Origin of the sequence: Streptomyces odonnellii (genome assembly GCF_000981895.1) — a bacterium.
In the GTDB taxonomy this organism is placed as follows: domain Bacteria; phylum Actinomycetota; class Actinomycetes; order Streptomycetales; family Streptomycetaceae; genus Streptomyces; species Streptomyces odonnellii.
Genome location: NZ_LATD01000268.1, coordinates 1 through 49,552, shown reverse-complemented (window position 1 = coordinate 49,552; position 49,552 = coordinate 1). Strand labels below are relative to the sequence as shown.

Annotated in this window: 38 protein-coding genes; 25 read left to right on the top strand and 13 right to left on the bottom strand. The window is 70.0% G+C overall.

From position 1 onward, the window contains the following. Positions 1-21: 21 nt before the first annotated feature. Together WH07_RS23780 and WH07_RS23775 are read left to right on the top strand one after the other, a co-directional pair. Entirely contained in the window at positions 22-327 is a 306-nt protein-coding gene (locus WH07_RS23780; RefSeq protein WP_046503663.1) for a 4a-hydroxytetrahydrobiopterin dehydratase, read from the top strand. 47 nt (positions 328-374) lie between these two features. Next, the gene (locus WH07_RS23775) at positions 375-1,322 is read left to right on the top strand and encodes an AraC family transcriptional regulator (protein WP_046503659.1); all 948 of its coding nucleotides are present in this window, start codon (positions 375-377) and stop codon (positions 1,320-1,322) included. Positions 1,323-1,467: 145 nt separating this feature from the next. On the opposite strand, the gene WH07_RS23770 is transcribed toward WH07_RS23775, so the two are convergent. From WH07_RS23770 to WH07_RS23760, 3 genes are all read right to left on the bottom strand, one after another. Further along, positions 1,468-2,298, bottom strand: a complete 831-nt coding sequence (locus WH07_RS23770; protein WP_046503656.1) for an aldo/keto reductase — start codon at positions 2,296-2,298, stop codon at positions 1,468-1,470. Between the two features lie 106 nt (positions 2,299-2,404). Continuing rightward, the gene (locus WH07_RS23765) at positions 2,405-4,204 is read right to left on the bottom strand and encodes an AMP-dependent synthetase/ligase (protein WP_046503671.1); all 1,800 of its coding nucleotides are present in this window, start codon (positions 4,202-4,204) and stop codon (positions 2,405-2,407) included. A 353-nt stretch (positions 4,205-4,557) separates the two neighbouring features. Beyond that, a complete protein-coding gene (locus WH07_RS23760) occupies positions 4,558-5,439 on the bottom strand; it encodes a LysR family transcriptional regulator (protein ID WP_046503654.1) in 882 nt (293 codons plus the stop codon). A gap of 147 nt (positions 5,440-5,586) precedes the next feature. Here WH07_RS23760 and WH07_RS23755 point away from each other — a divergent pair, with 147 nt between their 5' ends. After that, the gene (locus WH07_RS23755; protein WP_046503651.1) at positions 5,587-6,639 is read left to right on the top strand and encodes a bile acid:sodium symporter family protein; all 1,053 of its coding nucleotides are present in this window, start codon (positions 5,587-5,589) and stop codon (positions 6,637-6,639) included. Between the two features lie 165 nt (positions 6,640-6,804). On the opposite strand, the gene fdhD is transcribed toward WH07_RS23755, so the two are convergent. The 5 genes from fdhD to WH07_RS23730 form a co-directional block, all read right to left on the bottom strand. After that, entirely contained in the window at positions 6,805-7,644 is an 840-nt protein-coding gene (gene fdhD / locus WH07_RS23750; protein WP_046503650.1) for a formate dehydrogenase accessory sulfurtransferase FdhD, read from the bottom strand. A 26-nt stretch (positions 7,645-7,670) separates the two neighbouring features. After that, entirely contained in the window at positions 7,671-8,528 is an 858-nt protein-coding gene (locus WH07_RS23745) for a 2Fe-2S iron-sulfur cluster-binding protein (RefSeq protein ID WP_046503646.1), read from the bottom strand. Further along, on the bottom strand, positions 8,525-10,567 hold the full coding sequence (locus tag WH07_RS23740) for an NAD(P)H-dependent oxidoreductase subunit E (RefSeq protein ID WP_046503643.1): 2,043 nt from the start codon (positions 10,565-10,567) through the stop codon (positions 8,525-8,527). Before WH07_RS23740 ends, WH07_RS23745 begins: the two co-directional genes overlap by 4 nt. A gap of 14 nt (positions 10,568-10,581) precedes the next feature. After that, complete coding sequence (locus WH07_RS23735; protein ID WP_046503641.1) at positions 10,582-12,522, bottom strand: molybdopterin oxidoreductase family protein; 1,941 nt, start codon at positions 12,520-12,522, stop codon at positions 10,582-10,584. A 145-nt stretch (positions 12,523-12,667) separates the two neighbouring features. Beyond that, complete coding sequence (locus tag WH07_RS23730) at positions 12,668-13,639, bottom strand: 2-dehydropantoate 2-reductase (protein ID WP_046503637.1); 972 nt, start codon at positions 13,637-13,639, stop codon at positions 12,668-12,670. Positions 13,640-13,838: 199 nt separating this feature from the next. Here WH07_RS23730 and WH07_RS23725 point away from each other — a divergent pair, with 199 nt between their 5' ends. The 19 genes from WH07_RS23725 (at position 13,839) to WH07_RS23640 (ending at position 37,287) form a co-directional block, all read left to right on the top strand. Next, entirely contained in the window at positions 13,839-15,218 is a 1,380-nt protein-coding gene (locus WH07_RS23725; protein ID WP_046503634.1) for an OFA family MFS transporter, read from the top strand. Continuing rightward, entirely contained in the window at positions 15,166-15,330 is a 165-nt protein-coding gene (locus tag WH07_RS40485; RefSeq protein WP_198533878.1) for an MFS transporter small subunit, read from the top strand. The genes WH07_RS23725 and WH07_RS40485 overlap by 53 nt, the downstream gene beginning before the upstream one ends. A 180-nt stretch (positions 15,331-15,510) precedes the next feature. Then, entirely contained in the window at positions 15,511-16,458 is a 948-nt protein-coding gene (locus WH07_RS23720; RefSeq protein ID WP_046503630.1) for a beta-ketoacyl-ACP synthase III, read from the top strand. 93 nt (positions 16,459-16,551) lie between these two features. Beyond that, entirely contained in the window at positions 16,552-17,244 is a 693-nt protein-coding gene (locus tag WH07_RS23715; protein ID WP_046503628.1) for a GntR family transcriptional regulator, read from the top strand. 275 nt (positions 17,245-17,519) lie between these two features. Beyond that, on the top strand, positions 17,520-18,701 hold the full coding sequence (locus WH07_RS23710) for an ROK family transcriptional regulator (RefSeq protein ID WP_046503625.1): 1,182 nt from the start codon (positions 17,520-17,522) through the stop codon (positions 18,699-18,701). Between the two features lie 382 nt (positions 18,702-19,083). Continuing rightward, positions 19,084-20,616, top strand: a complete 1,533-nt coding sequence (locus WH07_RS23705) for a sugar ABC transporter ATP-binding protein (protein WP_079023499.1) — start codon at positions 19,084-19,086, stop codon at positions 20,614-20,616. Next, on the top strand, positions 20,613-21,674 hold the full coding sequence (locus WH07_RS23700; RefSeq protein WP_198533877.1) for an ABC transporter permease: 1,062 nt from the start codon (positions 20,613-20,615) through the stop codon (positions 21,672-21,674). The genes WH07_RS23705 and WH07_RS23700 overlap by 4 nt, the downstream gene beginning before the upstream one ends. Before the next feature lie 57 nt (positions 21,675-21,731). Next, entirely contained in the window at positions 21,732-22,772 is a 1,041-nt protein-coding gene (locus WH07_RS23695) for a substrate-binding domain-containing protein (protein ID WP_046503620.1), read from the top strand. Between the two features lie 50 nt (positions 22,773-22,822). Then, positions 22,823-24,034, top strand: a complete 1,212-nt coding sequence (locus tag WH07_RS23690) for a Gfo/Idh/MocA family protein (RefSeq protein ID WP_046503618.1) — start codon at positions 22,823-22,825, stop codon at positions 24,032-24,034. Between the two features lie 90 nt (positions 24,035-24,124). After that, positions 24,125-25,129, top strand: coding sequence for a sugar phosphate isomerase/epimerase family protein (locus tag WH07_RS23685; RefSeq protein WP_046503615.1), 1,005 nt, complete (start codon positions 24,125-24,127; stop codon positions 25,127-25,129). Positions 25,130-25,470: 341 nt separating this feature from the next. Beyond that, positions 25,471-29,160 carry a ThuA domain-containing protein gene (locus WH07_RS23680; protein ID WP_046503612.1) on the top strand — a complete coding sequence of 1,230 codons (3,690 nt, stop codon included), beginning with the start codon at positions 25,471-25,473 and terminating at the stop codon, positions 29,158-29,160. A 104-nt stretch (positions 29,161-29,264) separates the two neighbouring features. Next, positions 29,265-30,416 (top strand): inositol-3-phosphate synthase, encoded by a 1,152-nt coding sequence (locus tag WH07_RS23675; RefSeq protein WP_046503609.1) that lies wholly within the window; start codon positions 29,265-29,267, stop codon positions 30,414-30,416. Further along, a complete protein-coding gene (locus tag WH07_RS23670; RefSeq protein ID WP_232789032.1) occupies positions 30,413-31,315 on the top strand; it encodes an SCO3242 family prenyltransferase in 903 nt (300 codons plus the stop codon). Before WH07_RS23675 ends, WH07_RS23670 begins: the two co-directional genes overlap by 4 nt. Beyond that, positions 31,312-32,157, top strand: a complete 846-nt coding sequence (locus WH07_RS23665; RefSeq protein ID WP_046503607.1) for a sugar phosphate isomerase/epimerase family protein — start codon at positions 31,312-31,314, stop codon at positions 32,155-32,157. The genes WH07_RS23670 and WH07_RS23665 overlap by 4 nt, the downstream gene beginning before the upstream one ends. After that, the gene (locus WH07_RS23660; RefSeq protein ID WP_046503606.1) at positions 32,154-32,777 is read left to right on the top strand and encodes an EboA domain-containing protein; all 624 of its coding nucleotides are present in this window, start codon (positions 32,154-32,156) and stop codon (positions 32,775-32,777) included. Before WH07_RS23665 ends, WH07_RS23660 begins: the two co-directional genes overlap by 4 nt. Next, positions 32,777-33,625: a TatD family hydrolase gene (locus tag WH07_RS23655; RefSeq protein ID WP_046503602.1), complete on the top strand. Its 849-nt coding sequence runs from the start codon at positions 32,777-32,779 to the stop codon at positions 33,623-33,625. Before WH07_RS23660 ends, WH07_RS23655 begins: the two co-directional genes overlap by 1 nt. Positions 33,626-33,629: 4 nt before the next feature. Next, positions 33,630-34,799 carry a metabolite traffic protein EboE gene (gene eboE, locus WH07_RS23650; RefSeq protein WP_046503600.1) on the top strand — a complete coding sequence of 390 codons (1,170 nt, stop codon included), beginning with the start codon at positions 33,630-33,632 and terminating at the stop codon, positions 34,797-34,799. After that, positions 34,796-36,199: an alkaline phosphatase family protein gene (locus tag WH07_RS23645; RefSeq protein WP_046503597.1), complete on the top strand. Its 1,404-nt coding sequence runs from the start codon at positions 34,796-34,798 to the stop codon at positions 36,197-36,199. Before eboE ends, WH07_RS23645 begins: the two co-directional genes overlap by 4 nt. Positions 36,200-36,225: 26 nt before the next feature. Beyond that, positions 36,226-37,287, top strand: coding sequence for a sugar phosphate isomerase/epimerase family protein (locus tag WH07_RS23640; protein WP_046503594.1), 1,062 nt, complete (start codon positions 36,226-36,228; stop codon positions 37,285-37,287). A gap of 122 nt (positions 37,288-37,409) precedes the next feature. On the opposite strand, the gene WH07_RS23635 is transcribed toward WH07_RS23640, so the two are convergent. The 5 genes from WH07_RS23635 to WH07_RS23615 form a co-directional block, all read right to left on the bottom strand. Beyond that, positions 37,410-38,834 (bottom strand): OFA family MFS transporter, encoded by a 1,425-nt coding sequence (locus WH07_RS23635; RefSeq protein ID WP_046503592.1) that lies wholly within the window; start codon positions 38,832-38,834, stop codon positions 37,410-37,412. 1 nt (position 38,835) lies between these two features. Continuing rightward, the gene (locus WH07_RS23630; RefSeq protein WP_046503589.1) at positions 38,836-40,218 is read right to left on the bottom strand and encodes an OFA family MFS transporter; all 1,383 of its coding nucleotides are present in this window, start codon (positions 40,216-40,218) and stop codon (positions 38,836-38,838) included. A gap of 243 nt (positions 40,219-40,461) precedes the next feature. Beyond that, entirely contained in the window at positions 40,462-42,600 is a 2,139-nt protein-coding gene (locus WH07_RS23625; protein ID WP_046503586.1) for an acetate--CoA ligase family protein, read from the bottom strand. Positions 42,601-42,602: 2 nt separating this feature from the next. After that, positions 42,603-43,859, bottom strand: coding sequence for a formyl-CoA transferase (frc, locus tag WH07_RS23620; RefSeq protein ID WP_046503583.1), 1,257 nt, complete (start codon positions 43,857-43,859; stop codon positions 42,603-42,605). A 12-nt stretch (positions 43,860-43,871) separates the two neighbouring features. Beyond that, positions 43,872-45,554: a thiamine pyrophosphate-binding protein gene (locus tag WH07_RS23615; protein WP_046503580.1), complete on the bottom strand. Its 1,683-nt coding sequence runs from the start codon at positions 45,552-45,554 to the stop codon at positions 43,872-43,874. Between the two features lie 148 nt (positions 45,555-45,702). Here WH07_RS23615 and sucC point away from each other — a divergent pair, with 148 nt between their 5' ends. The 3 genes from sucC to WH07_RS23600 all read left to right on the top strand — a co-directional run bounded on the left by sucC (position 45,703) and on the right by WH07_RS23600 (position 49,494). Next, positions 45,703-46,836: an ADP-forming succinate--CoA ligase subunit beta gene (gene sucC, locus WH07_RS23610; protein WP_046503577.1), complete on the top strand. Its 1,134-nt coding sequence runs from the start codon at positions 45,703-45,705 to the stop codon at positions 46,834-46,836. A gap of 36 nt (positions 46,837-46,872) precedes the next feature. Then, positions 46,873-47,775: a succinate--CoA ligase subunit alpha gene (gene sucD, locus WH07_RS23605; RefSeq protein WP_046503574.1), complete on the top strand. Its 903-nt coding sequence runs from the start codon at positions 46,873-46,875 to the stop codon at positions 47,773-47,775. A gap of 159 nt (positions 47,776-47,934) precedes the next feature. Beyond that, complete coding sequence (locus WH07_RS23600; protein WP_046503571.1) at positions 47,935-49,494, top strand: aldehyde dehydrogenase family protein; 1,560 nt, start codon at positions 47,935-47,937, stop codon at positions 49,492-49,494. The last annotated feature ends 58 nt before the right edge of the window (positions 49,495-49,552 follow it).

The following is a 49,552-nucleotide window of genomic DNA, read 5'->3' as shown; positions in this document are numbered from 1 at the left end:
CCCGGAAGGAGCCCCCGCCCCATGGCCACCCCACCGCTGTCGCAGCAGGAGATCGAGGACCGGCTGCGCGAACTGCCCGGCTGGTCCCTGACGGGGAGTCGGATCGCCCGCGCCTACCGCCTCGGCAGCCACTTCGCCGCCACCGCCATGGTCGTCCATATCGCCCGGATCCAGGAGGAGTTGAACCATCACTCCGATCTGACGCTCGGCTACAGGTCCGTTGCTCTCACCGTCCACACCCATGACGCGGGAGGCGCCGTCACCGAGAAGGACTTCACGCTCGCGCGGCGTGTCGAGGAGATTGCCCCGGCACACGGCGCGAACTGATCGGTGCGGCGGCGGATCCGCTCTCCGGTGCATTTACGCTGGTGACCATGGACGTACTCGCCGGACTCCTGGACGGACCGCGGGCCCGGGGGGCTTTTCTGCTGCGCATGGTGATGGAGCCGCCGTGGTCCGTCCGGATCGAGGACCGCGCCCCGCTCTGTCTGATGTGCGTCACTCGCGGCGAGGCGTGGATCGTCCCCGACGGCGGCGCGGAACCGGTGCTGCTGCGCCCCGGGGCCGTGGCGGTCGCCCGCGGCCCCGAGCCGTACACCACCGCCGACAGCCCGGGGACCGCGCCCCGCGCGCTGATCGGACCCGGCGGGGTCTGCCACACCCTGGAGGGCGAGCCGCTCGCCCAGTCCATGCGGCTGGGCGTACGGACCTGGGGCAACGCCTCCGACGGCGGTACGACCGTCCTCATCGGTACGTACCAGATGGACGGTGAGGTCAGCAGACGGCTGCTGGACGCCCTGCCCTCCCTGATCCAGCTCCCCGCCACCGCCTCCAACAGCCCGCTGATGACGGTCCTCGACGAGGAGATCTCCCGGGACGAACCCGGCCAGAGCGTGGTGCTCGACCGGGTGCTGGACCTGATGCTGATAGGTGTGCTCCGGGCGTGGTTCTCGCGGCCGGACGCCGAAGCCCCCGGCTGGTACCGCGCCATGGCCGATCCGGCCGTCGGCAATGCCCTGCGGCTGCTCCAGAGCGAACCGGCCCGCCCCTGGACGGTCGCCGAACTCGCCGCCGCCTGCGGGGTCTCCCGCGCCGGCCTCGCGCGCCGGTTCACCGAACTCGTGGGGGAGCCCCCGATGGCGTATCTCACCGGCTGGCGGCTCGCGCTCGCCGCCGATCTGCTGCGCGGGACGGACGCGACGGTCGAGGCGGTGGCCAGAAAGGTCGGCTACAGCGGCTCGTTCGCGCTGAGCGCGGCCTTCAAGCGGGTACGGGGAGTCAGCCCGCAGGAGTACCGCGCGGGCGCGGCGACGGGCACGTGACACCGTCTGCCGCGGCCGGACCCGCGCGGTGCCTCCCCGGCTCGGAGGCTCCGAAGCCCGGAGGCTCCGAAGCCCGGAGGCTCCGAAGCCCGGAGGCTCGGAAACCCGGAGGCTCAGAAGCCCCGAAGCCCCGAAGCCCGGAGCCTCAGACGCCGAACGTCGCCGGGTGCGGGCCGACCCGCCGCCCCTCGTCCAGCGCCGCGAACGCCGCCAGATCGTCCGCGTCCAGCTCGAAGTCGAACACCTCGATGTTCTCCCGGATCCGGGACGGCGTCACGGACTTGGGGATCGCCACATGCCCGAGCTGGAGATGCCAGCGCAGCACCACCTGGGCCGGCGACCTGTCGTGCTTCCGGGCGACCGCCACCACCGTGGGCACCTCCAGCAGCCCCTTGCCCTGCCCCAGCGGTGACCAGGCCTCGGTGACGATGGAGTGCTGGACGTGGAAGGCACGGGACTCGGCCTGCGCGAGCTGCGGGTGCAGCTCGATCTGATTGACGGCGGGGACCACAGAGGTCTCGCCGATCAGCCGCTCCAGATGCTCGGGAAGGAAGTTCGAGACACCGATGGCCTTGGCGCGGCCGTCCGCGAGGATCTTCTCGAACGCCCTGTAGGTGTCCACGTACATGCCGGCGGCCGGCCTGGGCCAGTGGATGAGATAGAGGTCGACATAGTCCAGGCCGAGCTTCGCCAGCGAGGTGTCGAAGGCGCGCAGGGCCGAGTCGTACCCCTGGTCGGCATTCGACAGCTTGGTGGTGACGAACAGCTCCTCCCGGGGTGTCCCGGAGGCGGCGATGGCCTGGCCCGTGCCCTCTTCATTGCCGTATGCGGCGGCGGTGTCGATGCTGCGGTAGCCGGCCTCCAGCGCGGTGGTGACGGCCTTCACCGCCTCCGAGTCCGGCACCTGCCAGACTCCGAAGCCGAGCTGGGGCATCTCGGTGCCGTTGTTGAGGGTAAGGGTGGGGACCTTGGTCACGAGCGGTCGATCCTAACGTCGTCGGAGGCTGTGCCGTGTTGTCTGCGTCGGCATTTCGACGACCGTTCCAACGATCACAGCGACGGACGGATTCCCGTCCTCCGCCTCAACGGTAGAGCGCTTCGACCTCGGCGGCGTACGCGGTCTCGATCGCCTTGCGCTTGAGTTTGAGCGACGGGGTGAGCAGCCCGAGCTCCTCGGTGAACGGATGCGCCAGGATCCGGAACGTACGGATCGACTCGGCCTGGGACACCGAGGTGTTGGCGGCCACCACCGCCCGCCTGATCTCCGTCTCCAGATCCCGGTCTCGTACCAACTCGGCCGGTTTCAGCAGGGGTTTGCCCTGGACCGAGAGCCAGTGGTCCACCGCTTCCCGGTCCACCGTGACCAGCGCGGCGACATACGGGCGGTCATTGCCGACCACGATGCACTGGGCCACCAGCGGATGCGCCCGTACCCGCTCCTCCAGCGCCTGCGGCGAGACGCTCTTTCCGCCGGAGGTGACCAGGATCTCCTTCTTCCGCCCGGTGATGGTGAGATAGCCGTCCTCGTCGAGCGCGCCCAGATCGCCGGTGGCGAACCAGCCGTCCCGCAGTACGGCGCCGCTGGCCTGCGGGTCGTTGAGATAGCCGGTGAAGACATGGCCGCCGCGCAGCCACACCTCGCTGTCCTCCGCGATACGCACCGAGGTGCCCGGAATCGGCTGGCCCACCGTGCCGTAGCGGGTGCGCTCCGGCGGATTGGCCGTGGCCGCCGCGCTGGACTCCGTCAGCCCGTACCCCTCGTAGATCGTGACCCCCGCGCCCGCGAAGAAGAGCCCGAGCCGCCGGTCCATCGCGGAACCGCCGGACATGGCGTGCCGTACCCGGCCGCCCATCGCCTCGCGCACCTTGCCGTAGACGGCCCTCTCGAAGAACTGGTGCTGTACGCGCAGCGCGGCGGACGGCCCCGGACCGAAGCCGAAGGCCCGCTGCTCCTGCGCCTCCGCGTACCGGACCGCCACCTCGACGGCCTTGTCGAAGGGGCCCGTCTTCCCCTCGGTCTCCGCCTTGCGCCGGGCCGCGCCGTACACCTTCTCGAAGATGTACGGCACCGCCAGGATGAACGACGGCCGGAACGCGGCCAGATCGGGCAGCAGCGCGCTCGCCTGGAGCGCGGGCTGATGGCCCAGCTTCACCCGGCCCCGGATCGCCGCGATCTCTATCATCCGCCCGAAGACATGCGAGAGCGGCAGGAAGAGCAGGGTCGAGGCCTCGTCGCCGGACCTGGTGTGGAAGACCGGTTCCCAGCGGCTCAGTACGGTGTCGGCCTCGAACATGAAGTTGGCGTGGGTGAGCACACAGCCCTTGGGGCGGCCGGTGGTGCCCGAGGTGTAGATGACCGTGGCCACGGAGTCCGGGGTGACCGCCCGGCGGTGCCGGTGCACCATCTCGTCGTGCAGTCCGTCGCCCGCCGCGAACAGTTCCTCGACCGCGTCGGCGTCGAGCTGCCAGAGCCGTTTGAGCCGGGGCAGCCGGTCGATCACCGAGCCCACGGTCATGGCGTGGTCCTCGTGCTCGACCAGACAGGCCGAGACCTCGGCGTCATGGAGCATCCAGTGGACCTGCTCGGCCGAGGACGTGGGGTAGACGGGGACGGGCTGGGCGCCGATGGACCAGAGCGCGAAGTCGAAGAGAGTCCACTCGTAGCGGGTACGGGACATGATCGCGACCCGGTCCCCGAACCGTACGCCCTGTGCGAGCAGTCCCTTCGCCAGCCGGAGCACCTCGTCACGGAAGCCGGCGGAGGTGACGTCCCGCCACCGGCCGTCCTTGTCCTTGCGGCCGAGGGCGACATGGTCCGGGTCGTCGAGCGCATGCGCGAAGACGGCGTCCGCGAGGCCACCGACATGGGGGGCGGCCGGCAGGGAGGGGACGGTGAACTCGTGCAATGACTTGCTCCTTGTGGCGGCTCCTGGGGCGCTCCGCGCAGCGCGGGTGACGGTACCCCACCGCGCGTCCCGGGGGGAGAGTGCGAGCGGAATCCGGGCAGAGCGCTATTGGTGCAGGTCAGAGTGGGAAAGACGGAAGAAGTGGGGGAGTTGACGACGGCGGACGGGCACGGAGCCGGCACGCGGGGCTGGAATCTCCACCGAATCCGTACGGCACTGACACGCGCGCTCTACGGTGCGGGATATTGGTCTCTACCCGTACTGGGCCGGTACGGAGCGGGGCCCGGCCGGTCCGCCGGGTGTCCGCGGGCAGGGCCCGGTCCGGTCCGTCAGATGTCGGAGGGCGGCCGGTGCAGCCGGTCGCCGCCCGCCAGGATCGCCGAGGCCAGCGCGTCCGCGGCCTCCTGGGCCGCCGCCGGCCCGCGGCCCTCGCGGTGCAGCAGTACGTAGTCCACCTCGCCCAGCTCGGGCAGCCCCGCCGAGGCCGGTACGGGCACCAGACCCGGCGGGATCAGCGCGCGCGTATGGGGCATGACGCCAAGGCCGGCGCTGGCCGCCGCGATCTGCCCGCTCAGGCTCGCGCTCGTACATGCCACGCGCCAGCGCCTGCCCTGTGCCTCCAGCACCTCCAGCGCGCGGGCGCGGGTGATGCCCGGCGGCGGGAAGAGGATCAGCGGGAGCGGGCGGTCCGGGTCGATCCGCAGCCGGGGCGCCCCGATCCAGTCGAGGACGGACTGCCGTACCAGCTCGCCATGGGTGTCGCCCCCGCGGCGCTTGGCCAGTACGAGATCGAGACGGCCCGCAGCGAGGCGTGCGTGCAGGCTGCCGGACATCCCGACCGTCAGTTCCAGGTCCACCTCGGGATGGTCGCGCCGGAAGGACTCCAGGATCTCCGGCAGCCGGGTCAGGACGAAGTCCTCCGAGGTGCCGAAGCGGAGCCGGCCGCGCAGCCGCGTACCCGCGAAGTAGGCCGCCGCGCGGTCGTGGGCCGTCAGGATCGTCCCGGCGAAGCCGAGCATGGCCTCGCCGTCCTCCGTCAGCTCCACGCGATGGGTGTCGCGGCTGAACAGCGGCCTGCCCGTGGCCTCCTCCAGGCGGCGGATGTGCTGGCTCACCGTGGACTGGCGCAGCCCCAGCCGGCGGGCGGCCCGAGTGAAGCTCAGGGTCTGCGCCACGGCCAGGAAGGTACGGAGCTGTCCGGGGTCGTACACGCGGCCAGGGTACGCGGTTCTGTCGGTGTTTATCGCGTTGGCCGATAACAGTGAGCGATGTGTACGGCTTTCCCGATCAAGTGGGACGAGTGCAGCATGGGCGGGCGGGTACGCCGTGTACCCGACAACGAGCCAGCAGGGGAGCATATGAACAGCCGCCCTCTCCGCCGCAATTTCCCACGCACGCGGATGCCGTCCCGGCTCCCCGTCGACCCGTTCGTCCTGGCGCTGCTCATGACCGTGGGCCTCGCGGCCCTGCTCCCGGCGTCGGGGCGGGCGGCCGGGGCCGTGGGCGGTGCGACGACCGGTGCGGTGGCGTTGCTGTTCTTCCTGTACGGGGCGCGGCTCTCCACCCGCGAGGTGCTCGACGGGCTGCGGCACTGGCGGCTCCACGTGACCGTTCTGGCCTGTACGTTCGTACTCTTCCCGCTGCTGGGGCTGGCCGCGCGGGGGCTCGTACCGTATCTGCTGACCCCTCAGCTCTACACCGGGGTGCTCTTCCTCTGTCTGGTGGCCTCGACGATGCAGTCGTCGGTGGCGTTCACCTCCATGGCGCGGGGCAATGTGCCGGCGGCGATCTGCGCCGGGTCGTTCTCCAGCCTCGCGGGCATCGTGATCACACCGCTGCTGGCGGCACTGCTGATGAGCGGCGGGGGCGGGCGAATCTCCGCGGGCTCGGTGGCCGGGATCGTGGCACAGCTCCTGTTGCCGTTCCTGGCGGGGCAGTTGCTGCGGCGCCGGGTGTCCGGCTTTGTCGTCCGGCACCGCAAGCTGCTGGGTTCCGTCGACCGGGGGTCGATCCTGCTCGTCGTCTACACGGCGTTCAGCGAAGGCATGACCGCGGGCGTCTGGCACCGGGTGACCCCGGCGGACCTGGCGTCCCTGCTCCTGGTCGAGGCGGCGCTCCTGGCGGCGATGCTGACGCTGAGCTGGTACGGGGCGAAACGCCTGGGCTTCGGCCGGGCGGACGGGATCGCGATCCAGTTCGCGGGTTCGAAGAAGAGCCTGGCGTCGGGGCTCCCGATAGCGAGCGTGCTGTTCGGCCCGCAGGCGAGCCTGGCGGTGCTGCCGCTGATGCTCTTCCACCAGCTCCAGATCATGGTCTGCGCGCTACTGGCACGCCGCCGGGCGTCCTCGCCGCCCGCCGGAAACGCGGACGAGGACCGCGCCCTGCCCCAGGTGCTCGGCGGCGCGGGCTGAACGCAGCCCGGCACCGCCCGCCCGGAACGAAACAACACGCACACACCACTGGCGGCACCGATATCGTCGGTGCCGCCAGTGTGTCGAGTCAGTGCCGGAATGGGCCCGGCCGACGCAGGGGGCGCTCCCCGCCGGCCGGGCCGTCATCCCGTGCAGCGGGGAGTGTCACACCCCGGTGTGCAGGGCGATACGCTCGTCGCCCGCGTACACGTTCATGGACGAGCCGCGCAGAAATCCGACCAGGGTCAGCCCGGTCTCCGCCGCGAGGTCGACGGCGAGCGACGACGGTGCGGACACCGCCGCCAGCACCGGAATCCCCGCCATCACGGCTTTCTGCGCCAGCTCGAAGGAGGCACGGCCCGACACCAGCAGGATCGCCCGGGACAGCGGCAGCAGATCCTGCCGCAGCGCCCGGCCGACCAGCTTGTCGACCGCGTTGTGCCGGCCCACGTCTTCCCGGACGTCCAGCATCTCGCCGGCCTCCGTGAAGAGCGCCGCCGCGTGCAGGCCCCCGGTCCGGTCGAAGACCTGCTGTGCCGCCCGCAGCCGGTCGGGCAGGTCGGCGAGCAGCTCCGGCTCCACCCGGAGCCGGGGGTCGTCACCGATCGGGAAGCGGGCCGTGGTCCGGACGGCGTCCAGGCTGGCCTTGCCGCACAGTCCGCACGACGAGGTCGTGTAGACGTTGCGCTCCAGCGTGATGTCCGGGACCGGGACGCCGGGGGCGAGCTGGACGTCGACCACGTTGTACGTGTTCGAGCCGTCGGCCTTCGCCCCGGCGCAGTACACGATGGACCGTACGTCGGCGTTCGACGCGAGCACGCCCTCGCTCACCAGGAAACCGGCGGCGAGCGCGAAGTCGTCGCCGGGCGTGCGCATCGTGATGGCGAGCGGCTTGCCGTTCAGCCGGATCTCCAGTGGCTCTTCCGCCACCAGAGTGTCGGGCCGGGCAGAGGTGGCCCCGTCCCGGATACGGATGGTGCGACGGCGTTCGGTGACCCGTCCCATGGTGATCAGTCCTACTCGTCTGGCGCTCAGCGCTGCTGTACGTGCTGGAAGCCGAAGCGGCCCTTGATGCACAGGTTTCCGTGCGTCACGGGATTGTCGTGCGGAGAGGTGACCTTGACGATCTCATTCTCCTGCACATGCAGTGTCAGATTGCAGCCGACGCCGCAGTAAGCGCAGATCGTGGTCGTCTCCGTCTGGGCCGATTCGTCCCATGTGCCGGCTTCCCGCATGTCGAATTCCGTCTTGAAGCTGAGTGCTCCGGTCGGACAGACCTCAATGCAGTTGCCACAGTAAACACACGCCGAATCGGTGAGCGGAGTGTCGTGCTCGGTCGAGATACGTGCGTCGAAACCGCGGCCTGCCACCGAGATCGCGAAGGAATTCTGCCACTGCTCGCCACACGCATCGACACATTTGTAACACTGAATGCACTTGTCGTAGTCGCGAACGTACAGATCATTATCAACTTTTGGTTCTTCGTTGAGCCGGGCCGCGTCCTCGCCGAAGCGCTCGGGCTTCGCCTCGTACTCCTTGATCCACTCGGCGGCCCTCGGCGTGGTCGAGAGGTCCGTGGAGGAGGCCAGGAGTTCGAGGACGATCTTCCGGCTGTGCCGGGCCCGCTCGCTGTCCGTACTGACGGTCATACCGGCCTCGGCCTTGCGCGAGCAGGCGGGGGCCAGCACACGCGCGCCCTCGACCTCGACCACACAGACCCGGCAGGCGTTCTTCGGCGTCAGTGTGTCGCCCTCGCAGAGCGTCGGGATGTCCTTGCCCGCGGCCCGGCACGCGTCCAGGATCGTGGAGCCCTCCGGCACCCGGGTCTCCTGGCCGTCGAGCGTGAACTCGATGAGACGGCGCGGCAGTTGCAGCGGTATCGCGGTCACTTGTAGGCCCCCAGACGGTCGATGGCGGACTCGATGGCGTTCCACGCGGTCTGTCCGAGACCGCAGATGGAGGCGTCCTTCATGGCCTGCCCGACCTCGCGCAGCAGCGCGATGTCGCCGGCCGCCGCGGCGCCGGTGCGGTCCACGATCCGGTGCAGCGCCTCCTCCTGGCGCACCGTGCCGACCCGGCAGGGCACACACTGCCCGCAGGACTCGTCACGGAAGAACTCGGCGATACGGAGCAGGATTCTGGGCAGTTCGACGGTGTCGTCCAGCACCAGCACCACCCCCGAGCCGAGTGTGGTGCCCGCGGCCCGGGTGCCCTCGAAGGTGAGCGGGATGTGCAGCTCGTCGGGCCGTACGAAACCGCCCGCCGCGCCGCCCAGCAGGATCGCCCGCATGGTGGGCGAGGGGCCCGCCAGATCGAGCAGCTCGCCGAGGGTGGCGCCGAACGGCAGCTCGTAGATGCCGGGGCGCTCCACATTGCCCGAGACACAGAAGAGCTTGGGGCCCGTGGACTGGGCGGTGCCGATCGCCTTGAACGCCGGGCCGCCCTCGGTGAGGATCGGCAGCACATTGATCAGCGTCTCGACATTGTTCTCGGTGGTGGGCTTGCCGAACAGGCCCTTCTCCACGGGGAACGGAGGCTTGGAGCGCGGCTCGCCCCGGTAGCCCTCGATCGAGTTGAACAGCGCGGTCTCCTCGCCGCAGATGTACGCGCCCGCGCCGCGCCGGATCTCGATGTCGAAGGAGTACCCCTGCCCGAGGATGTCGTCCCCGAGCAGCCCCCGGGCGCGCGCCTGGTCGATCGCGTTCTGGAGGAGGCGCAGGGCGCGCGGGTACTCGCCGCGCAGATAGAGGAAGCCGCGCGACGCGCCGACCGCGTAGCCGGCGACGGTCATCGACTCGATCAGGGAGTACGGGTCGCCCTCCATGACCACCCGGTCCTTGAAGGTGCCGGGCTCCGACTCGTCGGCGTTGCACACCAGATAGTGCGGGTGTGCGGGCTGCGAGGCGGTGGCCTGCCACTTGCGGCCGGTGGGGAAGGCGGCGCCGCCGCGGCCCACCAGACCGGAGTCGGTGACCTCCCGGATGACTCCGGCGGGCCCGAGGTCGAACGCCCGCCGCAGCGCCGTGTAGCCGCCGTGCGCGCGGTAGTCGTCGAGGCTGTACGGATCGACCACCCCGACGCGCCGGAGCAGGGTCAGCCCCGGCTGCCCGGCCTGCGGTACGGCCATGGCGGCGGCCGGTTCGGGAGGTGCCGCCTGGGGCTCCGCCGCCGCGAGTACGAGCGCCTCGGCGGTCGCGGGCGCGATGACGGCCGTCGCGTAGGGCCGGGGCGCGGGCTCCTGGGGCGTGCCCTCGGGACGCCCGCCGTCCTGTGCGCCGTTCACCGCGCCGGCCGGCCGCAGCGGGCCCGCCGGGTCCGCCGCGGCCGGCCAGGAGGGGCGGGCGCCCCAGGGAGCGGGTGCCGGCTCCGCGCCGTCCCGCGCGGAGCCGGCGTCAGGGGTGGCTCGGGAGGGGGCGGCCCCGGAGGGCGCGCCCGCCTGGATCACCAGTGCCGCCGGAGCCCGCTCGCACAGGCCCAGACAGGGACTCGACTGCCAGACCACACCGCCGGAGGCCGAGCCCGCCGCGCCGAGGCGCTCCTCCAGGGCCGCGCAGAGCGCCCCGGAGCCGTGCGCGGCGCAGGCCAGGTCGGTACAGACGTGCAGCACCTTCGCGGGCCGCGGCTTGACGGCGAACATCGCGTAGAACGTGGCGACGCCGTACGCCTCGGCCGGCGGCACCGTGAGCCGTCGGCAGAGATAGTCCAGCGCGCCTTCGCTGATCCAGCCGATCCGGTCGTTGATCGCGTGCAGCCCCGGCAACAGCAGGTCTCGCCGCTCGCGTGCCTCGCGGCCGCCCCGTGCCCAGCGCAGATCCGTGTCCGTACGGTCGTCCGCGCCTTCCCATGCCGTCGACGCCGGGCCGAGCAGCTCGTCGACCGCCGCCCGTTCCTCGTCGGTCGGCTTGCTGTCACCGAAGTGCAGATCCACTGATGTTCAGCTCCTCACGCGGACGCGGACAGGGACGCGGTGCTGGTCACGGGCAGCTTCTCGATCCGGATGGCCGACGCCTTGAACTCGGCGGTGCCCGCGATCGGGCAATTGGCCTCGATGGTGAGCTGGTTGGTGTCCACCTCGTCCGGGAAGTGCATGGTCATGAAGGCCAGTCCCGGCCGCAGTCCCGGGTCGATCCAGACCGGTGCCTGGACGGTGCCGCGCCGGGAGCTGATCCGTACCTCCTCGCCGACCGTCACTCCGTACCGCTCGGCGTCCTCCGGGCACAGCTCCACATACTCGCCGCGCCGCAGCGGGGAGGCGAAACTCCCGCTCTGCACACCGGTGTTGTACGAGTCGAGCCGACGGCCCGTGGTGAGCCTGATCGGGAACTGATCATCCGTCAGATCGACCGGCGGGTCGTGCTTGACGATGCCGAACGGCGCGAGCCTGCCGCGCTTGGCGGGGTCCGCCTCCCACAGCCGGCCGTGCAGATAGGTGGGTTCGAGCTTCTCCGTGTCGGGGCACGGCCACTGGATTCCCTGGTGCTCCTCCAGCCGCTCATAGCTCATCCCGTAGTGGTCGGGGGAGACCGAACGCAGCTCGTTCCAGACCGACTCGGCGTCCGCGTACTTCCAGGGGTGCCCGAGGCGGCCCGCCAGATCGCAGATGATGTCGATGTCCTCGCGGGCCTCGCCCGGCGGCTCGACGGCCTTGCGGACCCGCTGGACCCGGCGCTCGCTGTTGGTGGTGGTGCCGTCGGTCTCGGCCCAGGCGGCCGTGGCGGGCAGGACCACATCGGCGAGTTCGGCGGTCTTGGTGAGGAAGATGTCCTGCACCACCAGGTAGTCGAGCTGTTTCATGCGCTCGACGGCCTGCTCGCTGTCCGCCTCGGACTGGGCGGGGTTCTCACCGATGCAGTAGACGGCTTTGAGGTCGCCGGTCTCCATCGCCTCGAACATGGCCGTCAGGGTCATCCCGTACTGGGGCTGGATGACGGTGTCCCAGGCGGTCTCGAACTTCTGGCGCACGCCCTCCTCCAGGATGTCCTGGAAGCCGGGAAGTCGGTTGGGGATGGCGCCCATGTCGCCGCCGCCCTGCACGTTGTTCTGGCCGCGCAGCGGCTGCACCCCCGAGCCGTACCGGCCGACATGCCCGGTGAGCAGGGCGAGGTTGATCAGCGCCCGTACGTTGTCGGTGCCGTTGTGGTGCTCGGTGATGCCCAGGGTCCAGCAGAGCTGCGCGCGCTCGGCGCGGGCGTAGGCATGGGCCAGGTCGCGAATGGCCTCCGCCGGAACGCCCGTCACCTTCTCGGCGACCGAGAGGGTCCAGGGCTCGACCTCGGCCGCGTACTCCTCGAAGCCGGTGGTCGCCCGCTCGATGAACGACACATTGTGCAGTCCCGCGTGGATGATCTCGCGACCGACCGCATGGGCCAGCGGAATGTCCGTACCGACATTCAGCCCGAGCCAGCTCTCCGCCCATTCCGCGGTGGAGGTACGGCGGGGGTCGACGGCGTACATCCGCGCGCCGTTCCTGATTCCCCGCAGCACGTGCTGGAAGAAGATCGGGTGCGCGAATCGCGCGTTGGAGCCCCACATCACGATCAGATCGGTGTGGTCGACCTCGCCGTACGAGGAAGTGCCGCCACCGGATCCGAAGACCGCGGAGAGCCCGGCCACACTGGGCGCGTGACAGGTCCTGTTGCAGGAATCCACATTGTTGGTGCCCATGACCACGCGGGCGAACTTCTGCGCCACGTAGTTCATCTCATTGGTCGCGCGTGCGCACGAGAACATCCCGAACGCTCCGCGCGCGGCGCCAAGGCCTTGCGCGGCCCGGTCCAGCGCCTCGTCCCAGCTCGCCCTGCGGAGAGGGCCGCCCTTCTCGTCCCGCACCATCGGATAGGTGATACGGGCATATGTCTTCGGTGTCCGGTCTCGCTTCTTCACGCCGCGCTCTCCTCATGAGTGAGGGCCAACTGGCCGCGCCCATTGCATACAGTATTCAGAGGGCGGGTACGCGTGGGAACCCCTCGTAAGGGAATTGACGCGTACCCGCCTGTCGCGAGCGGGGATCAGGTAGGGCCGTGCGGGATCAGGCGGCCGCCCCGCGAGCCAGCAGATCCGAGATCGCTTCCACCGTGCGGAGCGTGGGAACCGGCACCCCGGTGAACTCTGCCAGCTCGACCACGGCGGCGAGCAGGACGTCCAGCTCCAGCGGTTTGCCCTTCTCCAGGTCCTGGAGCGTGGACGTGCGGTGGTCGCCCACCCGCTCGGCCCCCGCCAGCCGCTTCTCGATGGAGATGTCCGGGCGGCAGCCCAGCGCCTCCGCGACGGCCAGGGTCTCGGACATCATGTGCTCGATGACCTGGCGGGTGCTGGAGTGCAGGCACATCTCCCGCATGGTGGCCCTGGTGAGGGCGCTGATCGGGTTGAAGGAGATATTGCCGAGGAGCTTGATCCAGATGTCATGGCGCAACTCGGGCTCGACGGGGCATTTGAGGCCGCCCGTCCGCATTGCTTCGCTGAATTCCAGACACCTCGGCGACACCGAACGGTTGGGTTCGCCGATGGAGAACCGGGTTCCTTCGAGGTGCCGGACGACGCCCGGACCCTCCAGTTCCGTCGCGGCGTAGACCACGCATCCGATGGCACGCTCGGGCGGCAGTACGGCACTGACGGAACCGAGCGGATCCACACTCTCGACCCGGCGGCCGTCATGCGGACCGCCATGGCCGTGGAAATACCACCAGGGGATGCCGTTCTGAGCGGCGATCACCGCGGTGTTCTCCTTGAACAGCGGAGTCACAAGCGGCCCGCACGCCGCGTACGAATTCGCCTTCAGGCCGAGGAACACATAGTCGACCGGACCGATGTCCTCGGGCCGGTCGGTGGCGTGCACCCGCGCGGTGAAATCGCCGCGAGGGCTGAGCACCCTGACTCCGTGCTCTCTCATGGCTGCGAGATGCGGCCCACGGGCGATGAGATGAACGTCGGCGCCCGCTCGATCGAGGGCTGCTCCGACATAGGCGCCGATCGCTCCGGCGCCGACAACTGCGACTTTCACGGTGGGGCTCTCCGTTCGGTTTGAGGGGGACCGAGGGAAGGGTCACACTCTGTTGCTCGCACCCGGATGGGCGATATATTGTCTACAGTATGGAGTTCTGGTCGACAAGGCTCCCGTTCGGTATGCAGTCGGCAAACTCCGCCCCGGATCTTCAAAGGGATCTTCCCTACCGGCTGGTCGGTTCCTAGAGTTCGCGACCATGACCCCACCACTCGCACCCGCCGGCTGGAGCCGCTGGCTGGTGCCCCCCGCCGCGCTGTCGGTGCACCTCTCGATCGGCCAGGCCTATGCCTGGAGTGTGTTCAAACCCGCTCTTGAATCCGCACTCGGTCTCTCCGGCACCGCGAGCGCTCTCCCCTTCCAGCTCGGCATCGTCATGCTGGGCCTGTCGGCCGCGTTCGGCGGCACCCTCGTCGAACGCAACGGGCCTCGCTGGGCGATGACCGTCGCCCTCTGCTGTTTCTCCTCGGGCTTTCTGCTCGCCGCGCTCGGCGCCGCCACCGAGCAGTACTGGCTGATCGTCTTCGGCTACGGATTCGTCGGCGGCATAGGCCTCGGCATCGGCTACATCTCCCCGGTCTCCACCCTGATCAAGTGGTTCCCCGACCGGCCCGGCATGGCCACCGGCATCGCCATCATGGGCTTCGGCGGCGGCGCCCTCATCGCCTCGCCGTGGTCCGCGCAGATGCTGGAGTCGTACGGGACGGACAGCGGCGGCATCGCGCTCGCCTTCCTGACGCACGGTCTGGTGTACGCGGTGTTCATGTCGCTCGGCGTGCTGCTGGTCAGGGTGCCGAGGCCCGGCGACCGGCCCTCCCAGGGCACGGCGCGGCCCGCCGCGGGCGCGCTGATCTCGACCGCCCAGGTCTCGGCGCGCTCCGCCGTGCGCACCCCCCAGTTCTGGTGCCTGTGGGTCGTGCTCTGCATGAACGTCACCGCGGGCATCGGGATCCTGGAGAAGGCCGCCCCGATGATCACCGACTTCTTCGCGAAGACGGACACCCCGGTCTCCGTGTCGGCCGCGGCCGGCTTCGTGGCGCTGCTCTCCGCCGCCAACATGGCCGGGCGCATCGGCTGGTCGTCCACCTCGGACCTGATCGGCCGCAAGAACATGTACCGCGTCTATCTGGGCGTGGGCGCGGTGATGTATCTGCTGATCGCGCTGTTCGGCGACACCGCCAAGCCGCTGTTCGTGCTCTGCGCGCTGGTGATCCTCTCCTTCTACGGAGGCGGCTTCGCGACGATCCCCGCGTACCTCAAGGACCTCTTCGGCACCTACCAGGTCGGCGCCATCCACGGCCGGCTGCTCACCGCGTGGTCGACCGCGGGCGTCCTCGGCCCGCTCATCGTCAACGGGGTCGCGGACAGCCAGGAAGCGGCCGGCAGGAGCGGCTCAGGACTGTACGGACTGTCCTTCACCATCATGATCGGCCTGCTGGTCGTCGGCTTCGTCGCCAATGAACTCGTCAGGCCCGTCAACCCCCGCCACCACGTCCCCACCCCGAACGCCTCGAAGGAGGAAGCGGATGACCAGCTCGCCGACGAACAGCAGCACGACGCCCGGGACCGGGCCGCTTGAGACACCCCGGCGTACCGGTCTGATCATTTTCGCCTGGCTTTGGGTGGGACTCCCGCTCGCGTACGGTGTGTACGAACTGGTCCTCAAGGCCAAGCAGCTCTTCACCGGCTGACAGGGCCTAGGGCCCCTGCCCGGCCGGGAATCCGGTCGGGCGGGCCGGTCTCCCGGGGCCGGTTGATCGGGACTCTCCAAGCGGAGCCGGTGAATCCTGTCGGATCACCTGCCCCGTTACCGGTGAGTCGCTGACAAGACTGGAGCACTCCTGACGTCGACAGCAGAGGGGGTCCCGGGCATGACCGGCACTCGTATCGCCGCGCTCGGGCACTATCAGCCCGCCAAGGTGCTCACCAATCATGATCTGGCGGCCATCGTCGACACGAGTGACGAGTGGATCAGCAGCCGCGTCGGCATCAGGACCCGCCATGTCGCCGGTCCCGACGAGCCCGTGGACGAACTGGCCGCGCAGGCGGGCGCCAAGGCGCTCGCCGCCGCCGGACTCACCCCGGCGGACATCGATCTCGTACTCGTCGCCACCTCCACCGCCGTCGACCGCTCGCCGAACACGGCCGCCCGGGTCGCCGCCCGGCTCTCCATGGGCTCGCCCGCGGTGATGGACCTCAATGTGGTCTGCGCGGGCTTCACCCATGCCCTGGCCACCGCCGACCACGCCGTGCGAGCCGGCTCCGCGGCCCGGGTGCTGGTGATCGGCGCGGACAAGATGACCGCGGTCACCGACTGGGCGGATCGTTCCACCTGTGTGCTGGTCGGGGACGGCGCGGGCGCGGCGGTGGTCGTGGCGGACGAGACCGCCGGGGAGCCGGGGATCGGCCCGGTGCTCTGGGGCTCGGTGCCGGAGATGGGACATGCCGTACGGATCGAGGGCACTCCGTCCCGGTTCGCCCAGGAGGGCCAGTCCGTCTACCGCTGGGCCACCACCCAGTTGCCGCCGATCGCACGGAAGGTCTGCGAGCGGGCGGGGCTCGCTCCCGAGGATCTGGCCGCGGTCGTACTCCACCAGGCGAACCTGCGGATCATCGAGCCCGTCGCCCAGAAGATCGGCGCGATCAACGCCGTCATCGCCCGGGATGTCGTGGTATCGGGTAACACGTCCGCCGCCTCGATCCCCATGGCCCTGTCCAAGCTCGTGGACCGGCGAGAGGTCGAATCCGGGGCCCCAGCATTGCTTTTCGGTTTCGGGGGGAACCTGTCCTATGCGGGCCAGGTGATCCGGTGCCCATAGTTCCGGCCGTTCTCGTAGACTGTAGACGATAGCCAATGTCTTGAAGTGAGTCGCTACTGTCATTGACACCGCCGGCCAAGAGGGGGACCCGCGATGTTGTCCGCGAAACTGGCACAAGGGGCCGTACCCAAGCTCGAACGACCTGGTCCGCTGCGTGAGCGTGTGTACGAAGCCCTGCTCGAACTCATAACGATCAGGCAGCTCCAGCCGGGCCAGCATCTCGTGGAGAGCGAGCTGGCGGGCCATCTCGGTGTCTCCCGGCAGCCGGTGCGCGAGGCGCTCCAGCGGCTCAACACCGAGGGCTGGGTGGATCTGCGTCCGGCCCAGGGCGCCTTCGTCCATGAGCCGACCGAGGAGGAGGCGGACCAGTTGCTCTCGGTCCGTACGCTTCTGGAGGCGGAGGCCGCCCGGCTCGCCGCCGCCAACTCCGGCTCGGCCGGGATCGCCGCGCTGGAGGCGCTGTGCGCCCAGGGGGAGCAGTCCGTGGCGGACGACGATGTCGATCTGACGGTCGCCACCAACGCGGCCTTCCATGCCAAGGTGATGGAGTTGGCGGGCAATCTCGTACTGGCCGAACTGGCCGCGAGAGTGGACCGCCGGGTGCGCTGGTACTACACGCCGGTCGCCCGGCAGCGAGGCAAACAGTCCTGGATCGAGCACCGGGAGCTGATCGCCGCGATCGCGACGAGGGACGAGAGGCGCGCGGTCGAGGTGATGAAGGCGCACACCGAGCACACCCGTACGACCTACCACCACCGCACCCAGTCACCGTCCCGGCCCTCCTGACCGGCCGGGGCGCGGGCTTTCACCGGCGAGTAGCGGGTCCTCGGCGCTTCTCGGGCATTCGGCACAGTCGAGGCGAGCGGTAACAGGCACGAAAAGACGGACACAAGGCCCCACGGGGTCCCAAAAGGCATGCCAAAAAACAGCTTTGTCCTCGGTGTGGAGAAAGTTGGGACGGATTCCCGCTCAACTTCTTCCCACTGAGGGCAAGCGCTGCTACGTTCCCTCGAAAGCCCGGCAAACATGGCCGAGAAGGCGGGGAGGGGCGCGTGAGACGCATGACGGCACGACCCGCGAACGCCCATCAGGCGCGACTGCTCAGACTGCTGCGCGACGGTGGGCCCAACTCCCGCGCGCAGCTCGGCGACCAGGTGGACCTGTCGCGCTCCAAGCTCGCCGTCGAGGTGGACCGTCTGCTGGAGACCGGACTGGTCGTCGCCGACGGACTCGCCGCCTCGCGCGGCGGCCGGCGTTCCCACAACATCCGGCTGGCGCCCGCCCTGCGCTTCCTCGGGGTCGACATCGGCGCCACATCCATCGATGTGGCCGTGACCAACGCCGAGCTGGAGGTGCTGGGGCATCTCAACCACCCCATGGACGTCCGCGAAGGGCCCGTCGCCATCTTCGAGCAGGTGCTCGCCATGGCGGCCAAGCTCAAGGTCACCGGGCTCGCCGAGGAGTTCGACGGGGCGGGGATCGGTGTCCCCGGTCCTGTCCGCTTCCCCGAGGGCGTGCCCGTCGCGCCGCCGATCATGCCCGGCTGGGACGGCTTTCCGGTACGGGAGGCCCTCAGCCAGGAGCTGGGCTGCCCCGTCATGGTCGACAACGATGTGAACCTGATGGCGATGGGGGAGCAGCACGCGGGCGTCGCGCGCTCCGCGGGGGACTTCCTCTGCATCAAGATCGGCACCGGTATCGGCTGCGGCATCGTCGTCGGCGGCGAGGTCTACCGCGGTACGACCGGCAGCGCCGGGGACATCGGCCATATCCAGGTCGTGGCGGACGGCCGTGCCTGCGCCTGTGGCAACAAGGGCTGTCTGGAGGCCTACTTCAGCGGCGCCGCGCTCGCCCGTGACGCCGAGGACGCGGCGCGCACCGGGCGCTCGCCCGAACTGGCCGCCCGGCTGGAGGAGTCGGGCCGGCTGACCGCGGTGGATGTCGCCGCGGCGGCGGCCGCCGGAGACCCCACCGCGCTCGACCTCATCCGCGAGGGCGGGAACCGGGTCGGCCAGGTGATCGCCGGACTCGTCAGCTTCTTCAACCCGGCGCTGGTCGTGATCGGCGGCGGGGTGACCGGCCTCGGCCACACGCTGCTGGCCAGCGTGCGTACCCAGGTCTACCGGCAGTCGCTGCCGCTGGCCACCGGCAATCTCCCCATAGTCCTGGGCGAGTTGGGCCCGACCGCCGGGGTCACCGGCGCGGCCCGGCTCATCAGCGACCACCTGTTCTCACCGGCCTAGGCCGGTACCGCACCACGCACCACCGGGCACCACCGCACCACCCCGTACGAACCGCACCACCCGCACGAGCCGCGCCACCCGCAAGAGCCGCACCACCAGCACCGCCGGGCACCACCCGTACGAGCCGCCCCACCGGCACCCCTGCACCGCCGGGCACCACCCCGTACCGGACCGGACGCACCACCCGAACGACCAGCACGAGCCGTACCACCCGCACCACCCCGTACGAGCCGCACCCGCATCCGAAGTCGCTGCGCTCCCGCGAGCCGCAGCACCCGTACGAGCCGCACACCACCCATCACAGCGCCGCCGCACCTGGCTCCGCCCTGCCCTTGTCCAGTCCTGCCCGCGGGGCGGGCCGCATCCGCCGAGGGGATACGCCATGGCACCAGCACCACCAGAAACCCTTCTGCTCACCATGTCCGGCATCATCAAGACGTTTCCCGGTGTCCGCGCGCTCGACGGTGTGGACCTGGAGGTCCAGGCGGGCGAGGTCCACTGCCTGCTCGGCCAGAACGGCGCCGGCAAGTCCACCCTCATCAAGGTGCTCGCCGGGGCCCACCAGCCCGACGGCGGAGTGATCACCTGGCGGGGCGAAGCGGTCACACTCAAGTCGCCCATCGCCGCCATGCGGCTGGGCATCGCGACCATCTACCAGGAACTCGACCTGGTCGAGGGCCTGTCCGTCGCCGAGAACATCTTCCTCGGCCATGAGCCCACCAGCGCCGGCTTCGTCATCAAGGGCCGGGAGGCCAGGGCCGCGGCGACCGCGCTGCTCAAGCGGCTCGGCCACCCCGAGATCCAGGCGCACACGCCCGTCGGTGAACTCTCCGCCGCCCAGCAGCAGATCGTGTCCATGGCCCGCGCGCTCTCCCACGACGTACGGCTCATCGTGATGGACGAACCGTCCGCCGCCCTCGACCCCGACGAGGTCGACAACCTCTTCCGGGTCGTCTCCACCCTGACCGCCGACGGTGTGGCCGTCATCTACATCTCCCACCGGCTGGAGGAGATCCGGCGCATCGGCGACCGGGTCACCGTCATCAAGGACGGCCGTACGGTGGCCGTCGCGCTGCCGGCGAAGGAGACCCCGACGCGCGAGGTCGTCGCCCTGATGACCGGCCGCAACGTCGAGTACGTCTTCCCCGAGCGGCCCGCCGCGCCCCCCTCCGCCGACGCCGAGCCCGTACTGCGGGTCGAAGGCCTCACCAGGACCGGGGAGTTCGAGCCGGTCGACCTCGAACTGCGGCCCGGCGAGATCGTTGGACTCGCGGGGCTCGTGGGCTCGGGACGCTCCGAGATCCTGGAGACCATCTACGGGGCGCGCAAGCCCACCGCGGGGCGTGTCCTCGTCGGCGGCGCCCCGCTGCGGCCCGGCAGCGTACCCTCCGCCGTCCGCGCGGGACTCGGTCTGGCGCCCGAGGAGCGCAAGGCCCAGGCCCTGCTGATGCTCGAATCGGTCACCCGCAATGTGTCGGTGTCCTCGCTCCCGCGGTTCGCGCGGATCGGCTGGCTCGACCGCTCGGCCGAGCGGACCGCGGCCAGGAAGGCCACCAGGGAACTCTCCCTGCGCCCCGACAACCCCGAGGCCCGGATCCGCACCCTCTCCGGCGGCAACCAGCAGAAGGCGGTCCTCGCCCGCTGGCTGCTCCGCGGCTGCCGGGTCCTGCTGCTCGACGAACCCACCCGGGGCGTCGACGTCGGCGCCCGCGCCGAGCTGTACGCCGTGATCCGCCGGCTGGCCGACGAAGGCCTCGCCGTGCTGCTCGTCTCCAGCGAGGTCCCCGAAGTACTGGGCCTCGCCGACCGGGTGCTGGTGCTCCGGGAGGGCCGGGTCGTCCACCGGGCGCCCGCCCAGGAGCTCGACGAGCACCGTGTACTCGACCTTGTGATGGAAGGGAGCCCGACGCCATGAAACAGCCTGCCTCCGAGGCACAGCAGGGCGGGCCCGAAGCCGCGCCCGAGCCGCCCGTCCTGTCCGCGTCCACAGCCAAGTCCGCGGAGGAGAAGGGCGGTTGGCGAAGCCTCGGGCTGCGTCTCGACGTCCGTAACCTCTCGCTGCTCGGGGTGCTCGCCGCGCTGATCGTGGTCGGCGGCATCACCAAGCCCGAGCAGTTCCTGGACACCAACAACCTCCAGCTCGTCCTCACCCAGGCCTCGGTCATCGGTGTGGTCACGGTCGGCATGACCTTTGTGATCACCAGCGGCGGCATCGACCTGTCGGTCGGCGCCATCGTGGCCCTCTCCTCGGTCTGGGCGACCACGCTCGCCACCCAGCAGTACGGCTTCGCCGGCATCCTGTTCACCGCGGTGGTGGTCGGTCTGGGCTGCGGTCTGGTGAACGGGCTGCTCATCGCGTACGGCGGGATGGTGCCGTTCATCGCCACCCTCGCGATGCTGGCCTCCGCCCGGGGCCTCGCCCTCCAGATCACCGAGGGCAAGACCCAGATCGTCACCGTGAACTCGGTGCTCGATCTCGGCATACCCGACTCGTACGTCCTGGGCGTCCCGCCGCTCGTGCTGGTCTTCGCGGCCGTCACGGTGATCGGCTGGCTGGTGCTGAACCGTACGACCTTCGGGCGGCGCACCGTCGCCGTCGGCGGCAACGCCGAGGCCGCCAGGCTCGCCGGTATCGACGTACGGCGCCAGCGGCTCTATCTCTATCTGCTCTCCGGGCTCTGCTGCGGTATCGCGGCCTTCCTGCTGATCATCCTGGCCGGCTCGGGACAGAACACCAACGGAAACCTGTACGAGCTGGACGCCATCGCCGCCGCGATCATCGGCGGCACCCTGCTCAGCGGCGGCCGCGGCACCATCGTCGGCTCCGTCCTCGGTGTTCTGGTCTTCACCACGATCACCAATATCTTCGCGCTCAACAATCTCCAGAGCGATGTCCAGCAGATCGCGAAGGGCGCCATCATCGTCGCCGCCGTACTGGTCCAGCGCCGCACCATGCGCAACGGCGAGGCCTGACTTCCGGTCTCGCACCCGCTTTCCCTGTACCGCCCTATCCTGAAGGGTTGAACCGCCATGCCAGAAACGAGCCGCAGAGGGCTGCTCTTCGGCACCGCCGCCATCTCCGCGGGTGCCCTCCTCACCGCCTGTACCAGCAATGAGCCCGAGAAGAAGGAGCCGGCGGCCAACAGCCAGCCGGCCGCCGCGGACGACAAGCCCGGCACGCCCGTCACCATCGGTTTCGCGGGCCCCCAGGCCGACCACGGCTGGCTCAACGCGATCAACGAGAACGCCAAGTCGCGTGCGGCGAAGTACTCGGAGGTGACGCTGGACATCACCGAGGGCTCCAACGACACCGCCGCCCAGATCGGCCAGGTCGAGACGCTGATCAACAAGAAGGTCGACGTCCTGGTGATCCTGCCGGCCGACGGCAAGGCGCTCACCCAGGTCGGCCTCAAGGCCATGCGCGCCGGTATCCCGGTCATCAACCTGGACCGGATCTTCGCCGACCCGCAGGCGTACCGCTGCTGGGTCGGTGGCGACAACTACGGCATGGGCGTCAGCGCCGGCAACTACATCGGCGAGAAGCTCAAGGACAAGCCGAACGCCACCGTCATCGAGCTGGCCGGTCTCGACAACCTGGAGCTGACCCAGCAGCGCACCAAGGGCTTCGACGACGCCCTGAAGAACTTCCCGAACATCAAGAAGGTCGCCCGCCAGGCGGCCGACTTCACCGTCGAGTCGGGCCAGGCCAAGATGGCCCAGCTCCTCCAGGCCCAGGCCAGCTTCGACGCCCTGTGGAACCACGACGACGACCAGGGTGTCGGCGCGCTGCGCGCCATCCAGCAGGCGGGCCGCGACGGCTTCCTGATGGTCGGCGGCGCCGGCGCCAAGTCGGCGATGGACGCCATCAAGGCCGACAACAGCGTGCTCAAGGCCACCGTGCTCTACCCGCCCACCATGGCCGCCTCCGCCATCGACCTGGCCCGCGCGCTGGGCCAGTCCAAGGGCGTCAGCGGTCTGGCCGAGCTGGAGATCCCGGTCTCGGTCACGTGCTACTCGGCCGTTGTCGACAAGGAGAATGTCGACCAGTACCTGCCTACGGGCTTTAGCTGACCGGTCCGACAGCGGCCGCCCCCACCAGCGACAGACGAGGAGTACTCCGTATGACCCCCGAAGCGTCGGAGAAAGAGGCCGGTGCGCCACCCGCACTCGGTATCGGCATGGTCGGATACGCGTTCATGGGCGCCGCCCACTCGCAGGGGTGGCGCACCGCGGGACATGTCTTCGACCTGCCGATGCGGCCCGTGCTCGCCGCGATCTGCGGGCGTGACGAGAGCGCGGTACGGGCCGCGGCGGACAGACACGGCTGGGCCGCCGCCGAGACCGACTGGCGGCGGCTCATCGAGCGCGACGATGTGCAGGTGGTCGATGTCTGCACCCCCGGGGACAGCCATGCGGAGATCGCCATCGCCGCGCTGGAGGCGGGCAAGCACGTGCTGTGCGAGAAGCCCCTCGCCAACTCGGTGGCCGAGGCCGAGGCCATGGTCAGGGCCGCCGAGGCGGCGAGGGAGCGCGGCCAGCTCGCCATGGTCGGCTTCAACTACCGCCGGGTGCCCGCGGTCTCGTACGCCAGGCAGCTCATCCAGGAGGGCCGGCTCGGCACGCTGCGGCATGTCCGGGTCACCTATCTCCAGGACTGGCTGGTCGATCCGGAGTTCCCGCTGACCTGGCGGCTCCGACGCGAGCACGCGGGTTCCGGGGCGCTGGGCGACCTGGGTGCGCACATCATCGACCTGGCGCAGTTCCTGACGGGGGAGCTGCTGGTCGGGGTGTCCGCGCTCACGGAGACCTTCGTCAAGGAACGGCCGGTGGTCAGCGGGGCGTCGGCGGGGCTCTCCGCGACCGGCGGCGGCGAGACCGGCCAGGTCACCGTGGACGACGCCGCGATCTTCACCGGCCGGCTGGCCTCGCGCGCGCTGGCCTCCTTCGAGGCCAGCCGCATGGCGGCGGGACGCAAGAACGCGCTGCATCTGGAGATCAACGGCGAGCGCGGTTCGCTCGCCTTCGATCTGGAGCGGCTCAACGAGCTGTCGTTCCACGACCACACCGAGCCCGCGCCCTCGTCCGGCTTCCGCCGGATCCTGGTCACCGAGCCGGAGCATCCGTATCTCGACGCCTGGTGGCCGCCGGGGCACGCGCTCGGCTACGAGCACACCTTCGTCCACCAGGCCCGCGATCTGGTCGAGGCGGTCGCCACCGGGACCGGCCCCGTACCGTCCTTCGCGGACGGGCTCCAGGTGCAGCGGGTGCTGGCCGCGGTGGAGGACAGCGCGGCGAAGAACGCGGTGTACACGCCGGTGCCTTCGCCGTCGTGAACCGGCATGGACACGGCCCAGCAGGTAGAGAAGACGTAGTAGCACCACAGAGCAACGCAGCCACAGAGCGATACAGAGAAGGAGGTCCGAATGCCACGCCCGTTCACGCTGTTCACCGGCCAGTGGGCCGATCTGCCCCTGGAGGAGGTGTGCAGGCACGCCCGTGACTTCGGTTACGACGGCCTGGAACTCGCCTGCTGGGGCGACCACTTCGAGGTCGACAAGGCGCTCTCCGACCCCGGCTATCTGGACAGCCGCCACCAGTTGCTCGACAAGTACGGGCTGAAGTGCTGGGCGATCTCCAACCACCTCGTCGGCCAGGCCGTCTGCGACAGCCCCATCGACGAGCGCCACCAGGGCATCCTGCCGTCCCGTATCTGGGGCGACGGGGAGCCCGAGGGCGTCAGGCAGCGCGCCGCCGCCGAGATCAAGGACACCGCCAGGGCCGCGGCCGCCTTCGGGGTGGACACGGTCATCGGCTTCACCGGCTCCTCGATCTGGCACCTGGTCGCGATGTTCCCGCCCGTACCGCCCGGCATGATCGACCGGGGGTACGAGGACTTCGCGGAGCGGTGGAACCCGATCCTGGACGTCTTCGACGCCGAGGGCGTGCGGTTCGCCCACGAGGTGCACCCCAGCGAGATCGCGTACGACTACTGGACCACGAAGCGCGCGCTGGAGGCGGTCGGCAACCGGCCCGCGTTCGGGCTGAACTTCGACCCGAGCCACTTCGTCTGGCAGGACCTGGACCCGGTCAACTTCCTTTACGACTTCCGGGACCGGATCTACCACGTCGACTGCAAGGAGGCGCGCAAGCGCCTCGACGGCCGCAACGGCCGGCTCGGCTCGCACCTGCCCTGGGGCGACCCGCGGCGCGGCTGGGACTTCGTCTCGGCGGGCCACGGCGACGTCCCGTGGGAGGACGTCTTCCGGATGCTCCGTTCGATCGGGTACGAGGGACCCATCTCGGTCGAGTGGGAGGACGCGGGCATGGACCGGCTCGCGGGAGCGCCGGAGGCCCTCAGGGACCTCAAGCGCTTCGACTTCGACCCCCCCACCGCGTCCTTCGACGCGGCCTTCGGCGGCGGGGAGTAGCGCCTTCGGCTCCCGCGGGGCCGGGCAGAGCCTGGTGGTGACCCCATGCCACCGGGCGGTCCGGCCTGCCCGGAATCCGCTTTGTCCTGGGGGAGGAAAAAGTACAACTTCTCCTCTGCGCAAGGTCTTTCGGTCCCGGACGAACACAGCTACGGTCCACTGAGATGTACAGGACATAGGTGGTCTCCGATGTGACGGCGCACTTCGGCGACGTGGCCACCTCCCCCGGGGACCCGGTGCAGGACGAGCACCCGGTCCCTCCCCGGGGAGGCGAGCGCGACTCATGAATACCGCGCTCCTTGGCACCAGCACGTACGAACAGCCCATTGTGGAGGACTTTCGTGCACAGAAAACGCCCCAGAGCCAGAACCCTCCTCGCACTCCTGACGGGCGCGCTGCTCGCAGGCTCGAGCCTCAGCGCCGTACCCGCCGCCGCGCACCCGGACCACCCGGACGCCGCGGCGGAAAGCTTTCAGCAGGTGACCCTCGCGAAGGGCGCCGACGAGGTGGGCGAGCCGATGTCGCTCGCCGTCCTGCCGGACCGGCGGGTACTGCACACCTCGCGCGACGGCACGCTCCGGATCACCGACGCCGGCGGCGACACCACCATCGCCGGCACGCTGGACGTCTACAACCATGACGAGGAAGGTCTCCAGGGCGTCGGGGTCGACCCCGACTTCGCCGAGAACCGGGCGATCTATCTCTTCTACGCCCCCAAGCTCAACACCCCCGCCGGCGACGCGCCCGAGAACGGCACGGCCGCCGACTTCGCCCCCTTCGACGGGTACAACCGCCTCTCGCGCTTCACGCTCAACGAGGACGGCACCCTCAACAAGGCGAGCGAGAAGAAGGTCCTCGACGTCGCCACCTCGCGCGGCACCTGCTGCCATGTCGGCGGCGACATCGCCTTCGACGCGGAGGGCAACCTCTATCTGTCGACGGGTGACGACACCAACCCCTTTGCCTCCGACGGCTACACGCCGATCGACGAACGGGCCACCCGCAATCCGGCGTTCGACGCCCAGCGCAGCTCCGGCAACACCAACGACCTGCGTGGCAAGGTCCTCCGTATCAAGGTCGCGGAAGACGGCTCGTACACCATCCCGGAGGGCAACCTCTTCGCCCCGGGCACCGAGAAGACGCGGCCCGAGATCTACGCGATGGGGTTCCGCAACCCCTTCCGCATCTCCGTGGACCAGAAGACCGGTGTCGTGTACGTCGGTGACTACGGCCCGGACGCCGGCGCGGCGTCGCCGACCCGCGGCCCGGCCGGTCAGGTGGAGTTCGCCCGGGTCACCGAGGCCGGGAACTTCGGCTGGCCGTACTGCACCGGCAAGAACGACGCCTACATCGACTACGACTTCGGGACGCAGGCCTCCGGCGCCGCCTTCGACTGCGCGGCACCGAAGAACACCTCGCCCCACAACACCGGACTGACGGACCTCCCGCCGGCGCAGCCCGCGTGGATCCCGTACGACGGCGGCAGCGTGCCCGAGTTCGGCTCCGGCTCCGAGTCGCCGACCGGCGGCCCGGTCTACCGGTACGACGCGGACCTGGACTCCCCGGTGAAGTTCCCCGAGTCCTACGACGGCGACTTCTTCGCCGGCGAGTTCGGCCGCCAGTGGATCAAGCGGATCGAGCAGGACGAGAACGGCACGGTCGGCTCGATCAACCCGTTCCCGTGGACCGGCACCCAGGTCATGGACATGGAGTTCGGCCCCGACGGCGCGCTCTACGTCCTCGACTACGGCCTGTCCTGGTTCGGCGGCGACGAGCACTCCGCGCTGTACCGCATCGAGAACTCCACGGGCGGCAAGTCGCCGATCGCCGAGGCCAGTGTCAACAAGACCTCCGGCAAGTCCCCGCTGCGGGCGGTCTTCTCCTCCGCGGGCACCGAGGACCCCGACGGCGACGCCCTCACCTACGCGTGGGACTTCGGTGACGGCGGTACCTCCACCGAGGCCAACCCCACGTACACGTACAAGAAGAACGGCACCTACAGCGCACGGCTCACCGTCACCGACCCGACGGAGCGCACCGCGACCGCGTCGGTACGGATCGTCGTGGGCAACACCGCGCCCACGGTGAAGCTCGAACTGCCCGCCGAGGGAACGCTGTTCAACTTCGGGGACACGCTGCCCTTCAAGGTCACGGTCACCGACCCCGAGGACGGTCCGGTCGACTGCTCGAAGGTGATCGTCCGCTACATCCTCGGCCATGACAGCCACGGCCACCCGATCACCTCGGCCAACGGCTGCGAGGGCACGATCACCGCGCCCGCCGACACCGAGCACGACCCCAACGCCAATATCTTCGGAGTCATCGACGCCGAGTACACCGACGGCGGAGGCGGCGGCCAGGCGGCGCTCACCAGCCACGACCAGGCGCAGCTCCAGCCGCGCCACCGGCAGGCCGAGCACTTCAGCTCCGCCTCCGGCATCAGGACGTACGACAAGGCCCCGGCCAACGGCGGCAAGACCGTCGGAGACATCGACGACGGCGACTGGATCTCCTTCACGCCGTACAACCTGACCGGGTCCAAGACCCTGACCGCCCGGATCTCCTCCGGCGGCGCCGGCGGATTCCTTGAGGTACGGACGGGCTCCGCCACCGGCAACCTGCTGGGCTCCGCGCCGGTCCCGGTCACCGGAGGCTGGGAGACCTTCCAGGACATCGACGTACCCCTGCGGTCCGTGCCGACCAGGACCACCGAGCTGTTCCTGGTCTTCAAGGGCGCCACCGGCCAGGGAGCGCTCTTCGACCTGGACGACTTCCAGCTCTCCACGGCGGTGCCGGGCAAGACCGAGAAGCGGGTCCTGGTCTTCTCCAGGACCGCCGGGTTCCGCCACGACTCGATCCCCCAGGGTGTCGCCGCGCTCAAGGAGCTGGGCGCCACCACCGGGATCAAGGTCGACGCCACCGAGACGGGCGCCCAGTTCACCACGAACAACCTCGCCCGGTACGACGCGGTGGTCTTCCTCTCCACCACCGGTGATGTCCTCAACGCCGACCAGCAGAAGGCGTTCGAGAACTATGTCGCCACCGGCGGCGGCTACATGGGTGTGCACGCCGCGGCGGACACCGAGTACGACTGGGCCTTCTACGGCGGTCTGGTGGGCGCGTACTTCCAGGGCCACCCGCAGATCCAGCCCGCGACCGTCCGGGTCGAGGACCACGACCACCCGTCGACCGCCCATCTGGACGACGAGTGGCAGCGCACCGACGAGTGGTACAACTACCGCACCAACCCGCGTGAGCAGGCACGGGTCCTCGCCACCCTGGACGAGACCACCTACCAGGGCGGCACCATGAAGGGCGACCACCCGATCGCCTGGTGCCAGACCTACGAGGGCGGCCGGGCCTTCTACACCGGCGGCGGCCACACCAAGGAGTCGTACGCGGACCCCGCCTTCCGTCAGCACCTGCTCGGCGGACTGCGCTACGCGGCCGGCCAGGTGAAGGCGGACTGCAAGCCCAGGACCGGCTACCGGGACCTCTTCAACGGCAAGACGACGGAGGGCTGGAAGCAGGCCGGACCGGGCAAGTTCAACGTCGTGGACGGTGAACTGCGCTCCGAGGGCGGCATGGGCCTGCTCTGGTACCAGGCCAAGGAGTTCAAGTCCTACTCCCTGAAGCTGGACTGGAAGCTCGCCGGTGACGACAACTCCGGTGTGTTCGTGGGCTTCCCGGCCTCCGACGACCCGTGGTCGGCGGTGGACAAGGGGTACGAGGTGCAGATCGACGCCACCGACACCCCGGACCGCACCACCGGCTCCGTCTACGGCTTCAAGTCGGCCAACGTCAAGGTCAGGGACCAGGTTCTGCGCCCGCCGGGGCAGTGGAACAACTATGAGATCAAGGTCCAGGGCGAGCGTCTGCAGATCTTCCTCAACGGCGTGAAGATCAACGACTTCACCAACACGGACCCGGCGCGCAGCCTGAAGGACGGCTACATCGGGCTGCAGAACCACGGCGCCGACGACCAGACGTCCTTCCGCAACATCCAGCTCAAGGAACTGCCGGCCTCCTAGGGACACCTGGGACGGGCGGCCCGTCAGCCGGCGGCGGGCGGGGAGGCGCCGTACCCCCGCCCGCCGCCACCAACCACACCACACCACCGGCAGGGAGGCAGCCCGTGACGACGAGCGGTACGGAATCGACTGCAGTACGCACCGGAGTCTGGTTCGTCGGAGCCCGCGGCTCCGTCGCCACGACGGCTGTCGCGGGATGCGCGGCGGTCACGGCGGGACTCCACCCCGCGACGGGCCTGGTCACCGAGACCCCGCCCTTCAGCGGGACGGGCCTGCCCGCCCTCTCCTCCCTCGTCTTCGGCGGACATGACACGGTGAGCTGTCCGCTGCCCAAGCGCGCCGAGGAACTGACCGCGGCGGGCGTGCTCCCGCATGGCCTGCCCGCCGCGATCCACGCCGAACTCACCGCCGCCGACCAGGAGATCAGGACCGGCGGCCCCCAGCCGGGGGACACCAGGAGCGACGAGGAACTCATCGCCGCCTTCGCCGCCGACCTGAGCGACTTCGCGCGGCGCACCGGAGTCGCGCGGACCGTCGTCGTCAATGTCTCCTCCACCGAGCCCACCCCCGCGCCCGACGACCCGCGGCTGCCCGCCAGCTCGCTGTACGCGGCGGCCGCGGTACGGGCCGGCTGCTCGTACGTCAACTTCACGCCCTCCACCGGGCTGCGCACCCCGGCCCTCACAGCGGCCGCCGAGGCCGGCGGACTTCCCCACGCCGGCCGCGACGGCAAGACAGGCCAGACGCTGCTCCGTTCCGTGCTCGCCCCGATGTTCGTGCAGCGTGCCCTGACCGTACGGGCCTGGTCGGGCACGAACCTGCTGGGCGGCGGGGACGGAGCGGCGCTGGCCGACCCGGGCGCGGCGGCGGCCAAGAACGCGGGCAAGGAGCGTGTCCTGGCGGACACCCTGGGCACGGCGCCGGAGGGCGAGGTCCATATCGACGACGTCCCGGCGCTGGGTGACTGGAAGACGGCCTGGGACCACATCGCCTTCGACGGCTTCCTCGGCTCGCGGATGATCCTCCAGACGATCTGGCAGGGCTGCGACTCGGCGCTGGCCGCGCCGCTGGTGCTCGACCTGGCACGGCTGGTGTCGCGCGCCCACGAGGCGGGGCTGAGCGGCCCGCTGCCCGAGCTGGGCTTCTACTTCAAGGACCCGGACGGCGGCTCCTCCGCGCTCGCGGAACAGTTCGAGGCGCTGCTCGGCTTCGCTGACCGGCTGCGCGGGGCGGACCGGCTGCGGGAGGCCCGGTGAGCCTGCGCTCCGGCCTGCGGGCCTGGGCCGAACTGCTGCGGGTGTCGGCGCTGTTCACGGTCCCGGGCGACGCCCTGGCCGGCGCGGCGGCGGCCGGCGTACGCGCCAACCGGGGCACGGCGTACGCGGTGGGCGCCTCGCTCTGCCTGTACGAGGCGGGCATGGCGCTCAACGACTGGGCGGACCGCGACGAGGACGCCGTGGACCGCCCGCACCGCCCGATCCCCTCGGGCCGTATCACCCCCGGGGCGGCGCTGACGGCCGCGGCCGGGCTGACCGCCGCGGGTCTGGCCCTGGCGTCCCGGGCGGGCCGGCCGTCCCTGGCGGTCGGTACGGCGCTGGCCGCCGCGGTCTGGTCGTACGACCTCCGCCTCAAGCACACCCCGGCGGGCCCCGTGGCGATGGGCGCGGCCCGCTCCCTGGACCTGCTCCTCGGCGCGACGGCCACCAGTTCCCGGGGCGCGCTCCCCGCGGCCGCCGGAGCGCGCAAGGCCCTGGGCGCAGCCGGAGTGCTCGGGGCGCATACGGTCGCCGTCACCGTGGTCTCGCGGCAGGAGGCACAGGGCGGTTCGACCGCAGCGCCGCTCGCCGCGCTCGGGGCGACCGCGGGCCTGGGCGTCCTCACCGGCCGGCGCATGCGCGCCGAGCGCTCCGCCGCCGCGCTGCTGTCCGGGGGCCTCGCCGCCGTATACGCGGGGACCGCCGGAAAGCCCCTGGCGCACGCCGCGCTCAACCCCTCCCCACCGCTCACCCAGCGCGCCGTGGGCGGCGGGATCCGGGCCATGATCCCGCTCCAGGCGGCGCTCGCCGCGCGGGGCGGAGCCGCCGGGACCGCGCTCGGCGTACTGGGACTCGTACCACTGGCACGGACCTTCGCACGGAAAGTGAGCCCCACATGAGTCTGCGCTTCGGATACGGCACCAACGGGCTCACCGATCTCCGGCTCGACGACGCGCTCGGGCTCCTGGCCGATCTCGGATACGACGGTGTCGGGCTCACCCTCGACCATATGCATCTCGACCCCATGGCCCCCGATCTGCCCGCCCGTGTCGACCGCGTCGCCCGGCGGCTGGGGGAGATGGGGCTCGGGGTCACCGTCGAGACCGGCGGCCGGTATGTGCTCGACCCGCGCCGCAAGCACGGCCCCACCCTGCTCGACCCCGACCCCGAGGACCGCGCCGCCCGTACCGGACTGCTGGTGACGGCCGTTCAGGTCGCCGCCGACCTCGGCGCGCACGCCGTGCACTGCTTCAGCGGGGTCACCCCGGCGGGCACCGACACCGACACCGCGTGGAAGCGGCTCGAAGAGGCGCTCACCCCGGTGATCGCCGCCGCCGAGAACGCCGACGTACCGCTCGCCGTCGAGCCGGAGCCCGGCCATCTCGTGTCGGACCTCGCCGGTTTCCACCAGCTCAGACACCGTCTCGGCGACCCCGAACCGCTCGGCCTGACCCTCGACATAGGCCACTGCCAGTGCCTGGAGCCCGCCCCGCCCGCAGACTGTGTCCGCGAGGCCGCGCCCTGGCTGCGGCACGTACAGATCGAGGACATGCGGCGCGGAGTGCACGAGCATCTCCCGTTCGGCGAGGGCGAGATCGACTTCCCGCCGGTGCTCGCCGCGCTGGCCGCCACCGGCTACGAGGGCCTCACCGTCGTCGAACTGCCCCGCCACTCCCACGCAGGCCCCGAACTCGCCCGTACCTCCCTGGACTTCCTCCTCCGTACGAAGGGAGCAGCATGATCTCGAACCCGCCCGCCCCGACCCGCGAGGACCTGGCTCCCCGGCTGGACGCCGCCGCCGGCGCGTGGCTCGACGCGGCCCTGGCCGAGGCCGCCGCGGCTCTGGACGAGAACGAGGGCGACAACGTTGCCGTCGCCCCCTGGGAGCTGCGCTTCGCCGCCGCCGGCCGCCACTGCGGCCAGGAGCACGCCGACCCCGTACGCACCCTGCTCCTCCAGGAGGCCCGCGCCGGGCTCACCACCCTGACCCGGCTCTACCACCAGGGCACCGCCGCCGAGCGCCGCGCCGTCCTGCTCGCCCTGCCCCTGCGCGTCACCGGACCCGGTGCGCTGCCGCTGGTCGAGGACGCCCTGCGGACCAATGACACCCGGCTGGTCGCCGCGGCCGTCGGTCCGTACGCCGCCGCCCATCTCGATCCCCACTCCTGGCGGCACGCCATCCTCAAGTGCCTCTTCACCGGTGTGCCGGTCGCCGCCGTCGACGGCCTGGACAGACGTGCCCACGGAGACGCCGAACTGGCCCGGATGCTCGCCGACTTCGCGGCTGAGCGCACCGCCGCCGGCCGTCCCGTACCCGCCGACCTGTACCACGCGCTCCACCTGACCGGCGAGGAGTCCTGATGCGCATCTTCGACCCCCACATCCATATGACCTCCCGCACCACGGACGACTACCAGGCGATGTACGCCTCCGGAGTCCGCGCCCTGGTCGAGCCGTCCTTCTGGCTCGGTCAGCCCCGTACCTCACCCGAGAGCTTCTTCGACTACTTCGACGCGCTCCTCGGCTGGGAACCGTTCCGCGCCGCGCAGTACGGCATCGCCCACCACTGCACCCTCGCGCTCAACCCCAAAGAGGCCAACGACCCGCGCTGCACGCCCGTCCTGGACGCGCTGCCGCGCTATCTCGTCAAGGACGGTGTCGTCGCCGTCGGCGAGATCGGCTACGACTCGATGACCCCGGCCGAGGACACCGCGCTCGCCGCGCAGCTCCAGCTCGCCGCCGACCACGGCCTGCCCGCGCTGGTCCACACCCCCCACCGCGACAAGCTCGCCGGTCTGCGCCGCACCATCGACGTCGTACGGGAGTCCGCGCTCGACCCGGAGCGGGTCCTGCTCGACCACCTCAACGAGACGACCGTCAAGGACGCGGCGGAGAGCGGCAGTTGGCTCGGCTTCTCCATCTACCCCGACACCAAGATGGACGAGGACCGCATGGTCGCCGTCCTCAAGGCCCACGGCACCGAGAAGGTGCTCGTCAACTCCGCGGCGGACTGGGGCAAGAGCGATCCGCTCAAGACCCGCAAGGTCGCGGACGCCATGCTCGCCGCCGGCTTCGGCGAGGACGACGTCGACCGGGTCCTGTGGCGCAACCCCGTCGCCTTCTACGGGCTCAGCGGACGGCTCCAGCTCGAAGTCGCCGCCCCGGAGGCCCTCCACGAGGGCAACTCCATCCTCCGCGGCGGGGAGTGAGCCCATGCGCTTCCGCCACCCCGACGGATCCACCGTCCACCTCTCGTACTGCACCAATGTGCACCCCGCCGAGAACCTCGAAGGCGTACTCGCCCAGCTCCGCGACCACTGCGAGCCGGTGCGCAGACGCCTCGGCCGCGACCGCCTCGGCATCGGGCTCTGGCTGGCCAGAGGTGCCGCGCAGGCCCTGATCAATGACCCGGCCGCGCTGCGCGGACTCCGCGCCGAACTGGACCGGCGCGGCCTCGAAGTCGTCACGCTGAACGGCTTCCCCTACGAGGGGTTCGGCGCCGAAGAGGTCAAGTACCACGTCTACAAACCGGACTGGGCCGACCCTGAGCGCCTCGCCCACACCAGCGACCTCGCCCGGCTGCTGGCCGCGCTGCTGCCCGACGATGTCACCGAGGGCTCCGTCTCCACCCTCCCGCTCGCCTGGCGCACCGAGTTCGACGCCACCGCGGCCCGCACCGCCCGTACGGCGCTGACCACGCTCGCCGGGCGGCTGGACGCGCTGGAGGAGCTGACCGGCAAGTCCATCAGGATCGCCCTGGAGCCCGAGCCCGGCTGCACCGTGGAGACCACCGCCGACGCGATCGGCCCGCTCACCGAGCTCGGCAGCGCCAGGATCGGGATCTGTATCGACACCTGCCATCTCGCCACCTCCTTCGAGGACCCGGCCACCGCGCTGGGCGCGCTGGCCGACGCCGGTATCGCCATCCCCAAGGCGCAGCTCTCGGCGGCCCTGCACGCCGAGGAACCGCATCTGCCCGAGGTACGGGAAGCCCTCGGCACGTTCGCCGAGCCCCGGTTCCTCCACCAGACCCGGACCCGTACCGCCGCCGGGCTGCGCGGCACCGACGATCTGGACGAGGCGCTCGGCGGCGAGGCGCTGCCCGACGGCGCGCCCTGGCGCGCGCACTTCCATGTGCCGCTGCACGCCCAGCCCGCCCCGCCGCTCGCCTCCACCCTTCCCGTACTCCAGGACACCCTCACCCGGCTGATCGGCGGCGCCGAGCCGCGGACCCGCCATCTGGAGGTCGAGACATACACCTGGCAGGCGCTGCCGGCGGAGCTGCGGCCCCGCTCGCGCGGCCAGCTCGCCGAGGGGATCGCCGCCGAACTCACCCTGGCCCGCGACCTGCTGGTCGACCTCGGCCTCAAGGAGCTGCCATGACAGAGAACCAGACGGAGACCTCCGCGAGCCCGACGCCCCTGCTGGTACTGGACGTCGTCGGACTCACGCCCCAACTGCTCCCGCACATGCCCCGGCTGAGCAAGCTGGCGAGCGCCGGATCGAAGGCTCCGCTGAGCACCGTACTGCCCGCCGTCACATGCAGCGCCCAGTCCACCTTCCTCACCGGGACGCTCCCCGCCGAGCACGGCATCGTCGGCAACGGCTGGTACTTCCGCGAGCTGGGCGATGTCCTGCTGTGGCGCCAGCACAACGGACTGGTCTCCGGCGACAAGCTCTGGGACGCCGCCCGCCGCGCCCACCCCGGCTATACGGTCGCCAATATCTGCTGGTGGTACGCGATGGGCGCGGACACCGACTACACCGTCACCCCGCGCCCGGTCTACTACGCCGACGGACGCAAAGAGCCCGACTGCTACACCCGCCCGCCGGCGCTGCACGACGAACTCACCGAGAAGTTCGGCACGTTCCCCCTCTTCCACTTCTGGGGCCCCGGCGCCGACATCGTCTCCTCGCAGTGGATCGTGGACGCCACCCGGCACATCATCCGCACCCGCCGCCCCGATCTGGCGCTCTGCTATCTGCCCCACCTCGACTACGACCTCCAGCGGTACGGTCCCGACGACCCCCGCTCCCACCGCGCCGCAGCCGAGCTGGACACCGCCCTGGCCCCGCTTCTCGACGAGGCCAGGGCGGAGGGCCGTACGGTCGTCGCACTCTCCGAGTACGGCATCACCCGGGTCTCCCGGGCCGTGGACATCAACCGGGCGCTGCGCAGGGCCGGGCTGCTGGAGGTGCACACCCAGGACGGCATGGAGTATCTGGACCCGATGGCCTCCCGCGCCTTCGCAGTCTCGGACCACCAGCTCGCCCATGTGTACGTACGGCGCTCCGAGGACCTGGACGCGACCCGGGAGGCACTCCAGGATCTGCCCGGCATCGAGCAGCTTCTGGACGACGAGGGCAAGAAGGCGCACGGTCTGGACCATCCGCGTGCGGGCGAGCTGGTGGCCATCGCCGAGCCCGACGCGTGGTTCACGTACTACTACTGGCTGGACGACGCACGGGCACCCGACTTCGCGCAGCTCGTCGAGATCCACCGCAAGCCGGGCTACGACCCGGTGGAGCTGTTCATGGATCCGCTCGATCCCTACGTACGGCTCAAGGCGGCCAAGGCGATCGCCCGCAAGAAGCTCGGGATGCGCTACCGGCTCGCCGTCGTACCCCTCGATCCCTCGCCGATCCGCGGGAGCCACGGGCGGCTTCCCGCGAACGACGACGAAGGGCCGCTCATCCTCTGCTCGGCCCCCGAAGCCGTCAGTGGCCGAGTCGCGGCCACCGATGTGAAGTCCCTGCTCCTCCAGCTTGCCGGACTGCACTGACACCCCACTGACAGAAGGAGTTCCGCATGAGCCGCAAGAAGTCAGCCGACCCCGAGCTCGCCCAGAAGCTCAGCAGACGGAGCATGCTCGGTGTCGCGGCCGGCGCCACCGCCGCCGCGGTCCTCGGCGCGGCGGCCACCCCCGCCGCCGCCCACGGCACGGGCCACGGCCATGAGCACGGTCACGGTCACGGGCACGGCAAGGGACAGCCGGTCCTGCCCCCCGGCCGCCTCGGTATCCAGCTCTACTCGCTGCGCGACAAGGTCTCCACACTCGGCTTCGCCAAGGTCTTCGACGAACTCGAACGCTTCGGGTACGACGAGATCGAGTTCGCCGGATACACCCAGGGCTCCGCGGGCGAGATCACCCTGCCCCAGCTCAAGCGGCTGGCCAGGGACCACGGCCTCAAGCCCATCGGCAGCCACGTCAACTACTACGACAACAACGACCCCAACGCCTACAGCTTCGCCCAGAACCTCGAACAGGTCCTGGACGACGCCGAGACCCTGGGCCTGGACCATGTGGGCACCGCCTCGGGACCGTTCCGCTACGGCTCCACCGTGGACGCCTGGAAGCGGGCCGCCGAGGACTTCAACACCTATGGCGCGGCGGCCAGGCGGCGCGGGCTGAAGTTCTACCAGCACAACCACGCCGAGGAGTTCTCCTTCGCCACGGACCAGCCGAACGTACGGCTCTACGACGTCCTGCTGGCCGAGACCGACCCCGACCTGGTCTATCTGGAGATGGACATCTACTGGGCGTACGCCGGCCAGTTCCGCTTCAGCAAGACGGTGGAGGGCAGGCCCGCGCCCTTCGACCCGCTGCGTTACGTCCTCAAGCAGCCGCACCGCTACCCGCTCTTCCATGTGAAGGACGGCATCGAGGACATCACCGCCCGCGACGGCTACCGGATGGTGGACGTCGGCGACGGCGACATCGACTACCAGCGCTTCATCTCCGCCGTGAACAAGACCCACGGCGGACGGCGCAACCACCACTGGCAGGCCGAGCACGACCAGCCGGTGGACTCTCTGGCCTTCGCCCGCAAGTCCTCCGCGCATCTGCACTCCCTGCGCGAGCGGCGGTAGTCCCCCGGTTTCCCCTGATCCCGCCCCGACTCGCCCGAGGGCAAAGGGAACGGCCCCCCGCGCGGCTTCGAAGGAAGCCGCGCGGGGGGCCGTCTGTGTGAAGACGCCCGCCCCCGCCGGGGTCAGGCGGGCGCCTCACCCGACGCGCGCGCACGGGCCCACGGCAGGACGACGGTCCTTCGCCCGCGGTCCGGACCGCCGGGCTGCCGCAGTACCAGTGAGAGTCCCGCGGCGATCAGCGAGACCACACCGGACGCCACATACGCGCCGACGAAGCCCCAGGAGGCCACCACGACGGCGCCGAGGCCACCGCCGAACAGGCCGCTGATCAGCTTGGCGCTGTAGACCATGCCGTAGTTCGAGGCGTTGTTGTTCTCCCCGAAGTAGTCGGGGACCAGCGCCGCGAACAGCGGAAAGAAAGCGCCGCCGCCGAAGCCGGAGAAGAAGGCGAAGACCAGGAACAGCGTCTGGTTCCTGATCTCGCCCGCCCACAGCACACCGAACTGTGCCACGGCCAGGGTCAGACAGACGTAGGTCAGCGTGGTCCGCCGCCCCAGCTTGTCCGACAGCCAGCCCACCACACCGCGTCCGGTTCCGTTGATCACCGACATCACGCCCATGGACGACGCCGCGATGAGCGGGCCGAAGCCCATCTCCTTCGCGAACGGCACCTGGAACGAGATCCCGAAGATCGACACTCCGGCACAGCACAGCATGCAGAGCCACATCAGTGGCACCACACCTGTCCTCAGCGCCTCCTGCGGAGTGAACTGCCGTACGGCGGGAGGGTTCTTGGCCAGAGCCCTCCCGGACTTCGAATCCCCGGCGATGTTGAGCGGATCTACCTCCTCCGGCCACCAGTTCTTCGGCGGATCCTTGAAGAACAGGCCCGAGACCAGCGTCAGCACCAGGACATAAACCCCCACCAGGTCAAGCACCGTGTGGTAGTTCGAGGTGTCGAAACCGTAGGTGAAGAGGAAGATGAACGGCACGGCGCCATAGGCGAATGCCCCGTTCACCAGCCCGGTTTTGCCGCCCCTGCGCTCCGGATACCACTTGCCGACCATGTTGACGCAGGTCGAGTAGATGAGTCCGGAACCCAGCCCGCCCAGCAGGCCGAAGCCCACCAGTGCGAGCCAGATGTTCGGCGCGTGACTGAGGCTGACGAACCCCACCAGCGAGAAGAACGAGCCGATGAGCATGGCGGCCCTGCTGGTCAGGATGCCCTTCTCCCGCAGCCTTCCGGCCGGGAAGGAGACAGCGGCCTGGAAGAAGATCCAGACGCTGAGCACCCAGAAGGTGTTCGTCGAGCTCCAGTGATGCGCCTTGGACAGGGTCTCCTCCGCAGCCCCGAAGGCGTACTCGAAGACGCTGATGGCGAGCATGGCGAGCCAGGGCAGCGCCACCATCGTCCAGCGGGGGAGGCCGAGGATCTGCCGGTCGGATTCACCGATCCGGTAGATACGGCCGCGTGCGTCGGTGATTTCACGGTAGTCCGCGCCGGCCGTGGTCGGCGCGGACGTACCGGAGAGAGGTTCCGCTGTCATGTCAGGCTATCTCCCGGCCTATCGGGTTCGGGTTTGGTTCGATCTTGCTGCCCCTGCCTGGCGCCTTGAGGAACAAGGCCAGTACGGCTGAGGCGAGTCCGATGCTTCCGGCGATGATGAACGCGCCCTCGTAGTCCCAGGCGGCCACCACCACGGCTCCCATACCGGAGCCGACCAGGCCGGATATCAGCTTGGAGCTGTAGACCATGCCGTAGTTGGAAGCGTTGTTGTTCTCACCGAAGTAGTCCGCCGTCATCGCCGCGAACAGCGGGAAGATCGCGCCGCCGCCGAAGCCGGAGACCATCGAGCAGAACAGGAAGAACGGCATGCTTCCCATGGAGCCGGAGACCAGCACACCGAACTGCGCGCTGCCCAGGACCAGGCAGACGATGATCAGTGTGTTGCGGCGTCCGTACCGGTCGGAGATCCAGCCGATGACGCCACGCCCCGTGCCGTTCACGATCGCCTTCAGCGACATCGCGGTGGCCACGATCCCACCGGCGAAGCCCATGTCCTTGCCGAAGGGCACCTGGAAGGCGATACCGAAGATGTTGATGCCGGCCGTGCACAGCAGGCAGAACCACATCATCCACAGCACGGGCGTCCGTGCCGCTTCCTTCGGTGTGTACTGCTTCAGCGCCGGCGGGTTCTTCTCCAGCGCACGCCGGATCCGCGGGTCCTCCGACGTCTTCAGCGGGTCCGCGCCCGTCGGCCACCAGTACTTCGGCGGGTCCTTGAAGAACCAGCCGGCGACCGCGACCACGAGACAGCAGATGACACCGACAGCCACCAGAACGGTCTGGTAGTTGCTCAGGTCCATGTACGAGGTGAAGAGGAAGACGAAGGGCACGGAGCCGTAGGCGAAACCGCCGTTGACGAGGCCGGTCTTGCCTCCCTTGCGCTCCGGATACCACTTGCCGACCATGTTCACACAGGTGGCATAGACGAGACCGGCGCCGATACCGCTGAACATTCCGAAGCCTATGTACGCCACGATCACGTGCGGCGCGTAGGCCAGGGAAAGGTAGCCCAGGAACGTACCCAGTGCGCCGAGCATCATGGCGTACCGGGCGGGCAGCTTGCCGCTCTCACGGAGCTGCCCGGCGGGGAAGGCCACGGCCGCCTGGAAGAAGATCCAGACACCCATCAGCCAGAAGATGTGCCCGCTGCTCCAGAGATGGGCCTCGTGCAGAGTGTCCTCCGCCGAGGTGAACGCGTACTCGGACGAGCTGATGCCCATCATTCCCATCCACGGGAAGAGCACCATCGTCCAACGCGGGCGGCCCATGATGTGCCGGTCGGTCTCACCGATCCGGTACACACGGCCGTTTGCGTCCGTCACCTCCTTGTAAGGGACGGAACTGGAGATCTCGGTAGTTGTCATGTGGTGTAGCACCCCTTGCATCGAAAGAGCTGGCCAGCGCCCCCTGTCCAAAACCTTTCGTGCTCGCCCGGGCGGGCTAGGTCATGGGTAACCTCCAAACCACCTGACCGGTGCGACGTTCTGACGATGCATCAGGGCAGCGTAGCTGACGGTGCGTCATACACACTCCGCAGCCCTGTCTCACCGGCCGCACCCGGGGCACGGGCCCCGGACCGCCGGCAGTCTGTGTGTGCCGGGGGCGCTTCACAGCAGCCCCGCAGCCTTGGCCCACCGGTACTTGGCTCCAAGTACGGCGACCGGTTTCTCGGTGGTGTACGGGTAGGCCACCACGCCGCGTTCGAAGAGGTACTGGCACGCTTCCTCGACCTCCACATCGCCCGCGAGCGACGCCACCACCGGCTTTCTGATGCCCCGGTCCGCGAACTCCGCGACCACACGCGCGGTCAGTTCGGCGAAGGCCATCGGCGGTGTGACGATCGTGTGCCAGTAGCCCAGCACCAGCGCGTCGATCCGGGGATCCTCCAGACCGAGCCGGATCGTCGCCTCGTAGGTGGCCGGAGGCTCGCCGCCGGTGATGTCCACCGGGTTGCCCGCCGCCCCGAAGGGCGGGATGAAGGCGCGGAACGCCTTGTCCAGGTCCGGCGGGATCTCCATCAGCGACAGACCGTTGTCCACGATGGCGTCCGAGAGCAGCACACCCGAGCCCCCCGCCCCCGTGATGATCACCACGTTCTCGCCCCGGGGTGTGGGCAGCACGGGCAGCGCCCGCGCGTACTCCAGCATCTCGTTGAGCCCCGGCGCCCGGATGACCCCGGCCTGCCGCAGGATGTCGTCGTACACCGCGTCGTCCCCGGCGAGCGCGCCCGTGTGCGAGCCCGCCGCCTTCGCCCCGGCCGCCGTACGCCCGGCCTTCAGGACCACCACCGGCTTCTTCGGTACGGTCGCCCGCGCCGCCTCGACGAAGGCGCGGCCGTCCTTGAGGTCCTCCAGGTGCATCGCGATGCACTCGGTACGGGGATCCGCGCCGAACCAGGTCAGCAGATCGTCCTCGTCCAGATCCGACTTGTTGCCGAGGCCGACGATCGCCGAGACACCCGTCCTGGTGCTTCTCGCGAAACCCAGGATCGCCATCCCGATGCCGCCGGACTGCGAGGTCAGCGCCACCCCGCCCTTGACGTCGTACGGGGTGCAGAAGGTGGCGCAGAGGTCCTGCCAGGTCGAGTAGTAGCCGTAGATGTTCGGACCCAGCAGCCGTACGCCGTACTCCTCGCCGATCGCGACGATCCGGTCCTGGAGCTCGTGCTCGCCGGTCTCGGCGAAGCCGGACGGGATCAGCACGGCGTTCGGTATGCCCTTGCGGCCCACTTCCTCCAGCGCCGCGGGGACGAACTCCGCGGGTATCGCGAAGATCGCCACATCAGGCTCACCAGGCACGTCCATCACGCTCTTGTACGCCTTACGGCCGAGAATGTCATCGGCTTTGGTGTTAACCAGATGTATTTCGCCCGGAAAACCTCCATCGACCAGGTTGCGCATGACCGAGTTGCCGATCTTGCCCTCTTCGGCCGAGGCGCCGATCACCGCCACCGAACGGGGCTGCATCAGCCGCCGCATCGAGACGAGGATCTCCTCGCGGGTGTACGTCCGCCGCGGTGCCGGAGCCTCGGAGCTCAGCAGGATCCGTACATCGGCGGCCATCACCCCATTCGCGGACGCGAACACCGGATTGAGGTCGACCTCGGCGATCTCCGGGAAGTCGGCGGCGAGCCGGGACGCCTTGACCACCAGCCCGGCCAGCGCCTCCCGGTCCACCGCCGCGCCGCCGCGGACCCCGCGCAGGACCTCGGCGGCACGGATACCGTCCAGCATCGACAGCGCGTCGTCCCTGGTCGCCGGGGCGAGCCGGAAGGTGACGTCCTGGAGGACCTCCACCAGGACCCCGCCGAGGCCAAAGGCCACGATCTTGCCGAAGGTCGGGTCGGTGACCGTACCGATCAGCACTTCCGTACCGGCCGGCACCATCTGCTGCACCTGGACACCAAGGATCCGCGCCGCGGGGGCATATGCCTTCACATTGGTGATGATCGCGGTGAACGCACCGCGCACCTCGGCCGCCGACGCCAGCCCGATCCGCACCCCGCCCGCGTCCGTCTTGTGCAGGACATCGGGCGAGACGATCTTGAGCGCGACCGGGAAACCGATCCGGTCGGCGAGCGCCACCGCCTCCTCGACATCCTCGGCGAGTCCCTCCGCCGGGGTGGGAATGCCGTAGGCGTCCGTGACGGCCTTGCCCTCCGGAGCGGTCAGAGCCCTACGTCCGTCGGCGAGCGCGGCGTCCAGGACGGCGCGTACGGCCCTCTGACGCGGTTCCGTGGTGTCCACTGCTAGATGACTCCGTTCGCCTTGAGCACGCGCAATTCCTCGTCGTCCAGACCGAGTTCGCCGGCGTAGATCTCCTCGTTGTGCTCGCCCAGGAGAGGCGAGGTGACCACGTCCACGGGGGAGTCGGACAGCTTCAGCGGGCTGCCGACGGTGGTGAACGAACCGCGCTCGGGGTGCGGGACCTCGATGACCATCTCGTTGTCCGCCAGCGAGGCGTCCTCGATGATCTCCTTGGTGGAGAGGATCGGGCCGCACGGGATGTTGTGGGCGTTGAGCTTCTCCAGCACCTCCCACTTGGGCAGTGTGCTGGTCCACTCCTCGATGAGCTGGAACATCTTGCCCAGCTTGGGCAGCCGGGCCTCCGGGGTCGCCCACTCGGGGTCGTCCGCCAGCTCAGGCCGGCCCATCAGCTCGGTGACGGGCCGCCAGCCGACCGGCTGGATGATGACGTACACGTAGTCGTTGGGGCCACCCGGCGCGCATCTGACGGCCCAGCCGGGCTGTCCGCCGCCGCTGGCGTTGCCGCTGCGCGGCACCTGGTCGCCGAAGTCCTCGTTCGGGTACTCGGCGAGCGGGCCGCTGGCGAGCCGCTGCTGGTCGCGCAGCTTCACCCGGCAGAGGTTGAGCACGGCGTGCTGCATCGCCACATTGACCCGCTGGCCGCGGCCGGTGTGCTCACGCTGGAAGAGCGCGGCGAGAATGGCGGCGACGGCGTGGATGCCGGTGCCGGAGTCGCCGATCTGCGCGCCGGTCGCGAGCGGGGGACCGTCCTCGAAGCCGGTGGTGGCCATCGAACCGCCCATGGCCTGCGCGACGACCTCGTACGCCTTGAAATTGGTGTACGGACCCTCGCCGAAGCCCTTGATGGAGGCGTAGATGATCCGCGGGTTGATCTCCCGGATGCGCTCCCAGGTGAAACCCATGCGGTCGACGGCCCCCGGGCCGAAGTTCTCGACCATGATGTCCGAGCGGCCGATGAGTTCCGTGAGGATCTCCTTGCCGCGCTCGGTCTTGGTGTTGAGGGTGATGGACCGCTTGTTGCAGTTGAGCATCGTGAAGTACAGCGAGTCGACATCGGGGATGTCGCGGAGCTGCTTACGGGTGATGTCGCCGGTCGGAGCCTCCAGCTTCACCACATCCGCGCCGAGCCAGCCGAGCAACTGCGTCGCCGAGGGGCCGGACTGGACGTGCGTCATGTCCAGTACACGTATACCGGCGAGCGCCTTCGTTCCCGAAGGGGTCTCAAGAGCCTGCGTCATCAGGGGGCTCCTCTACTTGTACAGGGTCTGGTTCATGGTTCCGGGGGCGTACGCGTCCGGGTCGACCCAGACGTTGATCAGCGAGGGCCGCCCGGACTCCCGCGCCCTGCGGAGCGCGGGCGCGATATCTGCCGGTTCACGGACCTCCTCGCCGTAACCGCCCAGCAACTGGGCGAACTTGTCATAGGGGACATCGCCGAGGGTGTCGGCGGTCCGCTCCCGCTCCCGGCCGTAGGTGGCGGCCCGGCCGTAACGGATCGGATGCGCCGGCGAGTTGTTGCCGACGACCCCGATGAACGGGAGGTTGTTGCGGACGAGCGTCTCGAAGTCCCAGCCGGTCGGCGCGAAGGCGCCTTCTCCGAAGAGCGCCACGATCTCCGCGCCCGGCCGCGCCCGCTTGGCGGCGAGGGCGAACGGGACACCGGTACCGGGGGTGCCGAGGGGGCCCGCGTCCAGCCAGTGGCCGCGGGACTTGGGCCGTACGGTCTGGCCGGCGAGGGTGACGATGTCGCCGCCGTCGCCGATGAAGAGGGAGTCCTCGGTGAGGAACTCGTCGATCTCGCTCACCAGCCGGTACGGGTGGACCGGCGCGGTGTCCGAGGTGAGCTGCGGCAGCCGCATGTCCAGCGCCGTACGCTCCGCGGCGCGCAGCTCGTCCAGCCACGCCCTACGCCGTACGGAGCCGTTGTCGAGGCGTCCGCAGGCGGCCTGGGTGACCGAGGAGAGTACGAGCCCCGCGTCGCCCACGATGCCGAGGGCGATACCGGGGTCCCCGTCCACCGCGCGGTGGTCGAGGTCGATCCGGGCGACGGTCGCCGCCGGAGAGATCCGCTTCCCGTACCCCACGCGGAAGTCGAAGGGGGTGCCGACCACGATGACGAGGTCGGCGTTGGAGAAGGCGTAGCGCCGGGAGAGCTGGAAGTGGTGCGGGTCGTCGGGTGCCAGGGTGCCGCGCGCCGTCCCGTTCATGAAGGCGGGTACGTTCAGCGCCCGTACGAGCTCCACGGCCGCGTCGGCCCCGCCGGCCGTCCCCACCTGGCTGCCGAGCAGGACCGCCGGACGGTCGGCCCGTACGAGCAGATCGGCGAGCTTCTCGACGGCCTCGGGGTCACCGGCCGGGCAGGCCTCGGTCCTGTGGTGACCGGCCTCGGCGATCCGGGCCTCCTCCATCGGCACCTTGGCGTCCAGTACGTCACGGGGGATCTCCAGGAAGGACGGACCGGGAGCGCCCTGCCGGCACGCGCGGAACGCCGTCGACACCATGCGGGCCGCTCCCGCCGGACCGGGCACGGCGGCGGCGTACTTGGTGACCGGGGTCATCATGTCGAGCTGCGGCAGGTCGCGGAACGAGGCCGTACCGTACGGGCCTTGCTCCCCCTGGCCGCCGATCAGCAGCATGGGGGACTCGGCGCGCAGCGCGGTGGCCACGCCCGTGATGGCGTCGGTGGTACCGGGTCCGGCGGTCACGACCGCGCAGCCGGGCTTCCCGGTGACCCTGGCATGACCGTCCGCCGCGTGAACGGCGACCCGCTCGTGCCGTACCTCGACGATGTCGATGCCCGCCTCGGCGCAGCTCTCGTACATGCCCGTGACATGGGCGCCACGGACCGCGTAGACGACGTCCACGCCTTCCGCTTTGAGCGCTCCGGCGACCTGCTGACCACCGGAAACGACTCCCTGGCTGTCATCGGGCATGAGGACGGTCCTGTCCCTTCGTAGGGGAGGGCTGTCGCCCTCTCAGTACATTGCATACAGTCGACGAATACTGTATGAAGCTTGTTATCCCGCATCCAGTGGATGGTGTCCAGGGGGCGTGCGGCACTTTCGTCAAAAGGGAGCCGGCATGGATCTGTATGAGCACCAGGCAAGAGAACTCTTCGCGGACTACGGCATACCGGTACCCGAGGCCGAGGTGGTGGAGCTCGCCAGGGAGGCACGGTTCGCCGCCGAGCGGCTCGGCGGCCGAGTGGTCGTCAAGGCACAGGTGAAGACAGGGGGCCGGGGCAAGGCGGGCGGGGTGAAGCTCGCGAGCGACCCGGCGGCCGCCGAACTGACCGCCCGTCAGATCCTCGGCATGGACATCAAGGGCCACACCGTCAGCAAGGTGATGCTGGCCCAACCAGTCGATATAGAGGCCGAGTACTACGTCTCGTACGTGCTCGACCGGGCCGCCGGGGTCTTCCTCGCGATCGCCTCCGCCGAGGGCGGAATGGAGATCGAGGAGGTCGCGGCGACCCGTCCCGAGGCCGTCGCCAGGATCCCCGTCGACCCCGCCGAAGGGGTCACCGAGACCAAGGCGGCGGAGATCGCGGCGGCCGCGAAACTGCCCGCGGAGACCGTTCCGGTACTCCAGGCGCTGTGGCAGGTACTGGTCCGCGAGGACGCTCTGCTGGTCGAAGTGAACCCTTTGGTGCGCACTTCGAATGGGCCGATAATCGCCCTCGACGGCAAAGTGACCCTTGACGACAACGCTCGCTTCAGGCAAGAGCGTTGGGGCGAGACATCGGAGGACCCGGGCGCCGATCCGCTCGAAGCCGCCGCCACGGCAAAGGGCCTCAACTACGTCAAACTCGACGGCGAGGTCGGCATCATCGGCAACGGCGCGGGCCTGGTGATGTCCACCCTGGACGTGGTCGCCGGCTGCGGCGTCCGCCCCGCCAACTTCCTCGACATCGGGGGAGGGGCGTCCGCTCAGGTCATGGCGGACGGACTGTCCGTGATCCTCTCCGACCCCGACGTCAAATCCGTGTTCGTCAATGTCTTCGGCGGCATCACGGCCTGCGACGCCGTCGCCGAGGGAATCGTCCAGGCGCTGGAGACCGTACGGCTCACCAAGCCGCTCGTCGTACGCCTCGACGGCAACAGCGCTGCCCGCGGCCGGGCGATCCTCGCGGATCGCGCGCACCCGCTCGTGGACCAGGTCAGCACGATGGACGGCGCGGCCCGCCAGGCCGCCGTACTCGCGTCCGCCGGATAAGACGCCTGCCAACCCGGATTAAGGAGAGCGGACACCATGGCGATCTTCCTGACCAAGGAGAGCAAGGTCCTCGTCCAGGGCATGACCGGCGCCGAGGGCATGAAGCACACCCGGCGGATGCTCGCCGGCGGCACCGATGTCGTCGGCGGTGTGAACCCGCGCAAGGCGGGCCGTACCGTCGACTTCGACGACCGTGCCGTACCCGTCTTCGGCTCGGTGCGCGAGGGCATGGAGGCGACGGGCGCGGATGTCACCGTCGTCTTCGTACCGCCGCCCTTCGCCAAGGCCGCCGTCATCGAGGCGGCGGACGCGGGGATCGGGCTCGCGGTCGTGATCACCGAGGGCATCCCTGTTCATGACGCCGTCGTCTTCCAGGCGTACGCCAAGCAGCGCGGCACCCGTATCGTCGGCCCCAACTGCCCCGGACTGATCAGCCCGGGACAGTCCAACGCCGGCATCATCCCGGCGGACATCGCCGCCAAGCCCGGCCGGATCGGCCTGGTCTCCAAGTCGGGCACGCTCACCTACCAGCTCATGTACGAGCTGCGGGAGACCGGCTTCTCCTCGGCGGTCGGCATCGGCGGCGACCCCGTCGTGGGCACCACCCACATCGACTGCCTCGCCGCCTTCGAGGACGACCCGGACACCGAGCTGATCGTCCTCATCGGCGAGATCGGCGGCGACGCGGAGGAGCGTGCCGCCGCCTATATCGCCGGCCATGTCACCAAACCCGTGATCGGCTACATCGCCGGATTCACCGCACCCGAGGGCAAGACCATGGGTCACGCGGGCGCGATCGTCTCCGGCTCGTCCGGCACCGCCGAGGCGAAGAAACGCGCTCTCGAAGCGGTCGGCGTACGAGTCGGCTCCACCCCCTCCGAGACCGCCCGGCTGGTCCTCGACCGCCTCGCGGTGACGCGTGAGGTCACTCATAATTGAAAGGAGTGCGTGTCACACGCCCGAACCGACTCACTGCCGTCGCGCCCGAGACGCCGGGCACCGCAGGTTACGGCACAGAGGCTGTGACCTCCTGTTTTTCTATCGACGGCAGACAAGCCGAGCTATGTCATCTACCGCGCCTGAGAGCGGAGACCCTCAATGGCACCCACCCTCGTTCCTCAATTGACATTGACACTCAAGCCCGGCACGGCCTGGTCCGACGCCTGGGAGCGCTGCCTCGCGGTGGCTCCCGAGGCGTTCTACGACGACCGGGTCCGTAACCTCTGGGCAGGGACATGGCAGTCCGAAGGCCGCGCCCTGCCCGCCACCAGCCCGGTCGACGGCAGCCCCATAGCGGGGCCGCCCCGGCTGGACGCCGCCACCGCTCAGCAGGCCGTGCGGGCCTGTCTGGACGAGCACAGGGCATGGCGGCACACCCCGCTGTCCGAGCGCAAGGCACGGGTCAGTGCCACACTCGACGCGCTCACCGAGCACCGCGAACTGCTCGCCCTTCTCCTCGTCTGGGAGATCGGCAAGCCGTGGCGGCTCGCCCAGGCCGACGTCGACCGTGCGATCGACGGCGTGCGCTGGTACGTCGACAACGTGGACCGGATGCTGGAGGGCCGGACCCCGCTGGCGGGCCCGGTCTCGAACATCGCGAGCTGGAACTACCCGATGTCGGTCCTGGTCCACGCGATGCTGGTGCAGGCCCTGGCCGGCAACGCGGTGATCGCCAAGGCACCGACCGACGGGGGAGTGGCCTGTCTGACGCTGGCCTGCGCGCTCGCCGTACGGGAGGGCATCCCCGCCACCCTGGTCAGCGGCAGCGGCGGCGAACTCTCCGGGGCGCTCGTGCGCTCGCCGGAGATCGGATGTGTCTCCTTCGTCGGCGGCCGGGACACCGGCGCCAGGATCGCCACCGCGGTCGCCGATCTCGGCAAGCGCCATGTGCTCGAACAGGAGGGCCTCAACACCTGGGGCATCTGGAACTACAGCGACTGGACCGCGCTGACCGGTGTGATCCCCAAGCTGTTCGACTACGGCAAGCAGCGCTGCACGGCGTATCCGCGCTTCGTCGTCCAGCGCTCGCTGTTCGCGGACTTCCTCGCGGCGTACCTCCCCGCCGTACGCTCCATCCGTCTGGGCCACCCCCTGGCGGTCGAGCAGCCCGGCGACCCGCTGCCCGAACTGGACTTCGGACCGCTGATCAACGCGGCCAAGGCCAAGGAACTGGCGGACCATGTCGCCGAGGCGATCAACCGCGGAGCGGTCCCGCTGCACGAGGGATCGCTGGACGACGGGCTGTTCCTGCCCGGCCAGGACACCAGCGCCTACCTCCCGCCGGTGACCCTGCTCAACCCGCCCCCGTCCTCCCCGCTCCACCACGCGGAACCCTTCGGCCCGGTCGACACCATCGTCCTGGTCGACACGGAGGCGGAACTGCTGGCCGCGATGAACGCCTCGAACGGCGCCCTCGTCGCGACCCTCGCCACCGACGACCCGGAGACCTTCGCCCGGCTCTCCCCGCAGATCCGCGCCTTCAAGGTGGGCCACAGCAAGCCCCGCTCCCGCGGCGACCGCGAGGAACTCTTCGGCGGCTTCGGCCACTCGTGGCGAGGCGCCTTCGTCGGCGGCGAGCTCCTCGTACGAGCGGTCACGGACGGCCCCACCGGCGAACGCCCCCCGGGGAACTTCCCTGACTACCACCTGATGCCCTAGCCCCCAGGACCCCGAGACCCCAGGGCGCTCCTCCCCACCCCGGAGGAGCGCCCTGGGG

What these genes read in the sequence shown, in the direction of transcription:
- WH07_RS23700 (WP_198533877.1), top strand. Translation starts at nt 20,613, where the DNA reads ATGAAACAGCCTGCCTCCGAGGCACAGCAGGGCGGGCCCGAAGCCGCG.
- WH07_RS23615 (WP_046503580.1), bottom strand. Translation starts at nt 45,554, where the DNA reads ATGCCCGATGACAGCCAGGGAGTCGTTTCCGGTGGTCAGCAGGTCGCC.
- WH07_RS23630 (WP_046503589.1), bottom strand. Translation starts at nt 40,218, where the DNA reads ATGACAACTACCGAGATCTCCAGTTCCGTCCCTTACAAGGAGGTGACG.
- WH07_RS23715 (WP_046503628.1), top strand. Translation starts at nt 16,552, where the DNA reads ATGTTGTCCGCGAAACTGGCACAAGGGGCCGTACCCAAGCTCGAACGA.
- WH07_RS23720 (WP_046503630.1), top strand. Translation starts at nt 15,511, where the DNA reads ATGACCGGCACTCGTATCGCCGCGCTCGGGCACTATCAGCCCGCCAAG.
- WH07_RS23775 (WP_046503659.1), top strand. Translation starts at nt 375, where the DNA reads ATGGACGTACTCGCCGGACTCCTGGACGGACCGCGGGCCCGGGGGGCT.
- frc (WP_046503583.1), bottom strand. Translation starts at nt 43,859, where the DNA reads ATGACGCAGGCTCTTGAGACCCCTTCGGGAACGAAGGCGCTCGCCGGT.
- WH07_RS23640 (WP_046503594.1), top strand. Translation starts at nt 36,226, where the DNA reads ATGAGCCGCAAGAAGTCAGCCGACCCCGAGCTCGCCCAGAAGCTCAGC.
- eboE (WP_046503600.1), top strand. Translation starts at nt 33,630, where the DNA reads ATGCGCTTCCGCCACCCCGACGGATCCACCGTCCACCTCTCGTACTGC.
- fdhD (WP_046503650.1), bottom strand. Translation starts at nt 7,644, where the DNA reads ATGGGACGGGTCACCGAACGCCGTCGCACCATCCGTATCCGGGACGGG.
- WH07_RS23690 (WP_046503618.1), top strand. Translation starts at nt 22,823, where the DNA reads ATGACCCCCGAAGCGTCGGAGAAAGAGGCCGGTGCGCCACCCGCACTC.
- WH07_RS23705 (WP_079023499.1), top strand. Translation starts at nt 19,084, where the DNA reads ATGGCACCAGCACCACCAGAAACCCTTCTGCTCACCATGTCCGGCATC.
- WH07_RS23685 (WP_046503615.1), top strand. Translation starts at nt 24,125, where the DNA reads ATGCCACGCCCGTTCACGCTGTTCACCGGCCAGTGGGCCGATCTGCCC.
- WH07_RS23710 (WP_046503625.1), top strand. Translation starts at nt 17,520, where the DNA reads ATGACGGCACGACCCGCGAACGCCCATCAGGCGCGACTGCTCAGACTG.
- WH07_RS23665 (WP_046503607.1), top strand. Translation starts at nt 31,312, where the DNA reads ATGAGTCTGCGCTTCGGATACGGCACCAACGGGCTCACCGATCTCCGG.
- WH07_RS40485 (WP_198533878.1), top strand. Translation starts at nt 15,166, where the DNA reads ATGACCAGCTCGCCGACGAACAGCAGCACGACGCCCGGGACCGGGCCG.
- WH07_RS23660 (WP_046503606.1), top strand. Translation starts at nt 32,154, where the DNA reads ATGATCTCGAACCCGCCCGCCCCGACCCGCGAGGACCTGGCTCCCCGG.
- sucD (WP_046503574.1), top strand. Translation starts at nt 46,873, where the DNA reads ATGGCGATCTTCCTGACCAAGGAGAGCAAGGTCCTCGTCCAGGGCATG.
- WH07_RS23600 (WP_046503571.1), top strand. Translation starts at nt 47,935, where the DNA reads ATGGCACCCACCCTCGTTCCTCAATTGACATTGACACTCAAGCCCGGC.
- sucC (WP_046503577.1), top strand. Translation starts at nt 45,703, where the DNA reads ATGGATCTGTATGAGCACCAGGCAAGAGAACTCTTCGCGGACTACGGC.
- WH07_RS23725 (WP_046503634.1), top strand. Translation starts at nt 13,839, where the DNA reads ATGACCCCACCACTCGCACCCGCCGGCTGGAGCCGCTGGCTGGTGCCC.
- WH07_RS23755 (WP_046503651.1), top strand. Translation starts at nt 5,587, where the DNA reads ATGAACAGCCGCCCTCTCCGCCGCAATTTCCCACGCACGCGGATGCCG.
- WH07_RS23645 (WP_046503597.1), top strand. Translation starts at nt 34,796, where the DNA reads ATGACAGAGAACCAGACGGAGACCTCCGCGAGCCCGACGCCCCTGCTG.
- WH07_RS23780 (WP_046503663.1), top strand. Translation starts at nt 22, where the DNA reads ATGGCCACCCCACCGCTGTCGCAGCAGGAGATCGAGGACCGGCTGCGC.
- WH07_RS23655 (WP_046503602.1), top strand. Translation starts at nt 32,777, where the DNA reads ATGCGCATCTTCGACCCCCACATCCATATGACCTCCCGCACCACGGAC.
- WH07_RS23635 (WP_046503592.1), bottom strand. Translation starts at nt 38,834, where the DNA reads ATGACAGCGGAACCTCTCTCCGGTACGTCCGCGCCGACCACGGCCGGC.
- WH07_RS23695 (WP_046503620.1), top strand. Translation starts at nt 21,732, where the DNA reads ATGCCAGAAACGAGCCGCAGAGGGCTGCTCTTCGGCACCGCCGCCATC.